Source organism: Veillonellales bacterium (genome assembly GCA_039680175.1).
In the GTDB taxonomy this organism is placed as follows: domain Bacteria; phylum Bacillota; class Negativicutes; order JAAYSF01; family JAAYSF01; genus JBDKTO01.
Genome location: JBDKTO010000092.1, coordinates 1 through 43,413 on the forward strand (window position 1 = coordinate 1; position 43,413 = coordinate 43,413).

40 protein-coding genes and 1 riboswitch are annotated in these 43,413 nt (G+C 49.1%); of the genes, 4 read left to right on the top strand and 36 right to left on the bottom strand.

Annotation, left to right across the window (positions count from 1 at the left end; all coding sequences use genetic code 11):
- Positions 1-181 (bottom strand): hypothetical protein (locus ABFC84_15765; protein ID MEN6414195.1); only part of this gene is annotated, 181 nt, incomplete at its 3' end.
- Between the two features lie 154 nt (positions 182-335).
- Entirely contained in the window at positions 336-491 is a 156-nt protein-coding gene (locus ABFC84_15770; GenBank protein MEN6414196.1) for a hypothetical protein, read from the bottom strand.
- A 372-nt stretch (positions 492-863) separates the two neighbouring features.
- Here ABFC84_15770 and ABFC84_15775 point away from each other — a divergent pair, with 372 nt between their 5' ends.
- On the top strand, positions 864-2,405 hold the full coding sequence (locus ABFC84_15775) for a recombinase family protein (GenBank protein ID MEN6414197.1): 1,542 nt from the start codon (positions 864-866) through the stop codon (positions 2,403-2,405).
- Here the strand turns inward: ABFC84_15775 and asnB are convergent.
- The 32 genes from asnB to larE all read right to left on the bottom strand — a co-directional run bounded on the left by asnB (position 2,344) and on the right by larE (position 37,218).
- A complete protein-coding gene (gene asnB, locus ABFC84_15780) occupies positions 2,344-3,927 on the bottom strand; it encodes an asparagine synthase (glutamine-hydrolyzing) (GenBank protein MEN6414198.1) in 1,584 nt (527 codons plus the stop codon). The two genes, ABFC84_15775 and asnB, sit on opposite strands and share 62 nt — an antisense overlap.
- 165 nt (positions 3,928-4,092) lie before the next feature.
- The gene (locus ABFC84_15785; GenBank protein ID MEN6414199.1) at positions 4,093-4,512 is read right to left on the bottom strand and encodes a glycine cleavage system protein H; all 420 of its coding nucleotides are present in this window, start codon (positions 4,510-4,512) and stop codon (positions 4,093-4,095) included.
- 248 nt (positions 4,513-4,760) lie between these two features.
- Positions 4,761-5,678, bottom strand: a complete 918-nt coding sequence (locus tag ABFC84_15790; GenBank protein MEN6414200.1) for an NAD(P)-binding domain-containing protein — start codon at positions 5,676-5,678, stop codon at positions 4,761-4,763.
- Between the two features lie 45 nt (positions 5,679-5,723).
- Positions 5,724-6,698 (bottom strand): alpha-ketoacid dehydrogenase subunit beta, encoded by a 975-nt coding sequence (locus ABFC84_15795; GenBank protein ID MEN6414201.1) that lies wholly within the window; start codon positions 6,696-6,698, stop codon positions 5,724-5,726.
- Positions 6,691-7,671 carry a thiamine pyrophosphate-dependent dehydrogenase E1 component subunit alpha gene (locus ABFC84_15800; protein MEN6414202.1) on the bottom strand — a complete coding sequence of 327 codons (981 nt, stop codon included), beginning with the start codon at positions 7,669-7,671 and terminating at the stop codon, positions 6,691-6,693. The genes ABFC84_15795 and ABFC84_15800 overlap by 8 nt, the downstream gene beginning before the upstream one ends.
- A gap of 33 nt (positions 7,672-7,704) precedes the next feature.
- Positions 7,705-8,646 (bottom strand): radical SAM protein, encoded by a 942-nt coding sequence (locus ABFC84_15805; GenBank protein ID MEN6414203.1) that lies wholly within the window; start codon positions 8,644-8,646, stop codon positions 7,705-7,707.
- Entirely contained in the window at positions 8,615-9,730 is a 1,116-nt protein-coding gene (locus tag ABFC84_15810) for a radical SAM protein (protein ID MEN6414204.1), read from the bottom strand. Before ABFC84_15810 ends, ABFC84_15805 begins: the two co-directional genes overlap by 32 nt.
- A gap of 30 nt (positions 9,731-9,760) precedes the next feature.
- Positions 9,761-10,900 carry an NAD(P)/FAD-dependent oxidoreductase gene (locus tag ABFC84_15815; GenBank protein ID MEN6414205.1) on the bottom strand — a complete coding sequence of 380 codons (1,140 nt, stop codon included), beginning with the start codon at positions 10,898-10,900 and terminating at the stop codon, positions 9,761-9,763.
- The gene (locus tag ABFC84_15820; protein ID MEN6414206.1) at positions 10,825-11,958 is read right to left on the bottom strand and encodes a hypothetical protein; all 1,134 of its coding nucleotides are present in this window, start codon (positions 11,956-11,958) and stop codon (positions 10,825-10,827) included. The genes ABFC84_15815 and ABFC84_15820 overlap by 76 nt, the downstream gene beginning before the upstream one ends.
- A complete protein-coding gene (locus ABFC84_15825) occupies positions 11,951-12,364 on the bottom strand; it encodes a hypothetical protein (protein MEN6414207.1) in 414 nt (137 codons plus the stop codon). Before ABFC84_15825 ends, ABFC84_15820 begins: the two co-directional genes overlap by 8 nt.
- 40 nt (positions 12,365-12,404) lie before the next feature.
- The gene (locus ABFC84_15830; protein MEN6414208.1) at positions 12,405-13,574 is read right to left on the bottom strand and encodes a (Fe-S)-binding protein; all 1,170 of its coding nucleotides are present in this window, start codon (positions 13,572-13,574) and stop codon (positions 12,405-12,407) included.
- Positions 13,571-15,022 carry an FAD-binding oxidoreductase gene (locus ABFC84_15835; GenBank protein MEN6414209.1) on the bottom strand — a complete coding sequence of 484 codons (1,452 nt, stop codon included), beginning with the start codon at positions 15,020-15,022 and terminating at the stop codon, positions 13,571-13,573. Before ABFC84_15835 ends, ABFC84_15830 begins: the two co-directional genes overlap by 4 nt.
- A 20-nt stretch (positions 15,023-15,042) precedes the next feature.
- Complete coding sequence (locus ABFC84_15840) at positions 15,043-15,462, bottom strand: glycine cleavage system protein H (protein ID MEN6414210.1); 420 nt, start codon at positions 15,460-15,462, stop codon at positions 15,043-15,045.
- Between the two features lie 14 nt (positions 15,463-15,476).
- Entirely contained in the window at positions 15,477-16,523 is a 1,047-nt protein-coding gene (locus ABFC84_15845) for a biotin/lipoate A/B protein ligase family protein (GenBank protein MEN6414211.1), read from the bottom strand.
- On the bottom strand, positions 16,520-16,864 hold the full coding sequence (locus ABFC84_15850; GenBank protein MEN6414212.1) for a carboxymuconolactone decarboxylase family protein: 345 nt from the start codon (positions 16,862-16,864) through the stop codon (positions 16,520-16,522). Before ABFC84_15850 ends, ABFC84_15845 begins: the two co-directional genes overlap by 4 nt.
- 28 nt (positions 16,865-16,892) lie before the next feature.
- A complete protein-coding gene (lipA, locus tag ABFC84_15855) occupies positions 16,893-17,768 on the bottom strand; it encodes a lipoyl synthase (protein ID MEN6414213.1) in 876 nt (291 codons plus the stop codon).
- Positions 17,749-18,426, bottom strand: coding sequence for a lipoyl(octanoyl) transferase LipB (gene lipB / locus ABFC84_15860; GenBank protein ID MEN6414214.1), 678 nt, complete (start codon positions 18,424-18,426; stop codon positions 17,749-17,751). The genes lipA and lipB overlap by 20 nt, the downstream gene beginning before the upstream one ends.
- A 2-nt stretch (positions 18,427-18,428) precedes the next feature.
- On the bottom strand, positions 18,429-19,760 hold the full coding sequence (locus ABFC84_15865; GenBank protein MEN6414215.1) for a dihydrolipoamide acetyltransferase family protein: 1,332 nt from the start codon (positions 19,758-19,760) through the stop codon (positions 18,429-18,431).
- 27 nt (positions 19,761-19,787) lie between these two features.
- A complete protein-coding gene (locus ABFC84_15870) occupies positions 19,788-20,765 on the bottom strand; it encodes an alpha-ketoacid dehydrogenase subunit beta (protein MEN6414216.1) in 978 nt (325 codons plus the stop codon).
- Entirely contained in the window at positions 20,762-21,757 is a 996-nt protein-coding gene (locus ABFC84_15875; GenBank protein MEN6414217.1) for a thiamine pyrophosphate-dependent dehydrogenase E1 component subunit alpha, read from the bottom strand. The genes ABFC84_15870 and ABFC84_15875 overlap by 4 nt, the downstream gene beginning before the upstream one ends.
- A gap of 4 nt (positions 21,758-21,761) precedes the next feature.
- Positions 21,762-22,250: a PPC domain-containing DNA-binding protein gene (locus ABFC84_15880; protein MEN6414218.1), complete on the bottom strand. Its 489-nt coding sequence runs from the start codon at positions 22,248-22,250 to the stop codon at positions 21,762-21,764.
- Between the two features lie 82 nt (positions 22,251-22,332).
- Positions 22,333-23,598: an MFS transporter gene (locus tag ABFC84_15885; GenBank protein ID MEN6414219.1), complete on the bottom strand. Its 1,266-nt coding sequence runs from the start codon at positions 23,596-23,598 to the stop codon at positions 22,333-22,335.
- A gap of 371 nt (positions 23,599-23,969) precedes the next feature.
- A complete protein-coding gene (locus tag ABFC84_15890) occupies positions 23,970-25,943 on the bottom strand; it encodes a sigma 54-interacting transcriptional regulator (protein ID MEN6414220.1) in 1,974 nt (657 codons plus the stop codon).
- A 171-nt stretch (positions 25,944-26,114) separates the two neighbouring features.
- Complete coding sequence (locus ABFC84_15895; GenBank protein MEN6414221.1) at positions 26,115-26,981, bottom strand: CoB--CoM heterodisulfide reductase iron-sulfur subunit B family protein; 867 nt, start codon at positions 26,979-26,981, stop codon at positions 26,115-26,117.
- Positions 26,978-27,931 (bottom strand): succinate dehydrogenase/fumarate reductase iron-sulfur subunit, encoded by a 954-nt coding sequence (locus ABFC84_15900; GenBank protein ID MEN6414222.1) that lies wholly within the window; start codon positions 27,929-27,931, stop codon positions 26,978-26,980. Before ABFC84_15900 ends, ABFC84_15895 begins: the two co-directional genes overlap by 4 nt.
- 1 nt (position 27,932) lies before the next feature.
- Positions 27,933-29,777 carry an FAD-binding protein gene (locus tag ABFC84_15905; protein ID MEN6414223.1) on the bottom strand — a complete coding sequence of 615 codons (1,845 nt, stop codon included), beginning with the start codon at positions 29,775-29,777 and terminating at the stop codon, positions 27,933-27,935.
- Positions 29,778-29,934: 157 nt separating this feature from the next.
- Positions 29,935-32,517 carry an ATP-dependent chaperone ClpB gene (gene clpB / locus ABFC84_15910; GenBank protein MEN6414224.1) on the bottom strand — a complete coding sequence of 861 codons (2,583 nt, stop codon included), beginning with the start codon at positions 32,515-32,517 and terminating at the stop codon, positions 29,935-29,937.
- A gap of 191 nt (positions 32,518-32,708) precedes the next feature.
- On the bottom strand, positions 32,709-34,394 hold the full coding sequence (locus tag ABFC84_15915; protein MEN6414225.1) for a methyl-accepting chemotaxis protein: 1,686 nt from the start codon (positions 34,392-34,394) through the stop codon (positions 32,709-32,711).
- A 28-nt stretch (positions 34,395-34,422) separates the two neighbouring features.
- Positions 34,423-35,358, bottom strand: coding sequence for a cysteine synthase A (gene cysK, locus ABFC84_15920; GenBank protein ID MEN6414226.1), 936 nt, complete (start codon positions 35,356-35,358; stop codon positions 34,423-34,425).
- 210 nt (positions 35,359-35,568) lie between these two features.
- Positions 35,569-35,877, bottom strand: a complete 309-nt coding sequence (locus ABFC84_15925) for a hypothetical protein (protein ID MEN6414227.1) — start codon at positions 35,875-35,877, stop codon at positions 35,569-35,571.
- A 156-nt stretch (positions 35,878-36,033) separates the two neighbouring features.
- Positions 36,034-36,390, bottom strand: coding sequence for a hypothetical protein (locus ABFC84_15930; GenBank protein ID MEN6414228.1), 357 nt, complete (start codon positions 36,388-36,390; stop codon positions 36,034-36,036).
- Between the two features lie 12 nt (positions 36,391-36,402).
- Complete coding sequence (larE, locus tag ABFC84_15935) at positions 36,403-37,218, bottom strand: ATP-dependent sacrificial sulfur transferase LarE (protein MEN6414229.1); 816 nt, start codon at positions 37,216-37,218, stop codon at positions 36,403-36,405.
- Positions 37,219-37,446: 228 nt separating this feature from the next.
- Here larE and ABFC84_15940 point away from each other — a divergent pair, with 228 nt between their 5' ends.
- The 3 genes from ABFC84_15940 to bioB (ABFC84_15950) are packed head-to-tail and all read left to right on the top strand — an operon-like array spanning position 37,447 to position 39,449.
- Positions 37,447-37,872: a hypothetical protein gene (locus ABFC84_15940; protein ID MEN6414230.1), complete on the top strand. Its 426-nt coding sequence runs from the start codon at positions 37,447-37,449 to the stop codon at positions 37,870-37,872.
- A complete protein-coding gene (gene bioB / locus ABFC84_15945; protein ID MEN6414231.1) occupies positions 37,854-38,432 on the top strand; it encodes a biotin synthase BioB in 579 nt (192 codons plus the stop codon). Before ABFC84_15940 ends, bioB (ABFC84_15945) begins: the two co-directional genes overlap by 19 nt.
- A 21-nt stretch (positions 38,433-38,453) precedes the next feature.
- A complete protein-coding gene (bioB, locus tag ABFC84_15950; GenBank protein ID MEN6414232.1) occupies positions 38,454-39,449 on the top strand; it encodes a biotin synthase BioB in 996 nt (331 codons plus the stop codon).
- 66 nt (positions 39,450-39,515) lie between these two features.
- Here the strand turns inward: bioB (ABFC84_15950) and ABFC84_15955 are convergent, their stop codons facing one another.
- Together ABFC84_15955 and ABFC84_15960 are read right to left on the bottom strand one after the other, a co-directional pair.
- Entirely contained in the window at positions 39,516-40,928 is a 1,413-nt protein-coding gene (locus tag ABFC84_15955) for a sodium:solute symporter family protein (protein MEN6414233.1), read from the bottom strand.
- Positions 40,929-41,143: 215 nt separating this feature from the next.
- Positions 41,144-42,991 (bottom strand): APC family permease, encoded by a 1,848-nt coding sequence (locus tag ABFC84_15960; protein ID MEN6414234.1) that lies wholly within the window; start codon positions 42,989-42,991, stop codon positions 41,144-41,146.
- Between the two features lie 132 nt (positions 42,992-43,123).
- A riboswitch (cyclic di-AMP (ydaO/yuaA leader) is annotated at positions 43,124-43,261 on the bottom strand.
- Positions 43,262-43,413: the final 152 nt, after the last annotated feature.

A 43,413-nucleotide genomic window follows, 5' to 3' on the forward strand; every position in this document is an offset into this window, starting at 1 on the left:
TTTTTGTGTTAGAATCTGTAGTAATTTGTCCAAAAATGGTATAATTAGTTGTTTCCTTGCCAGAGGAAGCAACTATCCAGCGTCGCTCGGTTACCTCCTTTGTGGATAACCGAGCGATTTTTTTATCCCACCAGCGGATTGCAGGAGTCTTCATAATCTTTTCCGTAGTTATTGCCCGCATTCTGCACCGGTATCGCTTCTTTTCTTGACTCCGGCTGCTAAGCTCCCCATTATCTTCTGTTAGCGCTTAAATTGCATTTTTCAGTTCATCACACCGCTCTTTTAATTCACTGATAAAATTAAATTTTGGGCTGTCCACTTTTATTGCAGCCGGATTAACCGGCTTGTGACTTCTTCCGTTCATGATCGGTAACAATGATAGCCAGCATCTTCTGAATGCTTTCACTGGAAGGACTATTCGTAAAAGTAACGTGAACAATCGCTTTTCTGTTTTTACCGTAGTTTACTTTCATTGTTATATGGTCTTGCATATCACCACCCCCGTACATGATATGCGGATACTGGTTGTCTGCTTGCATGTCAATCAGCAGGAACACCGATAATAAGTAAAATCGCATTCCGCATAACTGCCGGTTGCTCAATTTCTAATTCCGAGTCATCACTCGGAAGCTCGGAAGCTTGGATACAGGAACAAGCATCATGAAACTCAACATTTTGTATTTTTTATAGATATGAAACATTTTGTTTCATATAATAGTATTACGGGTGGTGTAATATGATCAAACCAACATTCGCTATTCACATTGCCATTAAGAAATAGTAAAGGGTTAACGCAACAACAAGCTGCCGGCTTATGTTTTACCTTAATAGCAGAACGTATATTCTCTTTCAGGAGGAAACCTATGCAAAATGCAGCGATTTATGTCCGCGTCAGTACAGACCTCCAAGCCGAAAAAGGCTACTCATTAGAGACACAAATCGAAGCATGCCGAAAGTATGCCGAGGAAATGGGTGCCGCTGAAATAACTGTATTCAAAGATGATGGCTATAGCGGGGAATACATCGAACGGCCGGCGATGTCGGAGTTACGGGAAGCGATAGGCCAAAAAAAGTTTCAGGTTGTTGTTGTCTATGACCCTGACCGTCTGGCGAGAAATCTTGCCCATCAGCTCATAATTACCGATGAAATCGAGAAATCGGGTGCACAGCTTAAATTCGTTTCTGTAACATTTGAACACTCTCCCGAGGGGAAACTCTTCTATTCAATCCGCGGTGCAGTGTCGGTTTATGAAAAGGCAAAAATTATTGAACGCGTCAGTCGCGGAAAACGCGGAAAACTTCAACAAGGGAAAATCATCGGCGATACCAAACCTTTTGGATATCGCTTCGATCATAAAAGTAGTAACTATATTATTAATGAAAAGGAAGCACAAATCGTTAGACATATCTACTCTTGGCTGGTTAACGAAAAAATCGGTACTCCGGGGATTGCCAAGCGGTTAAACGCGAAGGGCTTTGTTAGCCCACGAACTAAGAAACCTTGGACACCTAATACAATCTATTATTTAATAAAGCAGCCACGATATATGGGTACGCATATCGCGCTAACAACGAAAACAGTAAGTACCGGGATTAACAGTAAAAAAGTGGTTAAACGTCCGGAAAGCGAATGGATTGAGGTACAGGTACCTGCCATAGTCGATGAACTCACTTGGTATGCCGCTCAAAAACAACTAAGGATGAACAAAATGAAGTCATCCAGAAACCAAAAAAAGGACCACGTTCTTGCCGGATTGATTTTCTGCGCTAAGTGCGGCCGAAAAATGAAAATTGAATACAGCGGCAGAAAACCATATCCCGGTTACTATGTCTGTAATGGGGTGGTTAATCCCAATTTCCGTTACGCTGGCGGTTCCCGTTGCGATACCAGACGTATTCCCTGTGAAGTACTTGAAAACACAGTAATGGATATACTAGAAAATATCTCAAACAATCCAGCCGAATTTGAAAAATATATATCCCGCCCCAGTAATGAAATGAATATTGAAGAAAAGAAAAATGACCTTGATCGATTGAAACAGCGCGAAGATGGTCTTCATGCTCAGAGAAAAACCATTTTACGGTGGTTTCAACAAAAAATTATTGAAGAAAAGGATGCCGAACAACAACTCAAATCCCTTAAAAGACAGCAGGACGGTATATCAGACTATAAAAAAAGCATCATTAAAGAAATCAACAATTCACCGACTCCACCCGAATATACATCTAACGATCTCGTGGAAATTGTGCAGAATTATTTTAAGGATAAGCCGCTGACATTTGAGAAACAGCGTGAATTGGCCTTAACCGTTATCAGTAAAGTGACTGCCATCCGTATTGATGCTACAACTGGGCGCAGCAGTGTCCCTGAAATTGATGTACATTTAACTTTTGTGGGCGTTTGAGGTGAGGGTCTTTCATCTCCCAGGGGACGTTCCAGACATACTCAACCAGCCGGTGGTCACAATACGGTACGCGGACCTCCAGACCAAAAGCCATGCTCATTCGGTCTTTCCGGTCAAGCAGTGTCGGCATCCAGCGAGTTAAACTTAAATAAAAAATTTCCCTCATTCTAGCCGCATGAGCGTCTTCCCCCGGCAGCCTGGGAACCTCTGCCAACGCTGCCTGATAACGCTCATTCACATATTCTCCGGAACGAATGGACGCATTCACTTCCGGCGACAGCCATTCCCGGCGCATTTCCGGATGAGGCGCCCAGGGGAACGTACCTGATTTCAGCATATCCTGCCGGTAAAACCAGGGATACCCGCCAAAAACCTCATCGGCACATTCACCGGATAAAGCGACGGTAGCGCCCTTCTTAATTTCACGGCAAAACAGATATAAGGAGGTATCCACATCCGCCATTCCCGGCAGATCGCGGGATATGGCCGCGTTAGGCAGACTTTGGACAAGCTCCGGCGTATCCAGAAGCACATTATGGTGGCAGGTGCCGAAGTGTTTGGCTACTTTTTCCACCCAGGGAGCATCGGCATTCGGCTGAAAGCTGCTGGCCTTAAAATAGCGGTCATTATCCAGATAGTCAACCGAATAGGTATCAACCGCTCCCAATCCATCCTTCTGATACGAATAAGCCGTTAACGCCGTGAGAGCGCTGGAGTCCAAGCCGCCGGACAATAACGTACATACGGGGACATCGGCTACCAGCTGCCGTTTTACCGTATCTTCCAGCAAATTTCTCACAGTCTCCACTGTGGTTTTAAAATCATCGGTATGTGACTTGCTGTTTAGCTTCCAATACTGAGTGATATACAGTCCGTTTTCGTTATAGACGGCACAGTGTCCCGGCTTTAATTCAAAGACATCGCGGAATACGCCGTGTCCCGGCGTACGCGCCGGACCGAGCATAAAAACCTCGGCCAAACCTTCGGCATTAATTTCCGGCTTGATAGCCGGATTAGCCAACAACGCTTTCAGCTCCGAACCAAAAATCAGACCGTCTCCCCGCCTGGCATAAAACAAAGGCTTAACGCCGATACGGTCACGGGCTAAAAAGAGATGCTGCCGGAATTCATCCCAAATGCCGAAAGCAAATATACCGTTAAACCGTTCTACGCAGTCACTCCCCCACTCCATATAAGCAGTCAGCAGTATCTCGGTATCGCAATGGGTGGTAAAACCATAGCCCCGGGATTCCAGATCCTGCCGCAATTCCGCTGTGTTATACAACTCGCCGTTATAAGTAATGGCATAGCTGTATTGGCCGCGCTTTCGAATCATCGGCTGGGCGCCGTTCTCCGGATCCACTACACTCAGTCTCCTGTGTCCCAAAGCCGCATGGGGTGCAAAATACATACCGGAAGCGTCCGGTCCCCGCGCCGACAGCTTCTCCACCATAGCCGCCAGCGTTTGGCGCTCTTTTGTCAAATCCAGCTTCCAGTCAATCCAGCCGGCAATTCCACACATGTAGACTCAACTCCCCCTGTACTATCTCACATTGAATTTTATCGGGATATAGTATGCCTAACCCAGGTGAGTTGCTACAAATGATTGAAACCAAAACCGGCCTCGTCGATAACGAAGCCGGTTTTGGTTTCCCGCTGCAATAATAAAACATACCGATAATCCTTCTTATTCCGGTTTTGCGTGTTTCGCTTCTTCTTCGGCAAAGAATTTTTCCGCCGTTTCGCCATGCAGCAATGTTCCCAAACTGCCGGCCAAATTCTCAGGCTCCATGACGCAAATCCATCCCTGTCCATAGCAATCGTCATTCAATAGTTTAGGATTGGTTGTAAGGGCCGAATTGGTCTCAAGAACCTTTCCATTCATAGGAACCTTAAGCTTACCGGCCCATTTTCCTGATTGAATGGAACTTAAGGTAGCCCCTGCCGCCAGCGTCTTGCCGACTCTCGGTACACGAATAAAGGTGATCTCGCCAGCCAGCTGCTGCATAAAATCACTGATGCCAATTCGAACGGTATTTCCCTCTAGCTTGATCCAGGCATGATCTTCCGTATAATACAGCTCTTGTGGAATAACATATTTTGACATCTTCATCCTCCTTGCCAAATACTTTCTCTTTAGAATTTCCCTCTTGTCAAGGTAAAATACATGCAGAAGCAATGCAGCCGCTATAACGTTCCGGCTATTTTCTGAAATTTTTAGTAATTTATTCAAATCAGATTAGCGCAACAAAAAGTGAGTATTCAACTAAAGAACACTCACTAAAAAGCATTGCACAATTTTCCCTTGTCTATTCCGGTGCTGAATAAGGTATCGCTTTTTATTAAAATTGAAGCTTAATTACTTTTTATTTCCACACCCATGTTCTTTTCGTAGATCCGGGCAATGGCGCAATGATCCTCGTTGACTTTGCCGTCATCTTCCATTTCATTCATATAATCAAGAACCATTTTAGACAGGGGAATCGCCACGCCCAGTTCTTCGGCCAGATGAACCGCATTTTTCAGATCCTTCTGGTGTACGGCAATTCTGGCGCTTGCCGTAAAATCCCGGCTGATAATTTTCGGTACCTTGCCGTCTAAGACTTTGCTCCCGGCAAACCCATCCTTAATCGCCTGAAAAAGAACCTGGGGGTCAAGTCCTGCCTTGACTGCAAAGGCAAAGCTTTCGCATACTGCGCCAATATTACAACCCACGATCATATTATTGGCAAGTTTGGCAACACAGCCGCAGCCTGTTGATCCCATATAGGTGGCGGAGCTTCCCACACAAAGCAGCAGCGGCTTCACTTCGTCAAATATTTCCTGATCGCCGCCGCACATCAGCACAAGGCTTCCGGCAATCGCTCCGGATTCTCCTCCGCTGACCGGAGAATCAAGCAGTCTCACGTTCTTTGCTTTTGCTTTGGGATACATTTCCCGTATCACATTAGGAGCGGTTGAACTGAGATCGACAATGATGATTCCCTGTCTGCCTGCGGCAAGAATTCCCTCTATATTTGCTTTTACAAGGTCATTAGTCGGCAGGCAGAGGAAAATGATATCGCATTGCTGATAAATTTCTTTCACTTCATCGACCAGTACGCCGCCGTTTTTCTTAAATTGATTTTTCTGCTTTTCCGAAATATCGAAAGCCATAACCGATTGTCCGCTTTTTTTCACCAAATTGCTGGCCATGGGAAGTCCCATAATTCCTATTCCGACAAACCCGATTTTTTTCACAACAATCCCTTCCTTCATATAAGATACTGACATGGACAGCCTTTATCTATGCCGGCGACTTACGTAAAATCCAAGCAATTATTTCATTTTTTTCACTGCCGCGACGATATCTTCCACCTGAGGCGCCACAAATTGTTCCAATGGCGGGCTGAACGGAATCGGCACATGGCGAAGTCCCAGCCGTACCGGCGGCGCATCCAGTTCATCCAGCAAAGTTTCACAAATGTAGGCTGTTATCTCCGCACCGACACCGCCAATCTTTGGCGACTCATGAACCACCATGACTCTGTGAGTCCTGGCAACAGACTCGGCGATCCCCTCCCGGTCATAGGGGAAGATCGTCCGGAGATCAAGAACTTCAACCGAAATATGATCCTCTTTCTCCAATTGTTCCGCCGCTTTCAGCACCTTTTGAATCATAGCGGAATAGCTGATAATCGTTACGTCCTTGCCGGAACGAAGAATATTGGCTTTACCGATTGGTGTAAAATATTCTTCTTCCGGCACTTCTCCCATCTGGCCGAACAATCGTTTGTGCTCAAAATACATCACCGGATCATCGCTGCGTATGGCCGACTTCAGCAAACCTTTTGCGTCTGCCGGATTAGAGGGGATCACCACTTTCAACCCGGGAACATGCAGAAACCAGGCTTCTACCGATTGACTGTGCTGAGCGGCAGCCGAACGAATAATTCCGTCAGGGGCCCGTACGACTAGCGGCACCGCCGTCTGCCCGCCGAACATATAGCGGATTTTGGCGATTTGATTAAACACTTCGTCCATAGCCACACCGAGAAAATCGGCAAAATGCATATCAATCACCGGACGGCAGCCGTTCAGGGCCGATCCAAGTCCGGCGCCGACAATGGCCGTTTCGGAAATCGGCGTATCCCGCACCCGTTCCAGACCGAATTCCTGGGGCAGTCCTTTGAACTGGCCAAAAATACCGCCTTGCCGGGCGATATCCTCTCCCATCACAAACACAGTGGAATCACGGCGCATTTCTTCCGCCATGGCTTCTAACGTTGCTTCGGAAAATGTGATTTTACGCATCGTGCCACACCCCTTCCACAAACAAATCTTCCAGTGCTTCCTCCGGTTCCGGCCAGGGACTTTCTTCCGCGTATTTCACAGCAGCTTCAATTTCAGCCGCTGCCGCCGCATCCAGAGAATCCAGTTCTGCCTGTGTCATGCTTTTGTCGGCCAGCACCTTTTCTTTGAACCGCTTAATCGGACAATTGCCTTTCTGGGCTTCCACCTCTTGTTTCGAACGATACTTTTCCGGATCACCGACAAAATGGCCCTTAATCCGGTATGTTTTCGCTTCAATAAAAGTGGGACCTAAGCCGCTTCTGGCCCGCTCTACAGCCGTTTTTGCCACTTCATAGACAGCAAATACATTATTGCCGTCCACAACGACTCCCGGAATTCCATAACCATGGGCCCGATCCGATACGTTTTCCACATTACAGGTGGTACGATAAGGCGTTGTGGATGCATATTGATTCAGCTCCAAAACAAAAATAACCGGCAGCTTCCAGGCAGAAGCCAAGTTGACTGCTTCATGGAAAGTCCCCCGGTTAGAGGCGCCGTCGCCGAAAAAGCAGACGGCAACCTGTCCTGTTTGCCTCAATTTCGCTGCCAGTGCGGCACCGGTAGCAAGATTATAGCCGCCACCGACTACACCGTTAGCCCCCAACATGCCGATGCTGAAATCGGCAATATGCATCGAACCGCCTTTACCTTTGCAGTAGCCGGTCTTCTTGCCAAAGATCTCGGCCATCATCCGCTGAATATCCGCTCCTTTGGCAATACAGTGTCCATGCCCCCGGTGGGTGCTGGTAATTAAATCCGTTTTCGCCAGATTCGAACAAACGCCGGTAGCAATTGCCTCCTCTCCGATGTATAGGTGAATGAATCCAGGCAGGACTCCGCCGAGGAATAAATCATTTGCCTTTTCCTCAAAGTGCCGGATTCTTACCATGGTACGGTAAAAATGGGTTAACATTTCTTTGTCAAAATCCATAACATTACCTCCTCCTCCCTATGTTCGCCTTTATTAAAAATCGGTCAGTATGCCGCAGCATACTTCACGATAGGCTACGGAATAACCGCGGGATAACACATAATCCACCGTTTCTCTGGCCGGATAAGCAATGGCGGCAAATCCGGCATCCACAGCATAGCGTTCAGCTGTTCTGGCGTACTCACCCGCCGGACGGGCACATCCCAAAGCAATCGGCAGAGACGACAGCTTTTCCCTGGCGGCCTGAAATACAGCTGCCACTTTCGCTAAATCAGGCGGCGGACATTGAGCCATGTCAGTACCCGGCAACGATTTTAGGATGACCAATACAAGACTGTCGGCTCCTTCGGCGGCAACCATATCCAGGGCAGTATACTCACCGCGAATTTCACCGTAATGCAGGCCAATCACGATATGGGGTGACGTTTTCAGCCCGGCATTCCGGGCGGCTTGCAGACTGCGGCGATAATCTTCCGGCGTCTTGTCCAGATGATAAACCTGCCGAATCGTCGCTGCATCGCCAATCAAATCCAGCGCTACCCTGTCCACCCCCGCGTCAGCCAATATATCAGCTAACTTCGTCGTAAGCAGGCCAGGATGAACCACAACCTTTAACCCCAGCGCGCTGACTTTCTTTAATGCTGCGCCAAACCGTTCCAGGGGAACACTGCCATCCCTGCAGGCGCCGCCGCTGACCAGAATCCCCTTGCAGCCTTCGGCGGCCAGTTTTTGCGCCTGGGCAAGCAGCAGCTCCGGCTCGGCAGCTGACAGCATGCCGGACAGCATGCTGCCGTTGCAATGAGCACAGCGGCATTGGCATTGGGTTCCGGTTACGCTGATATTGACAAAAGAGCGGGGCGTGTTGGTATAAAGGCCATTGTCATAATGCCGGGACCCGGGAGCATAAAAGACCATCTGCCGTTTTTCCGTTCCCGCCCCTGGTTCAGCAGAATGTTCCATCAGCCTGATTGTCACCTCCCGCTCCCTTTATTCCCTGAAAAATCTGCCGGCGGATGAGCGCCATATCCTGACTGTTGGGAGTAACCGGGTAGTTGCGCAGTACCGGGCCCGGCCGTTCATTGCCATAAGGCCGGTTGCAGGCTGCACAGCCTGTGCTGTCGGGACAGCCGGAGGTCATAAAGGGAATACCGGCGGCGAGGTCTTCTCCCAGCAATTCGGCAATCGGCCGGCCATAGCCGACGATTTGTCCCCGATCATTATATTGAAATGCGTTGGCAGCGATGATTTGGTGATTCAAAAGATAGATTGCCAGCTGGATTCGCCGGTATTGCCCCAGCTCAGGCGGCGCATGGTGAGCCAAAGCACTGCCCGGCTCCGGGCAAAACGAAAACAAATGAGCTTCGGCGCCGCGCCGGACAGCATTTTGAATAGCATCAACCATCTGCTGCTCGGTTTCACCCAAACCGACGATCAGATGAATACTGACCTTGCCCCGGCCAAATACCTGCACCGCGTGATCAACGGTTCCCCAGTATTTACTCCACTGATGAGGTCCCCTTACCTGTTTCCCCCGAAACTTAGCAAAAATTTCCGGCGTTGCCGCATCGACAGCGATGCCTACCCAATCAACTCCTGCCGCTTTCAGCTGGGAAAAATAATGAATCGTATCCGGAATCAACGTGGGAGATACTAATACGCTGACCGGTAAAGGAACAGCTTCCCGCAGCTGTTTTGCTACAGCGATGCTATCCTGTTCGGCCCGGGGATGAGTAATCATTGATATGCAAATCCGGCCGAATGATTTATGCCGCGGCGGCTGCTCCTGCTGCTGCTTTAATATGGCGGTGATTTGCGACAATGGGTATACCGGCCATTTTACCCGAATAAAAGTCTGTCCCTCCACCACTGGGGAACGTTCCCTAGCCAAACCGCAATAACTGCAGTTTGCCTTGCAGCCATCCGGATAAGTCAGCAGCAAGTTTAAACTTCCGGGATAAGCGTCCCGGTAAAACCGTCCCGGCTCCAGTCCCAGGGCCATAGCACCGGCAAGACTGGTCTGCACATATTCCGGACTTGTAAGTTGATTGACAGATGTCATGGTTCGCCTCCGAGATGGTACATAGTATAGTTACCTTCGATAATATTCTGAAAATGATATCCAGCTATGATGAATTACGTCTGAAAAAGGCCTTTCCCCCGCTGTCCAAGCTTCATCGCGCCGTACTATCGCTTGCCGGGCCTTAGTCAGATAAATGCCGAACTCTTCCTGCAAGGCCGCTGTATATTCGGCGGCGATTTTTTCTGCCTGGTTAGGAAAATACCGCTGAATGACACCGGCTGCCAGTTCTCCGCTCCTGACTGCTGCCATGATTCCCGCTCCGGTGATAGGATGTGCACAGCCGGCGGCATCTCCGGCCAAAAGCAAGCCGTCTCCGGCTAACCGGGCAGCCAGGCCGCCTGCCGGTATGAGCCCGGCGGTCCGGGTATGAATGGTACAGTCGGTTATGATCTGCTTGGCGGCTATTGTCTGGCAAAACCGATTGAGCCAGACTTCTAATTGACCCCGGCAGGAGGGATGCGCGGCCAAGCCTACATTCGCGTATTTCCCTTTGGGAAATATCCAGGCATAACCGCCATAAAGCCATGGTTCAAAATGAACTTCCACATTCTTCATGGGATGCGTCAATGTCATTTCATACTGCAAGGCCACGCTGGTTTCCTGCCGGGGATTTCCCAGCCACCCGGCGACGGCTGAGCGGGGTCCGTCACAGCCGACAAGCAGGCGGCAATTAACTGTCCATTGTTTTGAACCGGACTGCAGTATCAGCTGATTATCCTGCCAATGAACCGCCCGTATTCCCAATGATAAATGCGCTCCGGCCTGAACCGCGGAATCGGCTAAGTACTTATCCCACAGACAGCGATTCAATATGTAACCGGGTGCTTTGATTTGGTTTGCCAGCACTCCCTGGATAAAGGTCCGCATCCCGTCTATCGGCTGGGCAATATCCTGAGGCCGGATTGCAGCATGCTGTTTCAGGATTCGCGGGACAAATTCGGCACATTGCACTTTTGCCCCGACCGCGTTAACCTGATCAACCAAAAGCACCGCTAAGCCCGCCTGGGCCAGGATGCGCGCTGCCGTACTCCCCGCCGGCCCTGCGCCGACAACTGCAGCATCGTATGTCTCTTTCAGCATGACACCACAGCAGCCTTCCCGGTGATTGGCCGGCCGCCGCCTGCTTTTGCCCGTTCCACCGCCAGCCAAACGGCAGCAATAAAATCTTCCGCCGCTACGCCGGGGATCTCCGCCGCTGAGCCGGCAAAAAAGTCATGAATCCGCCAGCTGATTATTGCCCGATCAATCGGCGTATTTTTTAAAGCGGTTTCCAGGTCATTCACCATTCTGGCCGGATAGGCAAAGAAGTCGCCGGTTATGATGACATATTTAATCACCTGAATCTTGTCATCCAGCCGCATTTGAATCCGGATCAAACCGCCGGGCGCCTTGTAACTGGCCAAACAGTCAAGAGTATTTACGACACGGCTGTCCGTTCCGTAAATCCATTCTTCCGACTGGATATACGGCAGACGCTTCTGAAACATTTCCTGCTCCGCCGCAGTACGTTCCCCGGGATAAAAGGTACATTTCAAGGCTTCCCGCAGCCCGGATAATACCGCCTGCTTGATATCCCTGTGAGCGGGAATATATCCCAGCTGCTTATGCAGAGAAGTCACCCGCTCATCCATGGAGCGAATGGCTTTATCACTCATTTTTTCCACAGGAAAGCGCAACGCTTTTACCATTTCCCGGATATCAAAATCAACTAACAGACTGCATTGAAACATGAAGGAATGATTTAATTCCGTTCCGCCGCTGCCGGCTATCTTTTGACCTTTAATTTCAATATCATTAAAAGGACGATACGCAGCCGCCAATCCCAGTTTTTGTAGTCCTTTAGCAGTCCCTTCCAGCAAAAGGCGGTACATATCTTCCACCTTCCGGGGAATCCCCGGCGTATTTTTGGCGGCATGCAGCGACCAGCCTAATTCCAGCGGTCCCCAATACAAGCTGCCGCCTCCGGTAATTCTCCGGTTAATATCCAAGCCATGTTCCCGGCAATAAGGAACATTTACTTCCAAATAAACATTTTGATGCCGTCCTACCAGAGTGCAGGGCTTAAATTGGAGAAAACGCAGCGTATTGGGAATCAACCCTTCGCTATGAGCCTTCACAATGACTTCGTCCAACGCCATATGCTCCGCTGCTGTAAACGGCGCCGAATCCAGCACCCGGAAGGCGAGATCTTGCTGCGGCTTAGGCATCTTGTTTCAGTTCCTCCGTCAGCCAGTCCGACAACTGGTTTATCGTCATAAGCTCAGTCATATCCAGGGATTCGCTCGGCTCAATCTCGGCAAACCAGTTGGAATAGGGCGATTTGCCGATACTGCCGGGTTGCTTGACAACTTCATCATTCACCTGGACAATCCGGCCGCTGACGGGAGCGTAAATACGTCCGACCCATTTGCCCGCTTCCAGCGAGCCGCAGCCGCTGCCTTTTTCCACTACCGCTCCTGCCTCCGGCAGCGCTAGATACAGCACATCGCCGGTTATCGCCAAACCGTAAGGTGTTAAGCCAAAACGTATTTTGTTGTCCAGATTGGCTATCCACTGATTATGCCGGTCATACAGCAAATCTTCGGGAAAGTCCCAATCGCCAATTCTTACCATGATGTACTCCAACTCCTTACTCTAAATCATTATCAGCCGGCTAATCTTCTACTGCCATCCATAAAAGTTCAGTCACATCCATAACCTGCAAGGGAATTTTCTCTTTCCGGGCTGCCTTTTCCAGCATCTGTTCGCACTGCTGGCAGGCCGACACGAGAATATTCGCCTTTGTTTCCGCCGCTTCCGCGATTCGCTTACCGGCAATGGCATCCGCCAGTTTGCTGTCAGCTCCCTGAAGATTGCCGCCGCCGCCGCAGCAGGTGGAATCCATACCGTGGGTAGGCATCTCCACAAAGGTAATGCCCGGTATACTGCGGATAATCTGACGCGGCGGCTCAAACACCCCGCTGTTGCGTCCCAAATCGCAGGGATCGTGATAAGTTACTGTTTCTTCCAGTTCGTTAGGCACCAGCCGTCCCGCCTGCAGAAGTTCTGCCAGATACTCGGTGACGTGAGCCACCCGGAATCCCAGTTCTTTCCCCATAATCTTCGGATAAACATGGCTCCAGGTATGGTAACAGGAAGAGCAGCTGGTAACCAAAGTCTTGATTCCCATTTTTTGTATCGTTTCCACATTATGCCGGACAAATTCTTCTATTTCCCCAGCGGCTCCCGCTGCCAGCAGAGGAAAGCCGCAGCACCATTCTTCCCCGCCCATGGTGGTGAAATTCACTTCGGCTTTCTGCAGCAGTTGGACTACGGCAACCGGAATCTGCGCTGCCCGGGGAAAAAAGGAGGATACGCAGCCGACAAAATACGCCACCTCAGCCCCCGGCTCCTGATCCAGGTTTTCCGGCACTTCGTCCATATCTTCCGCCCAGTCCAGCCGGGTAACATTAGCAAAATTAGTAATATTTTTTTTATCCTTTAAGTTTGATACAATGGCAGTATACGCTTGCGGTGCCACTCCCTGCTCCACCAGCTTGCCGCGCAGTTCCTGCCAGAAAGTCTGCAAATCAATTCTGGCCGCACAATTTTTCGTACAGGCGCCGCACATGGTACATTGGGTGATCCGTTTGGCAAATTCGGGGCTGATCTTATCTCTTTGCTGCCGGGCGAAGATTTCTCTTGCCTGAGAAATCTTTCCCCGGGGCGTCGCCGATTCCCAGCCGATTTCCCTGAATGTGGGACATTCGGAACGGCAGCTGCCACATCGTCCGCAAATCAGGGATTCTTCGGCTAATGTTTTATAAAAGCTGTTTGCACTCATGCCTGACTCCTCCCTTTGTAGAACAATCTGGTTGCTGCCAGTAAATCCATGCCGATATTATAAAACGGCGGCGTCAAAAACAGCGGGGACTGATACAGTTTGCCAGGATTCATAATATTGAGAGGATCAAGCTGCTGCTTGCGGCGGCGCAATTCCGCCAGCTGGCTTTTATTGTAACTGCGATGCAGGTAAGGCGTGTTCCACAGGCCAGTACCGTAAGGCGATGCGCCATATCGGGCGCCGATGTCATGCAGTTTCTTTACCAGAGCCAAGCCCTGCAAATATCCTACCGTATCCCGTTCGTCGGCATTAAACATCGTCATAATCATAACGTGGCTGGAAGTAACGACATGACCATAGGTTTTCAGGCCCAGATGCTGACTGTTATCATAGTCTGCGGCGGATTGCAGATAAGCTGCCAGCTTGTTAATCGGCAGCAGCAATTCAGCGCCCAGCAGAGAAGGTGCTTCCCGTTTTAACAGCAGCGAAAAAAAGCGGTTTTCCCATTCTTCCGCCGCCGCTTCACTTCGATCAGCGGCACCTGCTGCCGACAAGCATTCGAAGTATCCTTTTCTGGCAGCTTCGGTGGCCGCTTTTGTTCCATCGGCGTCAAAGGCAACCGTATAGACCTGAGATGCCTCTTTATCGGCCATTCCATGGCGATAACGCAGGGCGTTACACTCCGGATCACTGAAATGGAGATTAAAGGGCAGACTGGGCAATTGAACAACCTGCTCAATAAACCGCTGTGTATCCGCGGCATTGGCGCATTCGGCCAAGCCGTGCCATTCCTGCTCCGGCAGCGGCCGGACTCTGAGCTCGATTTCCGTCATAAGCCCTAAAGTTCCTTCCGATCCGGCCAGCCAGGAAAGCGGAACCTTGCTGGTTGTTGTCAGATTCTGAACGCTGCCGTCCGGCAATACTGTCCGGGCGCCAATCACCTGATTGATCAACGGGCCGAATTTCAGACTGCCGATCCCATAGCCCATCATGGCCAGCCAGCCGCCGACTGTCGCCGCCGGTGCACTGCTGGGATAGGAGCAGACCGACAATTCCTGCCGATTCAAGTCCCGCTCCAAATCTCTCCAGACCGTACCGGCCGCCACCTTGACGGTATTATTTCCCCCGTCGACTGAGCGCAACCCTTTCAGTTCATTCATATCCAGTAAAATTCCGTTTTTAGCACATACGGTATTAAAGTATACGGTTGAGCCGCCCGCCCGACCGGTAACCGGAATCCGTTCCTGAGCTGCCATTTTTACAATTGCCGCTACTTCTTCCACGCTGTTGGGCCGTACCACAATATCGGGCATGGTCTTGGCCATCGGATTGACCAGGAAATCGGGAACAGGCGCCAAATCCCGTTCATAGAACTGTCGTTCAAATAATTCGTCGGTAGCGCGTTCGCCCAGCATTTCTTTTAATGACTGACATACTTTGGCGCTCATAAAATCCTCCTTCTTCTGGCTTATTCCGGTTTCGCGTGCTTTGCTTCTTCTTCGGCAAAGAATTTTTCCGCTGTTTCGCCATGCAGCAATGTTCCCAGACTGCCGGCCAGATCTGCCGGTTCCATAACGCAAATCCAGCCTTCGCCATAACAGTCGTCATTCAACAGTTTGGGGTTCGTGGTGAGAGCCGAATTCGATTCAAGAACTTTTCCATTCATGGGAACCTTCAGTTTGCCGGCCCATTTTCCTGACTGGATGGAGCTTAAAGTAGCACCGGCTGCCAATGTTTTTCCCACCCGGGGAACACGAATAAAGGTGATTTCTCCCGCCAGCTGCTGCATAAAATCGCTGATGCCAATGCGAACATTATTTCCTTCCACTTTGATCCAGGCATGATCTTCCGTATAATAAAGTTCCTGAGGAATAACATATTTTGACATTTTAATCCTCCTTGCTAGATACCTGTCAGTATCCATTGCATTAATAATTTATGGTCTAACCCCGGCAATTTGCCGCAATGATCTTTTTCCCACTGCTGCAATGCCTTTTCGATTGCATCTTCCTGCCAGGGAATTTCTTGCATATACGGTGCCAAAGGTATGATTTTCGCCTGCTGCAAGCAGGCAATATTATGGGTTTCGAAGTGGCTGATCCGATGATTTTTTATCTGTATAATTGCCCACCCTTCGCCGCTGTCGTCCGCATACCGGTGCAGCCGTAAATATACGTTTTCTTTAATTTTCACTTGTCTCGACCGCTGCCTTTTGCCAGGCAGCTGCAAAAACTCCCGTGATGTAAGTCGCAGGGCAATCTTCTCTGTCATATTTTCCAGTTCCGGAAAATACACCCCTGACTCCAGTTCCGGCAGCCAGGCTTTAAAATGGTCCAGCAGCCTGCTTTCGACCGCAGCCACATCCGGCTGATAGCCCAGTTCTTCGCTTAAAGTAGTCATGTACTGCTCCATAGACTGCCGGGCCGATTTGCGAAACTCTTCGCAGGGCACCTGCAGCACATCGGCCATTGTATCCCGGTCAAAACCGATTAAAATATTGCCGATATAGACGGCATAGCCGTTAATGTCGCCGGCACCGTTGCCGGAAATTTTCCGGCCATTCACTACAATATCCGCCGGCGGCTGAATGGCGGCACTGAGACCAAAGTCCCGCAAAGCCGCAACTGCCGGTGCCAAAAATTGTTGAAAAAATTGATCTCGCCGGCCTTTCAGCAACGGATTGCTTCTATGTAAAATCAATTGGAAGAAAATTTGATTTTGATCCAGCAGCACCATACCCCCACCCGTCTCGCGGCGGATGAGGGGAATGGCTTGCTGCTGACAAAAATCAATATTTACTTCTTCTTTAAGATCGTCATGAAACCCAAGACACACATAACGCTGAGCCGGACGGCAAAATATGAGTCCCTCCCGGCCGACTTCCGCCAAAGCATGATAGACAGCCTGAGTTTGCTGCCAGGGCAGCACCCCCAGGCGATACAGCATCATTTCTTCTCAAAAGCATCCAAACATTCTTCGACTAACGTAGCACAATATGCTGTTGTGGGTGAACCGCCGAAGGCTACTGCCAGAGTAGCCGCCTCCAGAATTTCATCCCGGTTTGCCCCTACTTCCAAGGATTTAAAAACATGAAAAGCAATGCAATATTCACAACGGGCATAGGCAGCGATAGCCAATGCCATTAGTTCTTTGTATTTCGCCGGAATTTCCCCTTCAATAAAACAAGCATTAGTAATATTAACAAATGCAGCGGCTACTTCCGGTGTATCCTTGCCTAATTTTCCTAAACCTGCCTGAAAGTCATTCAATAATTTGCGTGGATCTGCCATAATCAAATTCCTCCTCATTATATCTCGGTTATTGTCGGCGGGAACCCGCCAAAACCTGTTGATATGCTTCACGGGCGTAATACGAGCTTCGTACCAGCGGATTGGCAACAACAACCTTAAAACCGATTTTTAAACCGATGCGGCGATACTCCTCAAATTCCTTGGGTGTTACATAACGTTCCATGGGAATATGAGCGGCGGAAGGCCGTAAGTATTGTCCAAGAGTTAAAATATCACAGCCGGCACGGTTGAGATCTTCCATCACTTTGGTAACTTCGCCAACGCTTTCCCCTAATCCCAGCATCATGCCGGATTTGGTAATCATCTTCGGATCAATCTTTTTAACTGTTGCAAACAGGTCGACAGAACGCTGGTAATCCGCCTCAGGCCGTACCCGGCTGTACAAAGCGGGTACGGTTTCCACATTGTGATTCAGCACACTGGGCCGCGCTGCCACGACAACAGCCAAAGCAGCCTCGCTGCCGGCTAAATCCGGTATCAACACTTCAATAGCAGCATCCGGTACTTTATGATAAACCGACTGCAGAACCGCCGCATAATGGCCGGCTCCGCCATCGGGCAAATCATCCCGGGTGACTGAAGTAATTACAATGTATTTTAAACCAAGAGTCTGAACCGCTTCAGCCAGATTGTCCGGCTCCGCCGGGTCGGGCCGGCCGGGAATGCCATGATGAACGGCGCAAAACCGGCAATTGCGGGTACAGACATCTCCCAGAATCATGAAGGTGGCTGTCTGATGCCCAAAGCACTCTCCCACATTGGGACACTGGGCGCTTTCGCATACGGTATGCAAATCCAGCCGATCCATCAGCATTTTAATTTGCTGCATTTTTGCCGCATCGGGACTTTTAATCTTCAACCACTCAGGCCTTACTGCTTCCATTTTCGCCGCTCCTTACCGGTACGATTTTTACCTCAAATACTTCAGCGAATTTTTCAATCACCTGCCGGCAAATTTCATTCCGGCTCACCGTCACGCCGAAATATTCCATACTGGCTACCGGACGATCAGTGATACCGCAAGGATTAATCATGCTGAAATGCTGCATGTTAGGACGAACATTCAGGGCAAATCCATGCATAGACACCCAGCCTTTCACACCAACACCAATAGCAGCGATCTTCCCTTGCTCTGTCCAGACACCGGTAAGCCCCTTTTCACGAAAGCCTTCAATACCATACTCGCTGACGGTACGGATAATCACCTCTTCCAGTTGGCGTACATAACGGTGCATATCCCGGCCGTGCTTGGTCAAATCCAGGATGGGATAACATACCACCTGGCCCGGACCGTGATAGGTAACATCACCGCCGCGGTCCACATCATAAACGGAAATATTTTCCGTTTTCAGGACAGAGTCATCTACTTTGATATTGGTATGGCTGCCGGCCCGGCCAACGGTAAACACCGGATCATGCTCCAGCAGAATCAGACTGTCTTCAATTTCCCCTTTTCGCCGCTGAGCAACCATTTTCAGCTGCATCTCCCAGGCAGCCGGATAGGGAATGCGTTTCAGGTTCAGTAGGCAGACTTGTTTCATCGTTATAATAGTATGCTCATCGGATCTTCTAAATAGCCTTTAATGCATTTCAGGAATTTAGCTGCCTGGGCACCGTCCAGGATGCGATGATCGAAGGATAAACTCAAGGTCATCATTGAGGCGATCACAATTTCGTCCTTCACAACCACCGGTTTTTTGATAATGCGGCCAACCCCTAAAATTGCGCTTTCCGGCTGATTAATAACCGGGGTAAAGCCGTCTACATCGTAGCCGCCTAAATTACTGATGGTAAAGGTACCACCGCTTAACAAATCCAGGCTCAGCTTATTGCTGCGGGCATTGTCGGCATTTTCCTTGCATCTGGCATGAATTTCTTTCAAGCCGCATTTATCGGCATTGCGCAGTACAGGAACCAAAAGCCCGTTATCTAAAGCAACTGCTATACCAATATTGATGTCTTCATGTTTTACGACCGCATTATCGACGATAGAAGCGTTTACCATGGGGAAGTGCCCCAGAGCAGCAGCCACCATCTTGGTCAGAATATCGGTATAGGTGAAATGCACATCCGTATTATTGGCATTCAGTTCTTTTCTGAATTTTACCGTGGCATCCACATTAATTTCGGTCATCAGGGTAACGTGCGGTGCGGTATGTTTACTTGCTGTCATGCGCTCGGCAATAACCTTACGCATGCCTACAAGGGGTTCTCCTGTTTTAGCTGCTGCCGGAGCGGGCTTGGCAGCCGGTGCCTGAGGAGCGGGAGCTGCTGCAGCTGCCGGTGCTTTCGCAGCCTTTTGCACGTCTTCTTCCACAATCCGGCCTTCCGGACCGGTGCCGGCCACTTTGGCAAGATCAACTCCTAATTCGGCGGCAATTTTCTTGGCCAAAGGAGATGCTTTCACCCGTCCGCCTGCTTTAGGCGCAGTAAGCAGATATTTTTCCACATCAGCTGTCACGATCCGGCCTTCCGGACCGGAACCGGGCACTGCCTGAATATCAATCCCATTTTCTTCCGCCATTCTTTGGGCAGCCTTGGAGAATTTCGCTTCTTTCTTAGCTGCGGGAGCAGCCGCGGTAGCAGGCGCGCCGGCAGGAGCCGCAGCCGCGGCACCGGGCTCGGCAATTTTTTCGTCGGCCGTACCGATAATGCACAGCAGTCCCTGTACCGGGATGGTTTCGCCCTCTTTGGCGGCAATGACCCGCAATATTCCGGCGGCATTCGATTCCACTTCGCTGGTAATTTTATCGGTCATAATCTCAACCAGGGCTTCGCCTTCTGCTACCGAGTCGCCAATCTGCTTTTTCCATTGTCCGATTGTTCCCTCGGTCATGGTTAATCCCAATTGAGGCATCTTAATTTCTGTAGCCATTATTTTTCTCCTTTCAGTATAAAGCGATTATTTCCCCAGTATTTCCTTTACGCCTGTGACAATATCCTTCGGATTGGGATAAATAAGATCCTCAAGCGCCGGGCTGAAAGGCGGAATTACATTCAGACCCGCAACCCGTTTCACCGGTGCATCTAATTCATCAAAAGCACCCTCCATGATTTGAGCCGAAATTTCTCCTGCATAGCCGCAGCGTTTCGGTGCCTCCTGAACAATTACGACCCGGTGGGTCTTCTTAATTGATGCCTCAATCGTCTCCCAATCGAGAGGAACCAACGTCCTAAGATCGATGACTTCGGCGTCAATTCCTTCATCCGCCAATTCCTTCGCCGCCTGCAAGGCAAAAGTAACCTGACGGGAATACGCGATGATAGTTACGTCCTTGCCGGCACGCTTTACATCTGCTTTTCCCAGCGGAATGATGTATTCTTCCTCCGGTACCTCTCCCTTGCCGGCATAAAGCAGTTTATGTTCAATAAACATAATCGGGTCATCATCGCGAATGGCCGCTTTTAACAGACCTTTAGCATCATACGGCGTTGCCGGTGCAACTACTTTTAACCCCGGTATGTGAGTAAACAAAGATTCCAAACTTTGCGAATGCTGACCGGCATTTCGGCGTCCTGCGCCTTCCGGCGCCCGAATGACCATCGGAACCTTAACTTGTCCGCCTGTCATATACCGCATTTTGGCCGCCTGATTAATAATCGGATCAAAACAAACACTGGTAAAGTCAACATACATTAACTCGGCTACCGGACGCATTCCCCTTATTGCCGCACCAACCGACATGCCGATAAAGCCGGATTCAGAGATTGGCGTATCAATTACGCGGTTTTCACCGAACTCATCGCGAAATCCTTTCGTCAAACCAAAGACACTGCCCATAATTCCCATATCTTCGCCAAGAATAAAAACATTTTCATCCCGGACCATTTCTTCATGCATGGCTTCGCTGATAGCCTTCCCGTAAGTAATCTTTCTCATCGAGTAACACTCCTCTCGTTGTCAGTGACATATACATCCGTCGTAACTTCTGCTGCCTCAGGGAAAGGAGATTCCTCGGCAAACTTAACAGCCGCCTCGATTTCCGCTTTGACCTCCCCTTGTATTTTGTCCAATTCTTCCTCAGTAGCAAAGTGATTCGCCAATATATCCTGGCGCAAACGGGCGATACAATCTTTTGCTTTCCATTCGTTTATTTCTTCCTTCGTCCGGTACACCATGGGATCCCCTTCATAATGTCCATGCCAGCGATATGTTTTGCTTTCAATCAAGGTCGGCCCTTCACCCTTTCTGGCCCGCTCCGCCGCCGCCTGTACCGCGTCATAGACAGCAAAAACGTCATTGCCATCCACGACAACACCGGCAATATTATACCCCTTGGCCCTGTCGGCGATATCTTCGGTATTGGTTACCCGGTCAATGCAGACCGAAACGCCATATTTATTATTCTCACACATGAAAATCATCGGCAGATGCCAGGCAGCCGCCATGTTCATCGTTTCATGAAAAGTCCCCTGATTGGAAGCCGCATCGCCAAAGAAGGATAAGGTTACTTCATCGGTTCCTTTTATTTTGGAAGCCAGAGCCGAGCCGCCGGCAATCGGAATCCCGGCGCCAACAATGCCATTGGCGCCTAAAATACCCAGTCCGACATTGGCAATATGCATGGACCCGCCCTTGCCGTGACAATAGCCGGTCTCTTTGCCAAACAGTTCGGCAAACATCAATTTTACATCGCCGCCTTTAGCAATGCATTGGCCATGGCCGCGATGCGTCGCTGTAATAAAGTCGGTTGGCCGCAAGCCCTGACAAGCACCGACATTGGATGCTTCCTGGCCAATACAAGTATGAATATTGCCGGACATTCTTGCCTGGGTAAATAATTCAGACGCTTTTTCATCAAAAGCCCGTACTTTAGACATTTCCCGGTAAAACTTTAGTGATAACTCCTTGCCATGCTTTTTTGCGCTCACTGTATCATCCCTCCAATTTTTCCGGACTGAATTGGACAAATCCGGTTTCCTCATCATAACGGCGCACCATGTTTACGCCGGAAATTTCATTAATAATTACATCCACCGTAGCTAAAACCACATTACCGGTTACAAAATGCCCGCCCCATATATGCATTTCCTTATCACTGGCCGAACCGTGGAAATGCAGCAAATACTTACCGTCATCCGACTGACAGACGATACCCTGCCCGCCGAGAAATTCAACCGGCCCTTCAATGATTACCGGATCGCTGTACTTGATACCGATAGGAGTACCGGTCTGAGGAATAGGATAAACAAATGTAGCCATTTTAAGACATCCCACAGCACAAGCAACAACAGCATACTTCACATCATGCCGTCGGCAGACTTCTTCGATTCCTTCCAGCATATCGGTCCCAGGCAGGAGCCGGGCAACAATCGTGCGGCCAGTTCCGCCTTCCACGGATTTAATGCGCATTACCTTTTCCATAGACATTCTCCTTTGGTTATTGAGGGGCGGCTATTCAGGACAACCCCTATTACAGACGCCCCCTGTATTCACTTATGCTCCCTTACCTGCCGGCAGAGATAGCATTTGTGTCAGTTTTGGGTACCTCTTTGATAAAGGCAACGATAATTGCCGTAGCAACCTCTGCGCCCACCATAAAGGTAAATGCCGCATCGTAGCCCGACATGCCAACTAAGTAACCGATAATAATGGGAGCAAAAACGCCGCCAAGATTACCGCCGGTATTCATAACTGCAGAAGAAGTACCGGCAAATTTCCGTTTTACACATTCCATCGGCAGAGCCCAGAAAGGTCCAAACGCCAGGCCGATTACGAAACCGGCGCAAACGAGAGCTGTCATAGCGCCTGTTTCAGTGCTTGCAGCCACAACGCCATAAAGCACCGGAGCAGCTAACAACGTTGCCACAATAACCTGAATTTTACGGTTGCGTCCTTTTAAAATCTTATCAGAAATCAAACCGCCAATTGGCTGAGCTACCCCCAGAGCCAGGAAAGGCAGTCCGGCAAAAATCCCCATTTTAACCATAGCAAAACCCCGGGCTTTGACTAAATAAGTCGGCAGCCAAGTCATCAATCCATAAAACGTGCAGAGGAAAGTAAAGTATGCCATTGCCAGCAGCCAAGTATTGCGGTTTTTAAACACGCTGCCAATACCTGCCGGTTCGCCATCATCTTCATCTTCTGATTGGGCAGCTTCCTGCTGACCGCTGCGAATGTATTCCAACTCTTCCTTAGTAATCTTCGGGTCTTCTTCCGGTGAATTATGAACAGCATACATCCAGATCGGAATAATCAAAAACCCAATAATACCAAAAATATAGAAGATGGAGTGCCAGCCCCATGCTCCTATGATTGCCACCGCCAGCGGCGGTGCAACGGCCGGCCCTAACGAATTAGCAGATGTAAAAATTGCATTGGCAGTCGCCCGTTCCCGGTCGGGAAACCAATTACTGTTTAACTTAAACGCACAGGGTGGATGAACGCCCTCGCCACAACCAAATAGTAACCGCACAAGATAGAAATGGGAAAACCCGCGGGCAAGACCGGTGGCCACCGTCATAAAGGACCACCATACCAGCGCAAATGTCATAACTTTTTTCGGACCTTTTTTATCCCCGAGAATCCCGCCTGGGATTTGTAAAATGGTATACGTAATAAAGAAAGCACTTAATACGTAACCGGCCTGCTCGGGGCTAAAGTTAAAATCTTTGGAAATCGACGGCATTGCTACCGACAGATTTACCCGATCCAAAAAAGCCACAAAGAAAACCAGCCAAGATGCGGCTAACAATATCCAGCGTCGCTGCATAATCATCTCTCCTTTTGTATTAATTCATTATTAATCAACCCAACATCCAGCATTTCATTAATAATAAAATTCGAGCGTGCAAAAGCTGCCTATACCCATTTTTTAGCCCGATAAAAACATATTGTTCACCTCTTCCGCTTCCGATATTTTCTGTATTTTTTGAGTTTCTTCTCGTTAGAAATTATTTGCAAGAACCGTGCCAACTATCCCAATAAACACTTAACGGGCTATTTTACTGAACATTTATTTAATTTGATTAATTTAAACTGCTATATAAAAAGCATGAGTGATCAAATATTGAACACTCATGCTTGTGTATTGCAGGAACTTCCCTCACTTATTTATTGTTCGACAATCTTACACTGTTCGTTTTAAGAACACTTTTCCGGACTGAATTTATACTCAATTGCGTATTCTTTCAATTTCTCATATAAAGTATTTCTCCCAACCCCTAATAATCTGGCAGATTGGGACACATTTCCTTTCGTAATTTGAATCACATTTTCAATTGCCAGCCGCTCGGCCTGTTTTAACGACATGACTTGGGGTGCTACTTTTTTTGTCAAACCGCAGCTTTGAATAATACGAGGAAGATGTTCAATGCCAATATCGCCGCCACAGGATAAGCAGCAGGCATGTTCTATCGCATTTTCCAATTCCCGCACATTTCCGGGCCAATTCCACTGCTGCAATAAATTCAAGGCTTCCGGCGCTATTTTTTTGCTAATACCGGCGGTCTTAGAAAACTTGTTCAAAAAATGATGAATCAGCAGAAGGACATCATCCCCTCTGTCCCGCAACGGCGGCAATAAAATGTCCATAACGTTCAGACGGTAATATAGATCTTCCCTGAAGGCACCATCCTGAACCATCTGCCATAAATTGCGGTTAGTTGCCACAATAATCCGCACATCCACCGGGATCACCTGGCTGCCTCCCACCCGGACGACCTGGGTCCGCTGTAATACCCGCAGCAATTTTACCTGCATCTCAAAGGGCATTTCACCTACTTCATCTAAAAATAATGTCCCGCCCTGAGCCATTTCAAATTTTCCCGGGCGGCCGCCGTGCTTGGCGCCGGTGAAAGCTCCTTCCTCGTAACCGAACAGTTCGCTTTCGATTAAATCCCGGGGAATCGCACCGCAATTTATCGCTATAAACGGTCCTTCCCGATGATAACTGCAGTTATGAATGGCCTGAGCCAGCAGCTCTTTGCCGGTGCCGCTTTCGCCTTCCAGCAAGATGGTTGTTTCACTGGCAGCCGCCAGTCGGGCCAGCCGCCGCATCTCGACTACTGGATCACTTTCTCCCATTATGTCATCTAATGTGAATACCGCCTGGGCGCCAACCATCTGATTGACCATTTTCCGCACCCGTTTGATTTCCCGAAAAACATCCATTACGCCAATAAGCTGACCATAGTCATCCCGGAGAGGAATGGCCGTTTTCACAAAGTGCAGCACTCCCCGTTTACTTTCCAGCCGGAATTCCTTATCGATATAGCCTTTACCCGTCTCCAGCACCTGCAAAATCACCGGCTTAAAATCAACTACTTCACTAATATGCCTGCCGATGGATTCCATCACTGTCACTCCCAATATCTTAGCCCCGGTGGCATTAATATGCGTGACGATACCTTTCGCATCAATAGTGAGCAGTCCATCGGAAATAGATTCCACAATCATCATTTTCAGACGATTGCTCAAAGTAATTTGTTCTTGAGCCAGCTGCATCCTAATCCCGGCCTCAATCGCTTTTGCCGCAACGCCAACGATGCCTAACGAACAATAACTGGCTTCCCATTCGATTTCCGTCAGCGTTACAACGCCGATGATTGTATCGTCATTGTTTTTGATCGGGGCTGCCGCACAGGCCACATGATGATAGCGCAGGCAGTAATGCTCCGGTCCGGCAACGCGTACCGGGATGCCGCCCTGCATAACTAACGAAAAAGAACTGGTCCCCATAACATCTTCCACGCAGCACATACCGGGAACGTAATTCACGCCGGTCTGCCGGTAAACATCTTCCGCATCCCCGGTTGATATGAGGATGTATCCATCCGCATCCAGCAAGGATACCACTAATTTATAATGAGCGGCCAGACGATAGGCTTCACTTAGGATTGGCTGAGCAATACTGATTAAGCTATGATTATTCTCCAGCCGCTTAGTCAACTCGTCCTTCTCTAAATAAGTCGGCTGCCCCCCGGCATAGGAATCTATCCCTTGCCGGCGGCAATGCTGCCAGGATGCCAAAACATTATAATCGCCGTTAAAATCATTACATTCTCCCGTGTTTTGAAACTCTGTCCAGATAGCTTGGGTAACGTTATTCGTTTGCACCGCTTATCCACCCCGCTTTGCATCTGCATGCTATATTCATAATATTTATATAATTATATTTAGCTATCCTGCTTTATTTTCCTCTCTAAATGCACAATATTTTTCACTGTCCAGCCAATATCCCGCGGCAGACTGCCGGCGGGAGATCGAATCATCTGCTTGCTGCGGGAACTATTGATTCAGCATAACCTTTGACGCAGCCGAAACATGGCGGTTAATCCCCAGCTCCGCCGGGCTGAAGCCTAAACCGAGACCAATCAGCTGCGCCAGATGCAATACCGGAATTTCCGCAGTAGAGTGTACCGCCTGCCGTCCCTCCGGCTGATACATATCCAGCTGCATCTGGCAAAGGGGACAGGGAGTCGCCATCATATCGGCCCCTGCCTTCACCGCATTGTCCACGTGCTTACCGGTAAGGAACACAGCATCCTTCTCCGCCGTCCAAAAAGCATGAAAACCGCAGCACTGCAGTTTGTCCGGAAAATCAACCGGCTCAGCTCCCACTGCCCGAATTACCGTTTCCAAGGACCGGGGATTGGCGCTGTCCTCAAAATTCATGATTTTTTGCGGCCGCAGAATGTGGCAGCCGTAATAAGCCGCCACTTTCGTTCCTGTCAGCGGCCGGCTAATCCTCCTCTGCCAGAAAGCCGTATCTTCCGCCAATACCCAAAGAAGATGGGTGATGTCGGAAAAGCCCACATATTCGTAGCCGCCGGAAGCTATTACTCTATTAACCTTTTCTTTTAATCTGTCATCGCCGTCTAAAGCAGACTTAGCCTGTCGCAGCATCAACGTACAGGTGTTGCAGACGGTGAGAATCGGCAGTCCCATTTTTTCCGCCAATGCCATGTTGCGGGCGTTAATCGCCAACGCCGCCATTGGATCCATATCCTGCACATGAGAAGCGCCGCAGCATGTCCAGCCGGGAATCTCCACTAGTTCAATCTCCAGTGCCGCCGCAACTTTGATAGTGGCATCCAAGGCTTCTTTCGCCGATCCCTCCAAGACGCAGCCGGGGAAAAAGGCAAATTTCTTCATGACTTGTCAGCCTCCTTTGCCGCTTTCAGGATTTTTTGCACCTTGGAAATGTTTTTGATCGGCTCCGGCAGATGGAACGGATCTAATTTGTCTACTTTCATTAGACGGTAGGCCAACCCAACCCGGGTCAATGATTTCATAATTCCGTCGGTCCTGATAGCCAGTTTGGCTTCATTCAGTCGTCCTATGTCATTAATATCCTCATAAAAAGCTTGGGCATGCTGGGCTCCGGCACTGTTGACCATCGCCTTTTTAAAAGCCATAACCCGCAGTTTTGCAATATCTTCGGCCGGATCAAGGCTTTTGGGGCATTTGGCAGTACACTCCTCGCAATGCATGCATCGCCACAAGCCGGCCTGAATAGCGGGATCAAGATGCTTCAAAGGCGCATCATCCCGGGAATCCGCCACATACTTTTGCGCCTTAACAAAAGCAAAGGGCTCTAAAAAGTCCGCCGAGTCGGCGGCAAGCTTGCTGCATTCGGAAACGCAGGCACCGCACAGGATGCAATCCGTATAACCCCGTATCTTGTCAAAATCGGTCTGACTTTGCCGACAGCCGGTGTCCGCTGAAAATGCGTCTTGGGGAATGAGCCAGGGTTTAACTTGTTTCATCCGGTCCAGCTTCGGCTGCCAGTCAACGACTAAATCACGCAATACAGTAAAATTTCCCAGAGGAGCAATTGTCAGCCTTGCCGAGTGATACCGGGCAGCAAGGGACTCAATCGCTGTCTCGCAGGCCAATACCGCCTGCCCGTTTACCCTGAGAGCACAAGCCCCGCAAACCCCGTTGCGACAGGAAGCGGTAAAGGCTAAGGATGGATCCAGTTTTTCTTTTATGAAAATCAGGCCATCCAAAACAGTATTTCCGGCCATGTATTCAAAGCTGTAATCCCGGGAAAAGCTTTTAGCTTCCACAAAGCGCCGGATGGTAAATGTCATTGTCGGCATATCAGTATTTCCTTTCTTCCGCTTGGTAATCGGTTATCGCAACCGGCCGATATGTCAAACTGTATTCAGCGCCTTTTCGAGTAACGATCGTATGCTGCAAAAATTTTTGATCATTCCGCCGGGGATAGTCTTCCCGGAAATGGCTGCCCCGGCTTTCCTGCCGGGCCAGCGCCGCCATTGCAACCATCCGGGCCAGTGGCAGCATATTGCCTAGTTCGACATAGTTCATAAACGCCGTATTATATATCCGGGTCGTATCCCGCACCACGCAGGACCGGTATTCTTCCAGCAGTTCGTCTATATTCCGCACGGCCTGTTCCAGCCTTGTCCGGCTGCGGAATATGCCTACATTCTGCCACATTGTGGCAGCCATTCGATCCCGAATAGAAGGAACTGTAGACCCGGAGGAACGGGAGCTGACAGCCGCAAACCGCTGTTCCCATTCATCCGCCGCCCGGTCCAAAGCAGTCTGATTGCCGTCAAATGCATTATTTCTGGCATATGCCGCCGCACCATTGCCGGCATACTTACCAAATACGACAACCTCCGCCAGGGAATTACCGCCTAAACGATTCGCCCCATGAACCGATAGGCAGGAACATTCTCCCACAGCAAAAACACCGGGAATAGCTGTCGCGCAGGTTTTATAATCAACCACATCAATACCGCCCATAGAATAATGGCAGGTACCGCGGATAGGAATGGGCTGAGTAATCGCATCTACCCCTTCATAATTAAGCGCCAATTGCCGAAGCTGAGGGAGCTTTTGCATGATTTTCTTCTTGCCTAAATGACGCAAATCAAGGTATACCGCCGCATGCAGGCCCTCCCCGACGCCCCGTCCTTCCCTGATTTCCGTTTCGATGGCCTGGGATACCAAATCTCTCGGGCCCAGCTCCATTTTATCCGGGGCATACCGTCTCATAAACCGTTCGCCGTCTTTATTAACCAAATAGCCGCCTTCGCCTCTGGCGGCTTCCGACAGCAGCACGCCGGAACCCGCCAGGCCAGTGGGATGGAACTGCACCATTTCCGGATCTTTTACCGGAATTCCCACCTTTAGGCAGGCACCAATCCCGTCGCCGGTAGAACTGAAAGGATTCGTGGTTCTGACCCAGTATAACCGGCCATAGCCGCCGGTAGCCACAACTACCGTCCTGGCCATTACCGGCAGAATTTTCCCGCTGTGCATGTTCATAGCGACAACCCCGCAAAGCTTGCCATCCTCAACCACCAGCTCTAAAAGCTGCCATTCCATTAACATGTTGACATTATTTTTCAGGCATTGCTCAAACAAGGTGTGCAAAATTACCAGCCCGGACTGGTCGGCGGAATAGGCCGACCGGGCATACGTATGCCCGCCTAAATTTCGCTGAGCCATACGTCCGTCTTGCATCCGGTCGAAGGCAACACCGTAATAATCAAGTTCACGCAGCGCTTCCGGCGCCTTTTCGGCAAAAAATCGAATCGCATCCTGATCACCTAAATAATCGCTGCCTTTTACCGTATCAAAAGCATGCTTTTCAATAGAATCTCGAGCATCGGCATGTCGCAAAGCGCCATTAATTCCCCCCTGGGCCATGCAGGTTGCCGAACGGGTTGGAACCAGCTTGGTCATTAAAGCAACTTTTAAATCCTTTTGCCTGCCTGCCTCCAGTGCAGCACGCATTCCCGAGCCGCCGCTGCCGATGACCAATACGTCAAACAGTGCCGGTGCACCCGCCATCTCAGTTAAGGTTGACGTAAACATATTATTTTTGTTCATCATAACATAGGGAGCCGCCACAGCCACGGCCCCGGCTGCAACGCCCCATTTTAAAAACGTCCGCCTGGATACTTTTTTCATCGCTCCACCTCTTTTCCCATAAAATATATACTTATTTTTAGCCTTCGACATAGGTTGGTGAATCCCTTTAAAATTCCATTTCCCCTGTTTTACCTCACAGCAAAAAACCATGCGGCACAACAAAGCTGCATGGTTTCTCTTCTACCTAATTTATTTTTTACTTAGCTGTCCCGAGAGTGACAGCGTCATTCTGAACTCCTATTCGAACCGTGTTTCCTTCCCCAACTTCACCCCGGACAATCATTTTGCTCAGCTCCGTTTCTACCGACCGGCTGATTTGACGGCGAAGGGGACGGGCGCCATAGGCCGGATCATAACCCTCCTTCGCCAATAACTTCAGTACCGCATCATCCCAGGTCAAAGTAATATTGATCTGCTTCTGCAGGCGTTGGTTCAAATTGTTAAGCAATATGCCGGCAATACTGCCAACCTGCTCTGCCGTAAGCGCATTAAACACGATAATGTCATCAATCCGGTTGAGAAATTCCGGGCGAAAATAGCTTTTCAACATCCCCAGAACCTTCTCCTTGGCAGTAGAAAAATCATTCTGCAGAATTTCCGACGATCCTAAATTAGACGTCATAATAATAACGGTATTTTTAAAATTAACCGTCCGGCCTTTGCCATCAGTGAGCCGGCCATCATCCAGAATCTGCAGCAATACGTTAAAAACATCGTGATGCGCTTTTTCAATTTCATCCAGCAGTATTACGCTATAAGGACGCCGCCGTACGGCTTCCGTCAACTGTCCGCCTTCATCGTAGCCCACATAACCGGGAGGAGCGCCAATCAATCTGGATACCGTATGTTTCTCCATGTACTCGCTCATATCCAGACGAATCATGCTGCGCTCATCATCAAACAATACTTCCGCCAGCGTCTTAGCCAATTCCGTTTTACCAACACCGGTTGGTCCGAGAAAAATAAACGATCCGATTGGCCGGCTGGGATCCTGAATACCTGCCCGGGCCCGAATAATAGCCTCGCTAACTGCCTGAACAGCATTTTCCTGTCCAACAACCCGTTCATGCAGAATATTCTCCAGATTAGCCAGCTTCTCCCGCTCACCGGACAACATGCGGCTGACAGGAATACCGGTCCACCGACTGACCACCTTGGCAATATCGTCTTCACTCACTTCTTCCTTTAACAGCAACTTATGATCCTGTCTTGCGGTGAGCTGCTGCTCTTCCTGCTGCAGCCGCTGCTCCAATTCAGGCAATTTCCCGTATTTTAATTCTGCCAAATGATTCAAATCATAGGCCCGTTCGGCCCGTTCCATTTCCGTCTTCACCGATTCAATTTCTTTTTTCAAACTGCGCAAACGAAGAATGGATTGTTTTTCCACTTCCCAGCGGGCTTTTAAAGCATCGGTCTGACGGCGCAGATCCCCAAGCTCTTCCTGCAGCTTTGTCAGTCGCTCCCGGGAGGCATTGTCACTTTCCTTTTTCAATGCCTGCTCCTCGATTTCCAGCTGCATAACCCGGCGCAAAAGCTCATCCAGTTCACTGGGCATGGAATCGATTTCCGTACGCAGTTTGGCCGCCGCCTCATCTACCAGATCAATGGCTTTATCCGGCAAAAAGCGGTCGGAGATATAGCGGTCGGAAAGTACTGCCGCCGACACCAGCGCTGCGTCCTGAATCCGGACGCCGTGATGAATTTCATAGCGCTCTTTCAAGCCCCGCAGAATAGAAATAGTGTCCTCCACACTGGGTTGATCCACCAGCACCGGTTGAAAACGGCGTTCCAAGGCGGCATCCTTTTCAATATGCTTACGGTATTCGTTTAACGTGGTGGCGCCGATGCAGCGTAATTCGCCCCTGGCCAGCATGGGTTTCAAAATATTGCCGGCATCCATGGCGCCCTCTGCCGCCCCGGCCCCAACTACCGTATGGAGTTCATCAATAAACAGCAGAATTTTGCCTTCCGACTTGGCGATTTTGTTAAGAACATTTTTCAGCCGTTCTTCAAACTCGCCGCGAAATTTTGATCCGGCGACCATAGAACCTAAGTCAAGGGAATATAGCATCTTATTTTTTAATGTTTCCGGAACATCGCCGGCAATAATACGCCGGGCCAGCCCTTCCACAATAGCGGTTTTGCCTACGCCAGGCTCGCCGATCAGCACCGGATTGTTTTTTGTGCGGCGAGATAAAATTTCAACCGTCCGGCGAATCTCTTCGTCCCGGCCAATTACCGGATCCAGTTTTCCCTGCCTGGCCATTTCCGTTAAATCTCTGCCGTACTTTTCCAGGGCTTTATCGCCTTCTTCCGGATTATCACTCGTAATTCGCTGTCCCTGGCGGTAATCCGTGATCACTTTTTGGATCTGATTGCGACGCAGTCCAAACTGCTGACAAAGCTGCACCACATCGCTGTCCCCATCTTCCACAACCGCCAGCAGCAAATGCTCGGTGCTGACATATTCATCCTTCATACCGGCCGCCATTTTTTCCGCCAAAGCCATTACCCGGATCATAGCGGTGTTCATCCGCAGGCCGGTATCCTGCCCCCGTACCTCCGGTTGATTTTTCAGCAGCTGCTCCAATCTGGATTGAAACAAATTCCCATCAATTTTTGATTGAGTCAAAATCTCCGCCATCATTCCTTCGGCGTCCTTCACCAATGCCATAAGGAGGTGGCGGGTAGTAACTTCCTGGTGATAATACAAAGCCGCCAATTGCTGTGCCTCCTGCAAAGCAGCCATTGCCTTTTGCGTGAATTTTTCCTGAGCCATATAATTGCCCCCCTTAATCAATCTAAATTATCTCCGCAGAATAATATCTAATTATTACTTACGGATAACTTTTCTTTCTACTACTATTTTAACAAAGCTATCCAATAGAAGCAAGAACTTTTTTTGACCTTTTGACTTTTAATTTAAAAAAGAACCATGCCTATTTACAGCATGGCTCTTTTTTATACGTTTTATTCCGAATCGGCGATCTTCAAATCTACGCCCAAAACGCCGGCAATCTCGCCTTGTTCGGTACGAATCGGGCCTGACAGAGTAATGCACGGTTGATGGGAAATCGCAGAAACATAGACCGGGGAAACATAGAAACTGCCCTGCAGCGCTTCCTTGAACCAGTCGCGGGATGATGCGTTGGCAATACCGGCCGGCGGCAGGGAGACAACGAACTGCCCGTCCCCCCGGTTAGTCCAGGCCGCTTCTAAATTCGGTTGATTCGCGAGAAGTTCGGATAGAATCTGCCGGTGATCGCTTTCCGACATACCAATCACCAGCGGATTCCTGGTCATACCTGCCAGCACAGCTTTTAACCCCTTGATTTTACTATCCCTTTGCTGCTGAACAGCATCCTCCATGGCAACTAATTTGATCTTGCCGGTATTTTGAACCAATTGTCCCGCCACAGCGGCCAACAGTTCCCCCATACGCCGGGTTTCCTGTAAATGCTGTTCCTGCAGCGTAATCGAATCGCTGACGGCAGCTGCCCGCTCTGCCGATTCGCGGCACATGGCGGAAATTTTCTCCAGCACCTCCGCCGCTTGGCCTGCCGCCTTAAGCTGTACCTGCCGGGCAGCGCTGGCCGATGATAATTGAGCCTCAATCCCTGAACTCGCCGCCAAAATTGCCTTTAAACTGGAATCCGCATCGGTCATTGCCTGAGTACCCCGTTCCACTGAACTTACCTCTTCCTGTACCGCCTTGGCAGCTTCCAAAACACCGCTGTTGATCTGAACCAGCAGACCGTTAGCCGAGCTGGCTGCAGCGGCACTGGCATCAGACAACTTCTGAATTTCCTGGGCGACAACGGAAAAACCCCGACCGTGTTCTCCCGCCCGGGCAGCTTCAATACTGGCATTCAACTCCAATAAACTTGTCTGGGAAGAAATGCCTTGAATAGTTGCCAGAAAACTATTGATTTCTTTGGCGGTTTGCATCAGCGAACCAATCCGCTGTTCAATATCGGCGGATGTTCGTTGGATATCAACCATAGCGGCAGCGACCTCATTCACCGACGCACAGCCCTGTTCCGCCACATTTTTGGTTTGAATACTGTCCTTATAGATGTCCTGCGCCACATCGGTGATCGTCCGGGAGGCCGTCTTTACCTCCTCAATCTGCCGGCTTGCGCTGCCGGCTGCATCACTCAATACAGCCGTAGCCTGTTTCGTTGCCACAGTATCCTGGCGGATATGATCCGCCAGCGCGTTAGAATTGGCAATAGCGCCATTTACTTGATCCACCGCTGCTGAAACCTTACTGGAGGAAACCTGTGTCTCCCGGGTAAAATCTCTTAACATCCCCGCCAGCTTCCCAATATTTCCCGCCAGTGTTTGCCATTCCGGCGGATATTCTGCAATATGTACCTTCTCTGCCATATTACCAGTAGCATATCGGGCCGTTAATTCCACAAGGCGCTTAATCCCTTCATCCCTGTTCCCGCCACTCCACCAGGCCATATTCCCACCCCTTAAAAAAAAATAGACCGCTCCCTTTTCGTTAAAAAGCGAAGCGACCTCATTGTCGTTTATATCATTTATTTTAAATGAAATTTGGAATTTGTCAACGCCGAAAAAATACCGGAACAATAAAACCAGGAGAACGATTGCCGCTCCCCTGGCTGATTCCATTTTTTGCAATGACACTACCGTCGAAATTTCACCTTTTCCGGTATTATGCTTCCTGGAAAAGGGATGTGGATAAATACCGTTCACCGGTATCCGGCAGCAGCGCCACAATGCTTTTCCCTTTATTTGCCGGACGCAGAGCCAATTGGGTTCCAACATAAACAGCAGCACCGCCGGTAATACCAACCAGCAATCCTTCATGTTTGGCCAATTCCCGCACCGCACCAAAAGCTTCCTCCGTCTTCACCGTAACAATCTCATCAACAATCTCAGTATTCAAAACTTCCGGCACAAAACCGGCTCCGATACCTTGAATCTTATGGGGTCCGGGCTTGCCGCCGGATAACACGGGAGAATCGAAAGGCTCAACGGCAATAATCTTTACTGCCGGATTCTTTTGTTTCAAAACTTCCCCTACACCGGTCAACGTCCCACCGGTACCAACGCCGGCAATAAAAATATCCACATTACCATCCGTGTCGCGCCAAATTTCTTCTGCCGTTGTCTTTCTGTGGATCTCAGGGTTGGCAGGATTTTTAAACTGCTGCGGCACAAAAGAATTGGCTATTTCAACCGCCAGCCCTTCCGCCTTCTTAATAGCTCCTTTCATACCTTCCCCGCCGGGAGTCAAAACCAGCTCAGCCCCCAGCGCTTTTAACAGGCTGCGTCTTTCCAGGCTCATGGTATCCGGCATGGTAAGGATCAAACGGTACCCTTTAGCGGCAGCCACAAACGCCAGACCAATACCGGTATTGCCGCTGGTAGGCTCAATAATAACAGTATCTTTATTAATTAATCCTTTTTCTTCCCCATCTTTAATCATTGCATAGCCAATTCTGTCTTTGACACTGCCCAGTGGATTAAAGTATTCCAGTTTTGCAATCACTTTTGCCGGTAGATTCTTGCTTTGGTTGTAGTTGGAAAGCTCCAGCAACGGGGTATTCCCAATCAAATCCGTTAGATTTTTAGCAATTTTGGCCATTTTACATTCCCCCTATTGATATTATCAAATAAAATAAGGCTAAGTGTTCCCTTACAAAAGGTACACTTAGCCTTTGGTTTTTCCAATCAGCTTATTTATTTATACCATTATTTCAGGGAAAAGTCAATAGCCAAAATTAGTTTTTCCTGTCTGCACCATCTAATGAAGCGCTTCATATTATGTAGTAAGCGGACATAAGGTATCATTCACCTAGTGCAATAAAAGGAGGAATAGTGCATGTCGGATAAAAGGCCGAAATGGGAAGAGCCTGAAATTGATATGGATGAGGACTTTGAATTCCGGGAAGAATTTGAGCGGGTTTGTTATCCTGCTTATAATTGCTATCCGAATCAAAATTGTTATCCCCGTCGGAACTGTTACCCACGTCAGAACTGCTATCCAATCCATTATTTTTGCTACCCCAATAATTACCACTGCTATCCCCATACTCATTGTTACCCTTACAATACCTGCTATCCCAATCAGCATTATTTCTGTTCTCCCAACAATTACGGACATTGCTACCCCCATCAGCGCTGCTACCCTATGTAATCCATCCCCTGGACTTCTTTATTATCCATACAAAAAACAACCGGCACCCTTCATCGAAGACTGCCGGTTGTTTTTCTTGTCATTGAGCCTGCTTTAGCCAAAACACTAAATTAACTTTTCCTGCTAACCCAATCGCTTTTCGTATTCAATTCCTTCGGCGGTAAGCCGGACATGCTCTAGATTCACCCCGCTGGGCATATTCGAATCCGCCGGATAGAGAATCTCAGCCCCAGTAATATAGCCTTTTTTCTCCAGCCAGTTGGCGGCTAAAGCCAGAATTGTATCATCCATATTCAGCATTCCGGCGGTCACCTTCGTCATATCCGGCTGCGCCTGCAATTCTTCCTGATGCAGCGCCATTAATAAATAATCGTGAGGGCCGCTGATCATTACATCCTTATATTCACCTTTGTCATCATCGCAATGAGTCTCCATTAATTTTCGCAGCAAATCGGAACGCATAGTCAACACACCTTTCATTCAATCTATTCGTTATTTAGCAAGAACTTCATTCATGCTGCCAGTGCGATAACCTGCCAAGTCCAGCGTTACATAGGTAAATCCCAGTTGCTTGATAAAACCGGTGATTTTAGCTGCATTGTCTTCCCGGGCGATACCGGCAATATCCTGAGCCGATACTTCAATTCTGGCTAAATTGCCATGGTGCCGCACACGAACCTGCCCGGAGCAGAATCCCCGGACGAACTCTTCCGCCTGTTCAACCTGATGCAGCTTTTCGGCAGTAATTTTCATACCATATTGAACCCTGGAGGATAAACAGGCCGCGCTTAGTTTATTCCAGGTCGGCAGCTGCCACTGTTTTGACAATGCACGGATTTCTTCTTTGGTAATTCCTACTTCCAATAACGGGCTTTTGACTTTTTCCAGTTCATTTATCGCCTGCATTCCCGGCCGGTAGTCGGAAACATCATCCGCATTGGATCCTTCCAGAACCCAGGCGATTCCCTGTTCCTGAGCCCATTGGGACAAAACGGAAAACCGCTCCTTCTTACAATAATAACAGCGTTTGGCAGTATTAGCGATAAAATCGGCGCTGTCAAGTTCGCTAATCGGTAACAAAACATGCTTAATGCCGATTTTAGCAGCAATAGCGACCGCCTCTTTCTTCTCCCGTTCCGCCAGAGTAGCGGAATAAGCAGTTACGGCAATCGCTTTATCCCCCAGCACCCTGCTGGCCGCGGCAGCCAAAAAGGAGCTGTCCACCCCCCCGGAAAAAGCAATGGCAGCGCTTCCCATATTCAATAAAAGTTCATTCAATTTCGTCAGTTTTTCTTGTAATAGGTTCATCTATACCTTCCCTTACCTTTTAGTTTTCCAATCATCAGTGGTTCTCATCTGGAATTTATCATAAGTTTACCGGCTTGTCAACAATTTGCAATCGGAGAAAAATCAGCGAGGGGAGAGTTTACAAGGCTGATTGTTAGTAGTAAAATAATATTGTTAACCTCAAATTATTTAATTGTTTACAATTTTATTCTCCGCTCCCACTGTTATTAATCAAGAAGGAGGTTGATTATGAATTCACTGGCCATCGCAGCTTTAGGTGAAAAAATTCTATCCGGCGATACAATTGCCCGCTCTGAGGCCAATGCACTTATCAGCGCAGCCGACGACGACATTTTTCTGCTCACCGCCTATGCCAATAAAATTCGCCACCACTTCGCCGGCAACGGTGTCGATATGTGTGGTATCATCAGCGCCCGCTCCGGAAAATGTTCGGAAGACTGCAAATTCTGTGCTCAATCCTGCTACCATCATACCGACATTACCGTTCATCATCTCCTGGACAAGAACACGATTATCACTGCCGCCAAAAAGGCGGAGGCAGAAGGCGCCGCCAGAATCAGCCTTGTCACCAGCGGTAAAGGAATGGAAGGAGACGCGCCGATTTCCCCGAAATTTTACAAACCATCGAAACCATACTGTCCAATACTCATTTAAAAGTCTGCGCCAATCTCGGCACAATCACAAAAGAGCAGGCCCTGCAGCTGGCCGCTGCCGGCGTAAAGCGCTATGCCCACAACCTGGAAACCAGTGAACGGTTTTACCCAAAAATGTGTACGACTCACTCCTACCAGGAACGTCTGTCCACTATTCAAGCGGCCAAATCAGCCGGTCTGGAGCTATGCACCGGCGGCATCATCGGCTTGGGCGAAACTTGGCAGGACCGGTTGGATCTGGCGTTTGCTCTGCGTGAAATCGGTGTTCAATCCATTCCCCTGAACATCTTGAATCCAATCAAAGGCACCGCTCTGGAAGGAGTTAACCCGCCGTTGCCGCTGGAGATTCTGAAGGTCTTTGCCATTTTTCGTTTTATTCTGCCTGATCGGGTGATTCGTCCGGCAGGCGGCCGGGAGCTAAACCTGCGGGACATGCAGGGAGCCGTCATGCTCGCCGGCGCCAACGGATTAATCATCGGCAATTATCTGACCTTTTCCGGCCGGGACGCCGCCGCCGATTTCCAAATGGTGGCTGACGCCGGGCTCAGGCCAAATACATAAGAATTAGGAGGAAACATAATTATGAGTTATGATTTAATATTTTCAGTTGGCAAAAAAGTATTGGAAGGTGGGCAAATTACCTTCGATGAAGCTGTCGCGCTCACCCGGATCGAAGAATCCGATATTCCGCTTCTTTTAGCTGTAGCCAACAAAGTAAGAGAAAAATTCACCGGCAAAATAGTGGACACCTGTGAAATTGTCAATGCCCGTTCCGGCGGCTGTTCGGAAAACTGCAAATTCTGCGCCCAGTCGGCCCGCCATGAAGTGAAGCTGGACGTTTACCCATTGATGAGCGAAGACGATATTGTGGCCGCTGCCAAAAAAGCTGAAGCCGACGGTGCCAACCGGTTTAGTATTGTTACTTCCGGCTGCGGCATGGAAGGCGATCAGGATTTTGACAGGATTACCAGCGCCATTGAGCGAATTGGCCGCGAAACTTCCCTAAATCGCTGCTGCTCCCTGGGAATTCTAAAAGAAGAGCACGCGAAAGCACTAAAGGCTGCGGGAATTACCCGTTATCATCACAACCTGGAAACCAGTAAAAGTTTCTTTCCCAAAATCTGCACCACCCATACCTTCGATGACCGCATTGCCACTATCAAACGAGTCAAAGCAGAAGGATTGCAGGTTTGTTCCGGCGGCATCATCGGTCTTGGCGAGTCCTGGCACCAGCGGATCGAACTGGCGTTTACGCTAAAGGAATTGGATGTCGATTCAGTGCCGGTGAATGTATTGAACCCGATTAAAGGAACCGCTCTGGAAAGGGTGAATCGACTGAAGCCCATGGAAATTCTCCAGACCTTCGCCCTCTTCCGCCTCATCCTGCCGACCAAAACCATCCGCTACGCCGGCGGTCGGGAATGCAATCTGGGAAATCTGGTACCGCTAGGCTTCCTGTCCGGCATAAACGGTATGCTGATCGGCAACTACCTGACCACTCAAGGCCGCGGCGCGGCTGACGATTTAGCTACAATTACCGGATTGGGACTGCAGCCACTGTGCAGTAAAGCAGAATAAAAATAATACAAGAACCGCTTTAGAGTCTTCTTTCTAAAGCGGTTCTTGTATTAACGGCATACACTGTCAGGAATGTTCCTGAAGTTTTGCCGCTATTTTTATGTTTTGCGAATCAAATACCGTTACGGCAAAAAACGCAATCAGGCACACCAGCCATTCCATATAAATGGGATGGGCAAAAATCCGGACCTGGGGAAAAAGCTGCCAGGCCAATAGTCCGAGCATCCCGGCCAGAGTCGTATAAAAGGCTGAATTTTTCCGGCATAAGCCGGGAGCAAAAATAGTAAACAGAAATACTGCCGTAAAGGCCGTTGTCAGACTAAGTCCGATCAGTATTGTTTTAATAATATCCACCGCGTTAAAAGCCAGCCATAAGGTAAAAATGCCCAATCCGAATATAGTAAGACGATTGGCAATTACATATTTTTCATCACTGATACGAGGGCACAAAAACCGTTTAAAGATATCCTGGGCAAACAAAGTACCCGCACCTAACAAGATATGACAAGCGGTTGCTACATCGGCAGCCCATAAAGCAGCTAAGGTAACCCCGGCAAGAACAGGATTCAACGCAAGAATGACCTGGGGCAGCGCCATCGTCGCCTGAATGTCGGGATAAGCCACCCGTGCCGCAACACCCAGAATCGCGCAAAGAAAACCAACCGGGAAAATAATCAGAGCACCTAACAAAAACCCTTTTTTCGCCGCTTTGCCGTCTTTAGCGGCACACGCCACCTGAACCGGTCCCTGAGCGGTAATCGTCTGGGTAATCATAACCGCAAACCAGCCGACGATGGTTGCCAACCCCAATCCTCCCACCGGACCGAACCAATCGGTTCCCGGCGGCAGGCTGGCGGCGATAGTTAGCAGGCCTCCCTGCCGGGAAACGGTTTCAACCGTTCCAATAATCACGCCGCCATAAATCAGCGCCACACTTAGCAGGTTGGATATGCCGGAAGCCCATAAGCCGCCAATCAGTGTAGTGCCAATAAAAACAAAAGCACTGGTAATCATCCCGCCCTTAAAGGAAAAAACCTCCGGCAGCAAGGATGATAAAATGGCTCCCCCGGCCAGATATTGCAAAGAGGTAATCACCAATTGAATCGTGATTAGTCCCACAACACTAATCACTCTGCCTTTGACATCATAATAGCGTTCAAATAATTCCGGTATGGTCGTACAATTCAGTTCCCGATATTTGCCGGCGGCAAACAACGCCATAGCTACGGCTCCTGCCGACCAGGCCACATTATAAAATCCGGCGGCAATCCCTACCTGAAATGCATTTTCGGCAACCCCGATAGTCGATGCCGCGCCTACGGCTGTACCGGCAATATTCGCCGCTACCAAAGCCGGACTTAACTGGCGGCCGGCAAACAAAAACTGGGTACTGTTCGCCGACGCCCTTCTTTTTACATAAAAGCTAATACCGAACAACACAAAAATGTAGGTCACTACAATGAACAACTGAATCCACATTTCTCATTCCTGCCTTTTTACCGATTCTCCATTGCATCAGTCCGTGTACTGCCGGAAAAAAATACACACCCCTGCCAGGAATGTGTATTGATCTTCGCTGCCATCCTGCCATACTAACAAAAAACGAACTCCTGCTATTGCTACAAGATAACTATAGCACCGGCAGCAAAATGTGTCAAAGCAGCGTAACCGCTTTAGACGGATACAGCATAGGATTACTTATGCAAATGATAAGGGATCGTTGCTACAATTACATTCTTTTTCAAGATCAGCGCCGTCCGGATAATCCAGCCTGTTTGATTGTGCAGCAGACGGTGCCACCATTTCTTCGGCTCAAATTCAGGGATTAGCACCGTAATATAATCTTCCGGCTGCTTCTGCTTATCCAATGCTTCCACATAGTCAATCAGCGGCTGGATAACCAAACGATACGGCGAATACACGGTAACCAGCTTAACCCCTGGATTCCAGCGCTCCCATTTACAAATTACCTTCTGCGCCGATTCTTCATCCGTGGCAATATGGAGCGCAATAACATCCGCACTCAGTGTCTTGGCATACTTTAATGTTTCAAAAACCACTCTGGTAGGCGAAGCGACAGGTACCACAATATGATTTTTCCCAAGCTTAAATTGCATTTCACCGGATTCCAGCCATTCTAGCGGCAAATGAAGCTGCTCCGCCATATTATTGTAATGAAAGCGAATCTTTTTGAACACCCAGATCATAAAAGGTATAAACAACATAATAATCCAGGCACCGTACAGAAACTTGGTAATCCCAATAATGACAACAACAATCGTAGTTGCCAAAGCGCCAAAACCGTTTAAAGCGGCACGGAACAGCCAATTCGGCCCCCTTTCCCGGTTCCAGTGCACCACCATACTGACTTGGGCAATCGTAAAAGAAATAAAAACGCCGATAGCATATAAAGAAATTAAATCTTCCGTCTGTCCTTTATAGATAATGGTCAGCATAACTGCGGCCATTGTAAGCAAAATAATTCCGTTGGAAAAAGTCAGCCGCTCTCCCCGGGTAGCCAGATAGCGGGGCATATATCCGTCCCGGGCGATAATAGACAATAAAACCGGCAGCCCATTATAGGCGGTATTGGCCGCCAAATAAAGAACAATCATAGTCGAAATTTGAACATAATAGTACATCCAAGTCCGGCCAAAAATTTCTTCGGACAATTGGGATAAAGCCGTCACTTCCTGCAAGGGCATAATGTGAAAATGAAGCATTAAAAAAGAAACACCCACCAACATAGTTCCCAGAATGCCGGCCATCAAATACGTTGTGGCAACGGCATTGCGGGCTGCCGGCTTTTTAAACAGAGGCACACTGTCGGCAATCGCTTCAATACCGGTCATAGAACTGCAGCCATTGGCAAAGGCCCGCAAGGCAATAAACAGTGTAGCCCAATCCAATTGCTGCCGGGCAAGGGATTGGGGCGGAATCAGCGGCACAGCCTGGGTAAACGCCTGCCAGCAGCCGATAGCCAGCAATACAAATATGCCCAGCAAAAAAGCATATGTCGGATAAACGAAGACGGAAGACGATTCCCGGATGCCCCGCAGATTCACCAGCATTAAAACAAGAAACAATACCAATACATCCAGAATCACCTCATTCCCTGTCAACGCAGGAAACGCCGATACAATAGCCGCCGTACCGGCAGAAACACTTACAGCTGCGGTCAGAACATAATCGGCAAGTACCGATCCGGCCGCCACTAAGGCCGGCATTTCTCCCAAATTTTGTCTGGCAATCGCATAGGATCCGCCGCCGCCCGGATTTGCTTTAGCCACTTGAGCATAAGAAATGGCTACTGTAATCAGCACCAGCAGAATTGCTAAAGTTACCGGTATCATATAGCCATACGTAATCAGTCCCGGCAAGGCAACTAAAGCCAGGATAGCCTGCTCCGGTCCATAGGCCACCGACGACAAAGCGTCTGACGAAAAAATTGACAGTGCTTTCCATTTTGGCATTTTTTCCTGAGCCATTTCCTGATTATGCAGCGGTTTACCAATCAGCAGCCGCCGAAGCAACCGAACCATATGTTGATTCCTCCGTATTCTAATAATTAATATTACGTCCTGCTTGCAATGCGTATCAACGTATGCGGAAGCGCCTCGGTCATCCAGCACTTAACTCTTTTTCGGCACGAAAAAAGAACCCTAAAAGGTTCCTTGACCCCTGCTTTTAGCCTACGGAGTTAGCTGACGGGTAGGATGGCAAGGATTTCAACATCCCTTCTACCACTCGGTAGAATAAACCCCACTAGATTGGTTCCTCCGTTTTCTCTCAAAACTCGGCTATCAAATGAGACTTCATCCAGCTGGAATTTGTCCTCCATCTGAATTTTAATCGAATTCATCCAGGAACTTAGCCGCTCTTAACTCCCGCTTGTAGAAACCGGAGTCGTAGAGAGACTTGGTCTTCGGATAAACTATATATCCATTCCAATTATAGCCATTCC

Bases quoted from the DNA above. Each gene is read 5' to 3' on its own strand.
- lipA (MEN6414213.1), bottom strand. From the start codon at position 17,768: ATGGAAGCAGTAAGGCCTGAGTGGTTGAAGATTAAAAGTCCCGATGCG.
- lipB (MEN6414214.1), bottom strand. From the start codon at position 18,426: ATGAAACAAGTCTGCCTACTGAACCTGAAACGCATTCCCTATCCGGCT.
- ABFC84_15830 (MEN6414208.1), bottom strand. From the start codon at position 13,574: ATGAGTGCAAACAGCTTTTATAAAACATTAGCCGAAGAATCCCTGATT.
- ABFC84_15895 (MEN6414221.1), bottom strand. From the start codon at position 26,981: ATGAAGAAATTTGCCTTTTTCCCCGGCTGCGTCTTGGAGGGATCGGCG.
- ABFC84_15835 (MEN6414209.1), bottom strand. From the start codon at position 15,022: ATGAGCGCCAAAGTATGTCAGTCATTAAAAGAAATGCTGGGCGAACGC.
- ABFC84_15785 (MEN6414199.1), bottom strand. From the start codon at position 4,512: ATGTCAAAATATGTTATTCCACAAGAGCTGTATTATACGGAAGATCAT.
- ABFC84_15960 (MEN6414234.1), bottom strand. From the start codon at position 42,991: ATGGTTCGGTTGCTTCGGCGGCTGCTGATTGGTAAACCGCTGCATAAT.
- ABFC84_15865 (MEN6414215.1), bottom strand. From the start codon at position 19,760: ATGGCTACAGAAATTAAGATGCCTCAATTGGGATTAACCATGACCGAG.
- ABFC84_15955 (MEN6414233.1), bottom strand. From the start codon at position 40,928: ATGTGGATTCAGTTGTTCATTGTAGTGACCTACATTTTTGTGTTGTTC.
- ABFC84_15885 (MEN6414219.1), bottom strand. From the start codon at position 23,598: ATGCAGCGACGCTGGATATTGTTAGCCGCATCTTGGCTGGTTTTCTTT.
- bioB (MEN6414232.1), top strand. From the start codon at position 38,454: ATGAGTTATGATTTAATATTTTCAGTTGGCAAAAAAGTATTGGAAGGT.
- ABFC84_15880 (MEN6414218.1), bottom strand. From the start codon at position 22,250: ATGGAAAAGGTAATGCGCATTAAATCCGTGGAAGGCGGAACTGGCCGC.
- ABFC84_15775 (MEN6414197.1), top strand. From the start codon at position 864: ATGCAAAATGCAGCGATTTATGTCCGCGTCAGTACAGACCTCCAAGCC.
- ABFC84_15940 (MEN6414230.1), top strand. From the start codon at position 37,447: ATGAATTCACTGGCCATCGCAGCTTTAGGTGAAAAAATTCTATCCGGC.
- ABFC84_15870 (MEN6414216.1), bottom strand. From the start codon at position 20,765: ATGAGAAAGATTACTTACGGGAAGGCTATCAGCGAAGCCATGCATGAA.
- ABFC84_15825 (MEN6414207.1), bottom strand. From the start codon at position 12,364: ATGGTAAGAATTGGCGATTGGGACTTTCCCGAAGATTTGCTGTATGAC.
- ABFC84_15905 (MEN6414223.1), bottom strand. From the start codon at position 29,777: ATGAAAAAAGTATCCAGGCGGACGTTTTTAAAATGGGGCGTTGCAGCC.
- cysK (MEN6414226.1), bottom strand. From the start codon at position 35,358: ATGGCCAAAATTGCTAAAAATCTAACGGATTTGATTGGGAATACCCCG.
- larE (MEN6414229.1), bottom strand. From the start codon at position 37,218: ATGAACCTATTACAAGAAAAACTGACGAAATTGAATGAACTTTTATTG.
- ABFC84_15900 (MEN6414222.1), bottom strand. From the start codon at position 27,931: ATGCCGACAATGACATTTACCATCCGGCGCTTTGTGGAAGCTAAAAGC.
- ABFC84_15820 (MEN6414206.1), bottom strand. From the start codon at position 11,958: ATGCCTAAGCCGCAGCAAGATCTCGCCTTCCGGGTGCTGGATTCGGCG.
- ABFC84_15850 (MEN6414212.1), bottom strand. From the start codon at position 16,864: ATGGCAGATCCACGCAAATTATTGAATGACTTTCAGGCAGGTTTAGGA.
- ABFC84_15810 (MEN6414204.1), bottom strand. From the start codon at position 9,730: ATGACATCTGTCAATCAACTTACAAGTCCGGAATATGTGCAGACCAGT.
- clpB (MEN6414224.1), bottom strand. From the start codon at position 32,517: ATGGCTCAGGAAAAATTCACGCAAAAGGCAATGGCTGCTTTGCAGGAG.
- ABFC84_15925 (MEN6414227.1), bottom strand. From the start codon at position 35,877: ATGTCCGTAATTGTTGGGAGAACAGAAATAATGCTGATTGGGATAGCA.
- ABFC84_15930 (MEN6414228.1), bottom strand. From the start codon at position 36,390: ATGAAAGGTGTGTTGACTATGCGTTCCGATTTGCTGCGAAAATTAATG.
- ABFC84_15800 (MEN6414202.1), bottom strand. From the start codon at position 7,671: ATGGATTTTGACAAAGAAATGTTAACCCATTTTTACCGTACCATGGTA.
- asnB (MEN6414198.1), bottom strand. From the start codon at position 3,927: ATGTGTGGAATTGCCGGCTGGATTGACTGGAAGCTGGATTTGACAAAA.
- ABFC84_15845 (MEN6414211.1), bottom strand. From the start codon at position 16,523: ATGATGCTGTATCGCCTGGGGGTGCTGCCCTGGCAGCAAACTCAGGCT.
- ABFC84_15840 (MEN6414210.1), bottom strand. From the start codon at position 15,462: ATGTCAAAATATGTTATTCCTCAGGAACTTTATTATACGGAAGATCAT.
- ABFC84_15790 (MEN6414200.1), bottom strand. From the start codon at position 5,678: ATGTCAGTATCTTATATGAAGGAAGGGATTGTTGTGAAAAAAATCGGG.
- ABFC84_15795 (MEN6414201.1), bottom strand. From the start codon at position 6,698: ATGCGTAAAATCACATTTTCCGAAGCAACGTTAGAAGCCATGGCGGAA.
- ABFC84_15770 (MEN6414196.1), bottom strand. From the start codon at position 491: ATGCAAGACCATATAACAATGAAAGTAAACTACGGTAAAAACAGAAAA.